General features: G+C 60.2%; 40 protein-coding genes and 1 pseudogene (2 of these 41 running past the window's edge). 14 read left to right on the top strand and 27 right to left on the bottom strand.

Features of this window, described 5'->3' with window-relative positions:
- Window positions 1-1,598, bottom strand: partial view of an endopeptidase La gene (lon, locus tag MSL71_RS21795; protein ID WP_180144868.1) — the 5' portion only. 883 nt of this gene lie to the left of the window's left edge; only the first 1,598 of its 2,481 coding nucleotides appear in the window; the start codon lies at window positions 1,596-1,598; its stop codon lies off the left edge, out of view.
- Between the two features lie 392 nt (window positions 1,599-1,990).
- Here lon and MSL71_RS21790 point away from each other — a divergent pair, with 392 nt between their 5' ends.
- The 4 genes from MSL71_RS21790 to MSL71_RS21775 all read left to right on the top strand — a co-directional run bounded on the left by MSL71_RS21790 (window position 1,991) and on the right by MSL71_RS21775 (window position 6,972).
- The gene (locus tag MSL71_RS21790) at window positions 1,991-2,764 is read left to right on the top strand and encodes a prepilin peptidase (RefSeq protein WP_180144865.1); all 774 of its coding nucleotides are present in this window, start codon (window positions 1,991-1,993) and stop codon (window positions 2,762-2,764) included.
- A gap of 152 nt (window positions 2,765-2,916) precedes the next feature.
- A complete protein-coding gene (locus MSL71_RS21785; RefSeq protein WP_180144862.1) occupies window positions 2,917-4,911 on the top strand; it encodes an acyl CoA:acetate/3-ketoacid CoA transferase in 1,995 nt (664 codons plus the stop codon).
- Between the two features lie 710 nt (window positions 4,912-5,621).
- Window positions 5,622-5,891, top strand: coding sequence for an HU family DNA-binding protein (locus MSL71_RS21780; RefSeq protein ID WP_092211056.1), 270 nt, complete (start codon window positions 5,622-5,624; stop codon window positions 5,889-5,891).
- Window positions 5,892-6,207: 316 nt separating this feature from the next.
- Window positions 6,208-6,972 carry a PilZ domain-containing protein gene (locus MSL71_RS21775; protein WP_180144859.1) on the top strand — a complete coding sequence of 255 codons (765 nt, stop codon included), beginning with the start codon at window positions 6,208-6,210 and terminating at the stop codon, window positions 6,970-6,972.
- Window positions 6,973-6,981: 9 nt separating this feature from the next.
- On the opposite strand, the gene uvrC is transcribed toward MSL71_RS21775, so the two are convergent.
- The 6 genes from uvrC to MSL71_RS21745 all read right to left on the bottom strand — a co-directional run bounded on the left by uvrC (window position 6,982) and on the right by MSL71_RS21745 (window position 17,564).
- A complete protein-coding gene (gene uvrC, locus MSL71_RS21770; protein WP_246317865.1) occupies window positions 6,982-8,808 on the bottom strand; it encodes an excinuclease ABC subunit UvrC in 1,827 nt (608 codons plus the stop codon).
- Window positions 8,805-10,805, bottom strand: coding sequence for an excinuclease ABC subunit UvrB (uvrB, locus tag MSL71_RS21765; protein WP_180144856.1), 2,001 nt, complete (start codon window positions 10,803-10,805; stop codon window positions 8,805-8,807). Before uvrB ends, uvrC begins: the two co-directional genes overlap by 4 nt.
- 119 nt (window positions 10,806-10,924) lie before the next feature.
- Window positions 10,925-12,367, bottom strand: coding sequence for a cysteine--tRNA ligase (gene cysS / locus MSL71_RS21760; protein ID WP_180144853.1), 1,443 nt, complete (start codon window positions 12,365-12,367; stop codon window positions 10,925-10,927).
- 240 nt (window positions 12,368-12,607) lie between these two features.
- Window positions 12,608-13,087, bottom strand: a complete 480-nt coding sequence (ispF, locus tag MSL71_RS21755) for a 2-C-methyl-D-erythritol 2,4-cyclodiphosphate synthase (protein ID WP_281374542.1) — start codon at window positions 13,085-13,087, stop codon at window positions 12,608-12,610.
- Between the two features lie 171 nt (window positions 13,088-13,258).
- Entirely contained in the window at window positions 13,259-14,935 is a 1,677-nt protein-coding gene (locus MSL71_RS21750; protein ID WP_180144848.1) for a glutamine--tRNA ligase/YqeY domain fusion protein, read from the bottom strand.
- Window positions 14,936-15,392: 457 nt separating this feature from the next.
- Complete coding sequence (locus tag MSL71_RS21745; RefSeq protein WP_180144845.1) at window positions 15,393-17,564, bottom strand: alpha/beta fold hydrolase; 2,172 nt, start codon at window positions 17,562-17,564, stop codon at window positions 15,393-15,395.
- 351 nt (window positions 17,565-17,915) lie between these two features.
- Between MSL71_RS21745 and MSL71_RS21740 the strand changes: the two genes are divergently transcribed.
- The 4 genes from MSL71_RS21740 to panF all read left to right on the top strand — a co-directional run bounded on the left by MSL71_RS21740 (window position 17,916) and on the right by panF (window position 23,127).
- Window positions 17,916-18,818 carry a DMT family transporter gene (locus tag MSL71_RS21740; protein WP_180144843.1) on the top strand — a complete coding sequence of 301 codons (903 nt, stop codon included), beginning with the start codon at window positions 17,916-17,918 and terminating at the stop codon, window positions 18,816-18,818.
- 426 nt (window positions 18,819-19,244) lie between these two features.
- Window positions 19,245-20,792 carry a hypothetical protein gene (locus tag MSL71_RS21735; RefSeq protein ID WP_180144841.1) on the top strand — a complete coding sequence of 516 codons (1,548 nt, stop codon included), beginning with the start codon at window positions 19,245-19,247 and terminating at the stop codon, window positions 20,790-20,792.
- Between the two features lie 560 nt (window positions 20,793-21,352).
- Entirely contained in the window at window positions 21,353-21,640 is a 288-nt protein-coding gene (locus MSL71_RS21730; protein WP_218951106.1) for a YhdT family protein, read from the top strand.
- Complete coding sequence (gene panF, locus MSL71_RS21725; RefSeq protein ID WP_218951105.1) at window positions 21,637-23,127, top strand: sodium/pantothenate symporter; 1,491 nt, start codon at window positions 21,637-21,639, stop codon at window positions 23,125-23,127. Before MSL71_RS21730 ends, panF begins: the two co-directional genes overlap by 4 nt.
- A 77-nt stretch (window positions 23,128-23,204) precedes the next feature.
- Here panF and MSL71_RS21720 read toward each other — a convergent pair whose 3' ends face one another.
- From MSL71_RS21720 to mfd, 15 genes are all read right to left on the bottom strand, one after another.
- A complete protein-coding gene (locus MSL71_RS21720; RefSeq protein ID WP_180144837.1) occupies window positions 23,205-23,699 on the bottom strand; it encodes a GNAT family N-acetyltransferase in 495 nt (164 codons plus the stop codon).
- Between the two features lie 499 nt (window positions 23,700-24,198).
- Window positions 24,199-26,433: a dynamin family protein gene (locus tag MSL71_RS21715; RefSeq protein ID WP_180144833.1), complete on the bottom strand. Its 2,235-nt coding sequence runs from the start codon at window positions 26,431-26,433 to the stop codon at window positions 24,199-24,201.
- Between the two features lie 406 nt (window positions 26,434-26,839).
- On the bottom strand, window positions 26,840-28,678 hold the full coding sequence (locus MSL71_RS21710) for a BRCT domain-containing protein (RefSeq protein ID WP_180144831.1): 1,839 nt from the start codon (window positions 28,676-28,678) through the stop codon (window positions 26,840-26,842).
- A 102-nt stretch (window positions 28,679-28,780) separates the two neighbouring features.
- The gene (locus tag MSL71_RS21705; RefSeq protein WP_180144829.1) at window positions 28,781-29,512 is read right to left on the bottom strand and encodes a nucleoside phosphorylase; all 732 of its coding nucleotides are present in this window, start codon (window positions 29,510-29,512) and stop codon (window positions 28,781-28,783) included.
- 296 nt (window positions 29,513-29,808) lie between these two features.
- Window positions 29,809-30,069 carry a hypothetical protein gene (locus MSL71_RS21700; RefSeq protein WP_180144828.1) on the bottom strand — a complete coding sequence of 87 codons (261 nt, stop codon included), beginning with the start codon at window positions 30,067-30,069 and terminating at the stop codon, window positions 29,809-29,811.
- 143 nt (window positions 30,070-30,212) lie between these two features.
- Complete coding sequence (glyS, locus tag MSL71_RS21695; protein WP_180144826.1) at window positions 30,213-32,294, bottom strand: glycine--tRNA ligase subunit beta; 2,082 nt, start codon at window positions 32,292-32,294, stop codon at window positions 30,213-30,215.
- Between the two features lie 80 nt (window positions 32,295-32,374).
- Entirely contained in the window at window positions 32,375-33,253 is an 879-nt protein-coding gene (gene glyQ, locus MSL71_RS21690) for a glycine--tRNA ligase subunit alpha (protein ID WP_180144824.1), read from the bottom strand.
- 418 nt (window positions 33,254-33,671) lie between these two features.
- The gene (locus tag MSL71_RS21685) at window positions 33,672-34,742 is read right to left on the bottom strand and encodes a GHMP family kinase ATP-binding protein (RefSeq protein ID WP_180144821.1); all 1,071 of its coding nucleotides are present in this window, start codon (window positions 34,740-34,742) and stop codon (window positions 33,672-33,674) included.
- A 13-nt stretch (window positions 34,743-34,755) separates the two neighbouring features.
- Window positions 34,756-35,535: a DNA repair protein RecO gene (gene recO / locus MSL71_RS21680; protein WP_180144817.1), complete on the bottom strand. Its 780-nt coding sequence runs from the start codon at window positions 35,533-35,535 to the stop codon at window positions 34,756-34,758.
- A gap of 6 nt (window positions 35,536-35,541) precedes the next feature.
- Window positions 35,542-36,906 carry a magnesium transporter gene (gene mgtE / locus MSL71_RS21675; RefSeq protein ID WP_180144814.1) on the bottom strand — a complete coding sequence of 455 codons (1,365 nt, stop codon included), beginning with the start codon at window positions 36,904-36,906 and terminating at the stop codon, window positions 35,542-35,544.
- A gap of 269 nt (window positions 36,907-37,175) precedes the next feature.
- The gene (locus MSL71_RS21670) at window positions 37,176-37,442 is read right to left on the bottom strand and encodes a RodZ domain-containing protein (RefSeq protein ID WP_180144811.1); all 267 of its coding nucleotides are present in this window, start codon (window positions 37,440-37,442) and stop codon (window positions 37,176-37,178) included.
- A gap of 61 nt (window positions 37,443-37,503) precedes the next feature.
- Complete coding sequence (locus MSL71_RS21665; RefSeq protein ID WP_180144808.1) at window positions 37,504-37,893, bottom strand: helix-turn-helix domain-containing protein; 390 nt, start codon at window positions 37,891-37,893, stop codon at window positions 37,504-37,506.
- A 35-nt stretch (window positions 37,894-37,928) separates the two neighbouring features.
- Entirely contained in the window at window positions 37,929-38,612 is a 684-nt protein-coding gene (locus MSL71_RS21660) for a SurA N-terminal domain-containing protein (RefSeq protein WP_180144804.1), read from the bottom strand.
- A 120-nt stretch (window positions 38,613-38,732) separates the two neighbouring features.
- On the bottom strand, window positions 38,733-39,404 hold the full coding sequence (locus MSL71_RS21655; RefSeq protein ID WP_180144802.1) for a hypothetical protein: 672 nt from the start codon (window positions 39,402-39,404) through the stop codon (window positions 38,733-38,735).
- Window positions 39,382-42,897 (bottom strand): transcription-repair coupling factor, encoded by a 3,516-nt coding sequence (gene mfd / locus MSL71_RS21650; RefSeq protein WP_180144798.1) that lies wholly within the window; start codon window positions 42,895-42,897, stop codon window positions 39,382-39,384. Before mfd ends, MSL71_RS21655 begins: the two co-directional genes overlap by 23 nt.
- A gap of 364 nt (window positions 42,898-43,261) precedes the next feature.
- On the opposite strand from mfd, the gene MSL71_RS21645 reads away from it, so the two are divergent.
- Window positions 43,262-44,590: a UDP-glucose dehydrogenase family protein gene (locus tag MSL71_RS21645; protein ID WP_180144795.1), complete on the top strand. Its 1,329-nt coding sequence runs from the start codon at window positions 43,262-43,264 to the stop codon at window positions 44,588-44,590.
- Window positions 44,591-44,665: 75 nt separating this feature from the next.
- Here MSL71_RS21645 and MSL71_RS21640 read toward each other — a convergent pair whose 3' ends face one another.
- The gene (locus tag MSL71_RS21640) at window positions 44,666-45,076 is read right to left on the bottom strand and encodes a hypothetical protein (RefSeq protein WP_180144790.1); all 411 of its coding nucleotides are present in this window, start codon (window positions 45,074-45,076) and stop codon (window positions 44,666-44,668) included.
- Between the two features lie 339 nt (window positions 45,077-45,415).
- Here MSL71_RS21640 and MSL71_RS21635 point away from each other — a divergent pair, with 339 nt between their 5' ends.
- The 3 genes from MSL71_RS21635 to MSL71_RS21625 are packed head-to-tail and all read left to right on the top strand — an operon-like array spanning window position 45,416 to window position 49,231.
- Window positions 45,416-46,237, top strand: coding sequence for an enoyl-CoA hydratase/isomerase family protein (locus MSL71_RS21635; RefSeq protein WP_180144787.1), 822 nt, complete (start codon window positions 45,416-45,418; stop codon window positions 46,235-46,237).
- Between the two features lie 2 nt (window positions 46,238-46,239).
- A complete protein-coding gene (locus MSL71_RS21630; RefSeq protein ID WP_180144784.1) occupies window positions 46,240-48,399 on the top strand; it encodes an acetate--CoA ligase family protein in 2,160 nt (719 codons plus the stop codon).
- A gap of 43 nt (window positions 48,400-48,442) precedes the next feature.
- On the top strand, window positions 48,443-49,231 hold the full coding sequence (locus tag MSL71_RS21625) for an alpha/beta hydrolase (protein ID WP_180144781.1): 789 nt from the start codon (window positions 48,443-48,445) through the stop codon (window positions 49,229-49,231).
- 237 nt (window positions 49,232-49,468) lie between these two features.
- Here MSL71_RS21625 and MSL71_RS21620 read toward each other — a convergent pair whose 3' ends face one another.
- The 4 genes from MSL71_RS21620 to recD form a co-directional block, all read right to left on the bottom strand.
- Entirely contained in the window at window positions 49,469-50,212 is a 744-nt protein-coding gene (locus MSL71_RS21620; RefSeq protein ID WP_218951104.1) for a dienelactone hydrolase family protein, read from the bottom strand.
- 41 nt (window positions 50,213-50,253) lie between these two features.
- Window positions 50,254-51,798, bottom strand: coding sequence for an acetolactate synthase large subunit (locus MSL71_RS21615; protein WP_180144778.1), 1,545 nt, complete (start codon window positions 51,796-51,798; stop codon window positions 50,254-50,256).
- Between the two features lie 126 nt (window positions 51,799-51,924).
- Window positions 51,925-55,692, bottom strand: a complete 3,768-nt coding sequence (locus MSL71_RS21610; protein WP_246317864.1) for a hydantoinase B/oxoprolinase family protein — start codon at window positions 55,690-55,692, stop codon at window positions 51,925-51,927.
- The gene (gene recD / locus MSL71_RS21605; RefSeq protein ID WP_425484454.1) at window positions 55,689-57,434 is read right to left on the bottom strand and encodes an exodeoxyribonuclease V subunit alpha; all 1,746 of its coding nucleotides are present in this window, start codon (window positions 57,432-57,434) and stop codon (window positions 55,689-55,691) included. The genes MSL71_RS21610 and recD overlap by 4 nt, the downstream gene beginning before the upstream one ends.
- On the opposite strand from recD, the pseudogene MSL71_RS26980 reads away from it, so the two are divergent.
- Window positions 57,376-57,603 (top strand): annotated as a pseudogene (locus tag MSL71_RS26980) (hypothetical protein); the annotation flags it as partial. The gene recD and the pseudogene MSL71_RS26980 overlap by 59 nt on opposite strands.
- A 34-nt stretch (window positions 57,604-57,637) precedes the next feature.
- On the top strand, window positions 57,638-57,671 hold the 5' end (the start) of the coding sequence (locus tag MSL71_RS21600) for a DUF3334 family protein (protein ID WP_180144772.1). Its footprint extends 524 nt past the window's final position; only the first 34 of its 558 coding nucleotides appear in the window; its start codon is at window positions 57,638-57,640; its stop codon lies off the right edge, out of view.

Genomic DNA, 57,671 nt, shown 5'->3' with positions numbered 1-57,671 from the left:
CCGTTCTCCTTGACCTGTCGGGGCAGCAGGTAGTTGTCGGCAATGACCCGCTTCTCTTCATGGCTGTACCCGGAGAGATAGATCACCTCCATGCGGTCCAGCAGGGCCGATGGAATGGTGTCCAGCTGGTTGGCCGTAAGAATAAACATCACCTTGGACAGGTCAAAGGCGATGTTCAGATAATGGTCGCTGAACTCGTTATTCTGTTCGGGGTCCAGGGCCTCCAGGAGCGCCGACGAGGGGTCCCCCTTGTAATCGGATCCCAGCTTGTCCACCTCGTCCATCATAAAGACGGGGTTGTTGGAGCCGCACTGCTTCAGCCCCTGGATGATCCGACCGGGCAAGGCCCCGATGTAGGTCCGCCTGTGTCCGCGGATCTCGGCTTCGTCTCGGATACCGCCCAGGGAGATGCGCACGAACTCCCGCTTCATGGCGGCGGCAATGGCTTTGCCCAGAGAGGTCTTGCCCACCCCGGGAGGGCCCACAAAGCAGAGGATGGACCCTTTGACATTGGGATTGAGCTTTCGAACGCTCAAAAACTCAAGGATACGTTCCTTGACTTTTTCCAGTCCGTAGTGCTCTTCGTCCAGCACCTTGGCCGCACGCTTGATGTTGAGGTGGTCCTTGGTGCTGACGCTCCAGGGAAGCTCCACCATCCAGTCCAGGTAGGTCCGGATCACCGAGGCTTCCGATGAATCGGAGTGCATCTGCTCCAGACGCTTAAGCTGCTTCAGGGCCTCTTTTTCCGCAGCCGGAGACATGCCGGCCTTGGCAATGTTCTCCTTGTACTCGGTGAGTTCTGCGATCCTGTCGTCCTGCTCGCCGAGCTCACGGTTGATGGCCCTCACCTGCTCCCGCAGGTAAAAATCACGCTGGGTCTTGGAAATCTCGTCCCGCACATCGGTCTGGATCTTGACCTGCACCGCGGACAGCTCCACCTCCCGGCTGAGGTACCCGTAGACCTTCTTCAATCGTTCCATGGGATCCTGGCACTCAAGGACCTGCTGAGCTTCATCCACCCGCAGCCGCAGGTTGGAGGCCACAAGGTCGGCCAGTTTGCCCGGAGACTCAATGCTCTCCAGCACCGCAGACACCTCCGTGCTGAACTCCCCTTTGAGGGTCAGGATCTTTTCGCTCTGTTCGCGGACATTGCGCATAAGGGCCTCGGCGTTGAGGTCCATCTCCGGGGAGGCTTCCTCCTCAATCTGCTCGAGGCGCACCTTGAAAAACGGCGATTCGTCCACGTATTCCACGACCCGCCCCTTGGCCATACCCTGGACCAGGGCCTTGATCTTGCCGTCGGGCAGCTTCACCATACGAAGCACCTTGCCCACGGTACCCACGGTGAAGATCTCGTCGGTCTTCGGCTCTTCGTCCGCCGGGTCCTTCTGGGCCGCAAGAAAAATGAAGCGATCCCCTTCCAGGGCATGTTCCACGGCGCGCACCGACCGGTCCCTGCCGATGAACAGGGGCAGGAGCATGTCGTTGAAGATCACCACATCCCGAACAGGCATCAGGGGAAGAATTTCAGGGATTTCATTATCGGGAACCTCTTCTTCGATGAGGTTGATCAGATCGTCTTTGTCGGTAACAGCCATTCCAACTCCTGCATATGATGCGATGGCCCCGCAGCCCGGGAAAGAGTCCCGGCTCCCCGGCGGAGAAAAACCGACCGGGAAGACGTCAAAGGCGCAGGCGAGATGTCTAAAAATCGACGATTTTTTGACGCCATCAGGATTTTTTGAACGCAAACATCATCCCCCGGGCAGCGCGCCGTGTTGCCACAACGCCCGAAACGGCCTCCAGACAAGGTTTTTCCGGGGAATAGGGAGAGCTACGGAGTAATTATAAGACACATTTCCCCATTTACAATATCATTCTTGATTTTTTTGGCCACGGCTTCTATTTTACCCGGGTATGAGGCCGACGACCCAAGGCGGCCGACGGGCCAGCCGCCCACCACATCCACCCGATGAAGCAGGAAAAATTCATGATCCCCTTATTCGTTAGCCTGGCCGCCCTCTGTTACGGCCTCTGCGTGGGCAGCTTTCTCAATGTCTGTATCTACAGGGTGCCCCTCTCCCGCTCCATTGTCAGGCCGGGCTCCGCCTGCCCCTCCTGCGGTACGGCCATCCGCTGGTACGACAACATCCCCGTGGTGAGCTACCTTATATTAATGGGGCGATGCCGAGCCTGCAAACACCGCGTCTCCATCCGCTACCCGGCCATCGAGGCCCTCACCGGGGCCATGGCCCTCATCGCCCTGTATGCCTTCGGGCCCACCCTGAGCGCCCTGGCCCATTTTCTGTTTTACTGCGTGCTCATCACCCTCACCTTCATCGACATCGATCATCGCATCATCCCCGATGTGATCTCCCTGCCGGGAATTCCCATCTTCTTTCTCCTCTCCTTTGCCGTCCCCACCCTCTCCTGGCAGGATGCCGCACTGGGAATCCTTGCCGGAGGCGGGAGCCTCTGGCTCATCGCCTGGGGATATGAACGGGCCACGGGCAAAGCGGGCATGGGCGGCGGCGACATCAAGCTGCTGGGGATGATGGGGGCATTCATCGGCTGGGAAGGCGTGTTGTTCACTGTCTTCTTCTCGTCCCTCACCGGCAGTGTCATCGGGCTCTCCATCATGCTCGTCCAGAGGGGCAACATGAAAATGGCCATCCCTTACGGCCCCTTCCTGGCCGCCGGGGGCGTGGCCTACACCCTCTTCGGCGCGCGCCTCATCAGCTGGTACTTCGGCCTTATGGGCTGACCTGGATATTTCGTCCAACAGCACCTCCCGACGGGGCAGCCGCCCCGTCGTTTCCCCCACACCCAAGACGCCCCTGGCACCCTCTCCCCCTTCTCTGGTAAACTGTCGGAAACACACCATCATGTCTCCGACACCCCCATATGGAGGTTGCCATGCCCGCCAAAAAAACCCAGGGATCGTCCCATCCCATTCTTTCAAGCCTTTCCCCCCTTGTCTCCCCAAAGGGCAAGGTGGTTAACGCCCGCGAAGCCGCCGAGGTGATCCAAAACGGAGACACCATCGGATTCGGAGGATTTGTGGGCATCGGGTTTCCCGAAGAGTTCGCCGTGACCCTGGAAGAGCGCTTCACACGGACGGGCGCCCCGTCAGAGCTTACCCTCGTCTACGCCGCAGGCATGGGGGACGGCGCCTCCAAAGGCCTCAACCACCTGGGCCACAAGGGGATGCTCAAACGGGTCATCGGCGGGCACTGGGGCCTGGTCCCCGCCCTCCAGGCCCTGGCCGTGGCTGATGAGATCGAGGCTTACAACCTTCCCCAGGGCGTGCTCTGCCACCTCTACCGGGACATCGCCGCTGGCCGTCCCGTCACCCTGAGCCGGGTGGGTTTAAACACCTTTGTGGATCCCCTCATGGACGGCGGAAAGATCAACCGCTGCACCCGGGAGGACCTGGTCACCTCCATGGAGATCCACGGGGAGCGCTACCTCGCCTACAAAACCTTTCCCATCGATGTGGCCGTCATCCGGGGTACCACCGCCGACACCCTGGGCAACATCACCATGGAAAAAGAGGCCCTGGTCCTGGAGAGCCTCGCCCTGGCCATGGCCGCCAAGAACTCCGGCGGCGTGGTCATCGCCCAGGTGGAGCGCATCGCCGAAAAGCGAACCCTCCCCCCAAAGGCCGTCAAAGTGCCCGGCATCATGGTGGACAGCGTCTTTGTCTCCAGGCCGGAGTACCACCACCAGACCTTTGCCGAGACGTACAACCCCGCGTACAGCGGCGAAGTCCGCATCCCCCTGCAGCACATGCCGCCCATGGACCTGACCCCGCGTAAGATCATCGCCCGCCGGGCCGCCATGGAGCTGCGCGTCAACTGCGTCACCAACCTGGGCATCGGCATGCCCGAGGGCATCGCCTCGGTGGCCCATGAAGAGGGCATCCTCGATTACATCACCCTCACGGCCGAGCCCGGCCTCATCGGCGGGGTCCCGGCCGGGGGCCTGAGCTTTGGCGCGGGCACCAACCCCGACGCCGTCATCGACCAGCCCGCCCAGTTCGACTTCTACGACGGGGGCGGCCTGGACATCGCCTTCCTCGGCCTGGCCCAGGCGGACAGCCACGGCAACCTCAACGTCAGCCGGTTCGGCCCCCGCATCGCCGGAGCCGGAGGGTTCATCAACATCAGCCAGAACGCACGCCGGGTGGTCTTCACCGGCACCTTCACGGCCAAGGGCCTCTCCGTTGCCATCGCAGACGGCACCTTGGAGATCCTCAAAGAGGGGGCCGTCCAGAAATTCATGGCCCAGGTGGAGCAGGTCACCTTCAGCGGCGACTACGCGCGGCAGCGCAACCAGCCGGTCCTCTTTGTGACGGAGCGGTGCGTCTTTGCCCTTACGAACCAGGGCCTGACCCTCACGGAGGTAGCCCCCGGCATCGACCTTGAGAAAGACATCCTCGCCCACATGGCCTTCGAACCTGCCATGCCCACCACACCTATTCCCATGGACAGCCGGATATTCCGCCCTGAACCCATGGGCCTCAAGGAGGACCTCCTTGCCGTCAAACTCAGCGACCGGCTCACCTACCACGAAGAGTCCAATCTCTTTTTTGTCAATTTCGAAGGGCTGGTGGTGGATTCACCGGAGATGATCGAGGAGATACAGGACGCGGTGGTATCCAAACTCAAGGCCATAGGCAGACAGGTCTTTGCCGTGGTCAACTACGACCATTTCCAGATCCACCCGGAACTCATGGAGCCCTATACAGCCATGGTCAAACACATTGTCGCCACCTATTATTCAGGGGTCACCCGATACACAACCAGCACCTTCCTGAAAGTGAAGCTCAAGGACGCCCTGTCCAGGCGGGGAGTGGCCCCCCACATCTATGAAACCGGGGCCGAAGCCGTCAAGGTCCTGCTGAAATAGACCGTCTGTGGAATTCAGCGAGCCCAGATATTTCATGAAAAACAAACAGACAAGATGAAAACAATATGATTCCAGAGTGCTACAACGAAAACACCAGCCATTTTAAAAATACAAAATGTAAATCAGGGTTTGCTGTTTGAGTTTCTCTCCCTTCGGGCGAGGGTAACCAAACCGCTTTGAAGGCCTGAACACCCTTTCAAAACGGCCTCTCTTCGCGTATTATCCCGAGAAATACAGGCCCGGTCAACGGCCCCGCAGCAACACGTTCCCCTTGAAAACCGGACGAGGGGACGGTTTCTCAAATCCGTGCCGTCGCGGATGAGAGAGGAAATTTTACTTATATTCAACATATTGTATTTAAAGGATTTTCAAACAGAATCTCTTCGCCGTTTCCATACCTTGCGACCTGTTTACTCATCTGCCGACAGTGTGCCCCCAACACGGGTTATTCATCATTGTCAAACCTTAAAGAGCCCATATATCAAGTCTTTTGGGCTTTTTTTTTTGACATGCAACTCAATTATTGCTTGACACTTAGAAACCAAATAAGTACGGTGATCTTCAAAAAAGGCCGCCAATATTGGACTTCGCCTTACCAGATAGGATACTCACTGCATGTCGTATCCTGATTTCCCGATATACACTGCATTACTGAATAACATCATAAGCAAGCCGTTGTTTAAAACCCCTTACAAAAAGGAGATTCAAGGATGAACAAAGGTGATCTCGTCAACGAAGTTGCAAAAGTTGTCAGCTCCAAAAAAGAAGCTCAGGCAGCCGTAGACTGTGTCCTTTCCACCATTACCGATGCCCTCACCGGTAACGATGCCGTGACCCTCGTTGGCTTCGGCACCTTCAAAGCTGTTGAAAGAAAAGCTCGCAAAGGCCGCAATCCCCAGACCGGTCAGGAGATCAGCATCGACGCACGCAAGGTTCCCAAGTTTGTACCTGGCAAGGCTCTGAAAGACGCTTTGAAGTAGGCGGACGACTGTTTTTTCCGTGTCCGTCTGTCTACACTACCAGGCGGACACACTTTTTTTCGCCGTTTTACCTCCCCCTTTGATTTCGCCGTTTCGCAATCAGTCATTACCCCGCTAAACCCAAACACCCAACCCTTCGTTATCTCGAACCATACCCGTCGCATTACTGAATTCGCGGATCTGTCTGTTCCCCGACAACCACAACCGGTTTTGTCTATGGCTTTGATTTTTACCCGGCCTTGTGGTAGATGAATTCAATGTTCCTGCGGCTTGAGCCGCCTCTCGAAAGAAACAGGATAACAGAAGGAAATTCCCGTTGGCCACAGCACCCGTTGACGACTCTGTCCTCAAACCCGGAACCGGTATCGATCTTGTCATAGACCTGCACAGCCTGAGCCCTGTCTCCTGCGCCTCGGTCATCTTTGAAGCGGACCCGGCCTCCAGGCGACTCACCGTGGCGGCCACGGGAGCATCCTGGGCCCACGAAGACGCAACAAGCAGGCAGCTCCACGTGAGCACCATGGTCCGAATGGACTCCGGAGAAAAGAAACGCATCGGGTTCCCCTGCACGATCCTCAAAACGCTCCCCGGCTACCGCCTGGCCAACGGAAACACCACCCAGGCCCTCGCCTTGAGCTACGACCCCACCCCGGAAGATGTCAACGTTCGCTCCGCCTTTCGCTACATCCCCACCGCCACCCACGAGGTGCTGGGTAAACTCGTGGTCGGCGGCCATGATTTTTTCTCGGGAAAACAGTTCCGCATCTGCAACATCTCCACCACCGGGGTCGGCCTGATCATCCCCCGCCTCCTGGGCAAGGGGAAAAACCCCCTTGCAGGCCTTGAGGCAGGCCATGTGGGGCGGTTGGGCATCGTGCTCCGGGACCACAGCCAAAAAAAAGAGCAGCTCCATACCATGGACACTGCCCTTTCGGTGGTCCGTGTGAACCGCCGATTCAATGAACTTTCCCTGTTTGCCGGCTGCCGTTTCACCCGCCTGAAGAGCGCGGATGAAGAGGTGCTGAGCCACTTTATCCACAACGCCCAGCTCCACGAAATCCGCAGCCTCACCCACACCTGACCCAGGGGATCACGCCAGGGCGCGCCGGATGGCTCCTGCAATCTCCGGGGTAATGCCGGGCAGGGCCGTCAGTTCGTCCGCAGACGCCGCCTTCATGGCCGTAATCCCCCCGAAATGCTTGAGGAGCATGGCCTTCCTCTTCTTCCCCACCCCGGGGACATGATCCAGTTTTGAAGAGACCGACCGCTTGCCGCGCACACGGCGCTGAAAGGTGATGGCAAACCGATGCACCTCGTCCCGCATGCGCTGAAGAAACAGGAGCAGGTCGGGCTGCATTCCCATGTTCACGGGATTCGATCGCCCGGGAAGGTAGATTTTGTCCTGGGTCTCCCCGGCCTCCTCGCGCATCTTGGCGATGCCGATGACCGTAAAGGCCCCCAGGAGTCCCAGCTCCTCCAGAACCCGGGTCGCCACGTTGAGCTGCCCTTTTCCGCCGTCCACCATCAACAGATCCGGCAGGGGCTCCCGCTTCACCGGGTCCCCGAACCGCCGGGTGAGCACCTCGGCCATGGAGGCGTAGTCGTCGTAGCGCGTATCGGCCTTGATACGAAAGGTACGGTAGTCGCTTTTCTTGGGCCGCCCGTTTTCAAACACCACCATCCCCGAGACCGGGTCGTTGCCCGCCGTGTTGGAGTTATCGTAGGATTCGATGCGCTCGGGGAGCCGGTCCATGCCCAGACGTTTCATGAGGTTTTCCAAAACCTTGCGATCCGCATCCGCCCCGGACATGATCTCCTCCAGGCGTTTTTCTCCGTTTTTGCGGGCCATGGCCATGAGCTTTGCCTTTTCCCCCCGGGAGGGAAACAGAAGCTGCACCCGGCGTCCTGCGGTCTCCCGCAGATGATCGGACACGGTCTCGATCCCGTCAAAGCGATGGGAAACAAGCACTTCGGAAGGGGCCGCGTGCTTTTCGTAGTACTGGCAGATAAAATTCTCCGCCACCTCTTCGGGGCCGGCCATGGTCTCCAGAAGGTGGACGCTCCGGCTCCCCAGAAGCACCCCGCTGCGCACCTGCATCAACGTGATGCAGACCGCAGGACCGTGCATGCAGACATCCACCACATCCCGATCCCCCATGTCCGTTGCCACCACCACCTGCTTTTCCAGGGTCTTTTCAACGGCAAAGAGACGATCCCGCAACTCGGCCGCCTCTTCGAAGCGCTCCTCGGTGGCGCATCGAACCATCTCGGCCCTCAGGCTCTCCACAAGCTCCGGAGTGCGTCCTTTCAGGAAGAGGATCACCTGGGAGACCATCTCCATGTAAGCCTCGCGGGAAACATCCAAACAGCACGGGGCCAGGCAGAGCCCCATCTGATGGTTGAGGCAGGGCCGGGTCCTGCTCTTGAGGGTGCTGGTGGTACACTTCCTCAGCTTGAAATGGCGGTTGATAAACTTGACGGTGGCGTGGACAGCCGAAGAGGAGGTGTAAGGACCAAAATAGAGGGCCCCGTCCTTTTCAATACGACGCACAATGGCCAGGCCCGGCCACGCCTCGTTGGGGTCGATGCGCAGGGAGGGATAGCGCTTGTCGTCCTTTAGGATGATGTTGTAGCGGGGCTTGTGGCGGGTGATGAGGCTGCTTTCCAGAATAAGCGCCTCTTTTTCCGTGGCCGTCACCACGGTATCCAAAGAGACCACCTTGCGGACCAGGGCCGCGGTCTTGGGGTCTGTGTGGGTGCGGTTGAAGTAGCTGGAGACCCTTTTCTTCAGGTTCTTGGCCTTCCCCACATAGATGACGGTCCCCTTTTCGTCTTTGAACCGATACACCCCCGGGTCCGTCACAAGACAGTTCAGCTGTTCGGCCAGGGCCTCCGGAATCATGATGCCCTGATTCACGACGCCTCCCCCATGCGCTTCCTGATTTCCTGAATCTGGTCCCGCAGGCGGGCGGCTTTTTCAAACTCCAGGTTGCGGGCCGCCTCCTGCATGGAGGCCTCCAGGGTCTCCAGGAGGGCGCCGTCGTCCATGGCCTCGGCCCCATACTCGGCCACCTCTTCCATCACCGCGTCATCCGCCGTTTCGTCGTCAAAATGGTAAAGCTCCCCGAAGCTGTTCTGAATCTCCCGGGAGATGGTGGCCGGAACAATGCCGTGCTTTTCGTTGTACGCCATCTGGATGGCCCGTCGACGCTTGGTCTCGTCCATGGCGTACTGCATGGAGCCGGTGATGTTATCCCCGTAGAGAATCACCTTGCCGTTGGCGTTTCGCGCGGCCCTGCCGCAGGTCTGCACCAGGGACCGCTCCGACCGGAGGAAGCCCTCTTTGTCGGCATCCAGAACCGCCACCAGGGAGACCTCCGGGATATCAAGGCCCTCCCGCAGGAGGTTGATGCCCACCAGCACGTCGAACTTGCCCAGGCGCAGGTCCCGGACAATCTCGATGCGCTCCATGGTCTTGACGTCCGAGTGCATGTAGCGCACCCGCACCCCGAGGTCGGTGAGGTAGTCGGTGAGGTCCTCGGCCATACGCTTGGTCAGGGTGGTGACCAGCACGCGCTCCCGGGCCGCCAGGCGTTTCCGGATCTCTTCGTAGAGGTCGTCCACCTGATTTTCAGCGGGCTTCACCACGATTTCGGGGTCCACAAGGCCCGTGGGGCGGACGATCTGCTCCACCACCATGCCGTCGGCGGCCTCCATCTCGTACTCCGCCGGGGTGGCGGAGACAAAAATGGCCTGCCCGCGCTTGTTTTCGAACTCCTCGAACTTCAGGGGCCGGTTGTCCAGGGCCGAGGGCAGACGAAAGCCGTAGCCCACAAGGGTCTCCTTACGGGAGCGGTCCCCCTTGTACATGGCCCGCACCTGCGGCAGGGCGATGTGGCTCTCGTCCACCAGCAGGAGAAAATCGTCGGGGAAATAGTCCAGGAGGGTGGGCGGCGCCTCCCCTGCATTGCGCCCGGAGAGATACCGGGAGTAGTTCTCGATGCCGTTGCAGTAACCGATCTCCCGCAGCATCTCAAGATCCAGACGGGTCCGTTCGTCGATGCGCTGGGCCTCAATGAGCTTATTAAGCCGATGGAAGTGCTCCACACGGTCCTTGAGCTCCACCTCCACATTGCTGAGCATCTTCTTGAGGGTGCTCTTGCGGGTGACGTAGTGACTGGCCGGATAGATAACGGTGCGCTTGAGCTTTCGCAGGGTCTTGCCCGTGAGGGGGTCGAACTCGGCCAGGGTGTCGATCTCGTCCCCGAAAAATTCCACCCGCACAGCCACCTTCTCCTCGTAGGCCGGAAAAATCTCCACCCGGTCCCCCCGCACACGGAAGGAGCCCCGGTGAAAATCGATATCGCTGCGCTCGTACTGGATGGAGACAAGGTCTGTGAGCAGAGACTCCCGGCTCCGCTCATCCCCGGTGGAGAGCTCCACCCTCAGGGCCAGGTAGTCCTCCGGCGCCCCGAGGCCGTAGATACAGGAGACACTGGCAACCACGATGACATCCCGCCGCGACAGGACGTTACGGGTGGCCGAATGGCGCATCTTGTCGATGAGCTCGTTGATGGCCGAGTCTTTCTGGATGTAGGTGTCGCTGCTGGGAATGTACGCTTCCGGCTGGTAGTAGTCGTAATAGCTGACAAAGTACTCCACGGCGTTGTCCGGAAAAAGTTCCCGGAACTCGCTGTAGAGCTGGGCCGCCAGGATCTTGTTGGGAGCCAGCACCAGGGTGGGCCGCTGGGTCTGCTCCACCACGTGGGCCATGGTGAAGGTCTTGCCCGACCCCGTCACCCCCAGGAGGACCTGATTGGCGGTTCCCTTGTTCAGCTCCTTCACCAGGCGGCGGATCGCCTTGGGCTGATCGCCCTGGGGGGTGAATGACGATACAATTTTAAATGGTTCCATGGCGATATAACCTGCCTGTCTGCGGGGAGTCCCGATAAACACAAAAAAAAGCGGTCCGTATGCCGGGCCGCTTTTTTTTATCGATTGATGGTCCCGGAAGGGGTGAACAGCGCCTTGGCCTAGTCCATCATCTTCCAGGTGGTGCCGCCGGGGCCGTCTTCAATGGCGACCCCCATGGCGGTCAATTCTTCGCGGATCTCATCGGCCCGCTGAAAGTTTTTGGCCTTGCGCACCTCGGCCCGTTCCTGAATCAGGGCCTCCACACGGCTCGCGTCCACTCCGGATTTGTCCTTCTTGGCCTCAAAGTACTCATACGGGTTCTCGTTGAGAACCCCGAGGATGTTGGCCATCTTGAACAGGTCCACCATGTGCCCGTCGATCTCGATCTTGGACTCAAAGGCGTTCTCATCGGTCATCTCGTCGATGGTGCGGTTCGTGGCGCGAAGGGCTTCGAACAGGGCCGCCATGCCGCGGGCCGTGTTGAAGTCGTCTTCCATGCCTTCGCAGAACTCACGGAAGAGGTCCCCGAACTTGTTGTTGAACGACTGGAGCCGCAGGATGCTCAGGTTGCCGAACTCATCGGAGATGCGGCGCAGCAGGGTGTAGAGCTTGTCGAGGTTGCCTGCGGCCTCTTTCATGGCCTGCTCGTTGTAATCGATGGGGCTGCGGTAGTGGTTGGAGAGCAGGAAGAGACGCACCGCCTCAGGATGATAGTTCTTGAGGACATCCTTGATCATGGTGGTGTTGCCCAGGGACTTGGACATCTTCTCGGCGTTGATGTTCACAAAACCGTTGTGCATCCAGTACTTCACAAAGGGGGAGTCAAAGGCCGCCTCGGACTGGGCGATCTCGTTTTCGTGGTGGGGAAAGATCAGGTCCTTACCGCCGCCGTGGATATCGATGGTCTCCCCGAGAAGACGGGAGCTCATGGCCGAGCACTCAATGTGCCAGCCGGGCCGTCCCATGCCCCAGGGGCTTTCCCAGGCGGGCTCACCCGGTTTCTGGGCCTTCCACAGGGCAAAGTCAAAGGGGTTCTCCTTGCGGTCGTCCACTTCGATGCGGGCCCCTGCCTCCATGTCCTCCAGTTTTCGGCCGGAGAGCTTTCCGTAGCCGTCAAAGGAGGTGACGCGAAAGTAGACGTCGCCGTCCACGGGGTATGCCTTGCCCTTGTCGATGAGTCGCGTAATCAGGGCGACGATGTCGTCGATGTGTTCCGTGGCCAGGGGGGCAAGGTCCGGACGCTTGACGTGCAGGGCGTCCATGTCCCGATGGAACTCGTCCATGTATTTCTCTGCAACCGCCTTGGCTGTCACCCCAAGCTGCTCGGCACGGTTGATGATCTTGTCGTCGATGTCGGTGAAGTTTCGAGCATAGGTCACATCCAGGCCCAGGCCTTTGAGGTAGCGGTACACCACGTCGAAGAAGATGACGGATCGGGCATGGCCGATATGGCTGGAGTCGTAGACCGTAGGCCCACAGACGTACATCTTGACCTCGCCCTCTTCGATGGGTTGAAACTCTTCTTTCTGTCCGGACAATGTGTTGTAAATGCGAAGCGCCATGCTCAGTTCACCGTCTCTTCTCTGTCGTTATCATTCGGGCACGCTGTGTGCCGCCTTATGTATCCGCTGCAGGGCCGTTGTGCCGCCCTCAACGCTCAAGCCCCGTCACCGGGGCCCTCTTCTGTAAAAGTCAGTTTAGATAATCATCACGATTGCCGCCCCTGTCAAGGCATCAGAGGGTCGACCAAAGGATAAATCTGCAATGAATCGCTGTGGGCCACACCCAGGGCAGGCACGGATTCAGCTCTCCACTTTTTGTATGAGGGCCGCGCAAAGAGCCGCCATGCCCTCCCCGCGCCCCACGGGCCCCAGTCCCTCGGTGGTGGTGGCCTTGATGTTCACCGCATCGGGGTCCAGGCAGAGAACCTCTGCGATATTCTCCCGCATGGCCGCCTTGTAGGGGGAAATTTTGGGTTTTTCCGCCATGAGGGTGGCGTCGATGTTCACCACCTCATACCCCTTCTCCCCCAACAGGGCCGTGCAGTGGGCCAGCAGCACCAGGCTGCTGATCCCCTTGAAACGGGGGTCACTGTCCGGGAAATGTTCCCCGATATCCCCCAGGCCCGCCGCGCCCAGCAGGGCGTCACACACCGCATGGAGCAGCACGTCGGCATCGGAATGCCCCAGGAGCCCTTTTTCATACGGCACGCTCACCCCGCCCAGGATCAGCTCACGCCCTTCCACCAGTCGGTGGACATCATACCCTTTTCCTATTCGCATCACGTTTTGCCTCCAACGCCAGGGGATGAGCCAGGTTGCAAATGCTCCCGGCCTTCGCCGACGGACTCCCCCCGAACTACATTCTGTCTCGTCATTCGCAAGGCCTGTTTGTCAAACTTTTTTAAAAGTTTGGCCCCCGGCAGGGCCGCCGGAGGCTTTCTTCCTTAGCTCTTATTTATTCATCTTGGCCCAGGCGTCCCGGAGGGTGGCGGTGCGGTTAAACACCGGCTTTTCCGGGGTGCTGTCCACGGGATCAAGGTTAAAGTACCCGGTGCGTTCAAACTGAAAGAAGGCCCCGTTTTCATTCTTCTCCACCCCCGGTTCGACTTTGCAGTCTGCAAGAACGGTAAGGGAATCGGGGTTGAGGTTATCCAGAAAGGAGTCCCCTTCTTTTTCCGGGTTTTCCACCTTGAAGAGGCGATCGTAGAGCCGGACCTCGGCGTTGACGGCGTGACGGGCGGAGACCCAGTGAATGGTGCCCTTGACCTTGCGGTTGTCAGGGGTGGAGCCCCCTTTGGACTCGGGGTCGTAGGTGCAGAGGAGTTCCACCACCTCGCCTGCCTCGTTCTTCACCACGTCGGTGCAGGTGAGGTAGTAGGCGCTTCGGAGGCGCACCTCACGGCCGGGCCCCAGGCGGAAGAACTTCTTGGGGGGCTCTTCCATGAAATCGTTCTGCTCGATGTAAAGTTCCCTGCAGAAGGGCACCTTGCGCGTGCCCATCTCCGGTTTCTGGGGATGGTTCATGACGTCCATCTCCTCCACCAGGTCCTCGGGGTAGTTGGTAACGGTGACCTTGAGGGGCGCCAGCACTCCCATGACCCGGGGTGCCTTTTCGTTCAGGTCCTCGCGAACGCAATCTTCCAGGATGGTGTAGTCAATGCGGCTCTCCTTTTTTGAGATGCCGATGCGGCGACAGAAGTTGCGCAGGGCCTCGGGGGTGTAGCCGCGCCTGCGGATCCCGCTGATGGTGGGCATGCGCGGATCGTCCCACCCGCTGACGTGGCCCTGGTCCACAAGCTGGAGGAGCTTGCGCTTACTGAGGACCGTGTAGCTGATGTTGAGCCGGGAGAACTCGATCTGCTGGGGATGACTCGGGGTCTTGAGGGTCTCCAGCACCCAGTCGTATAAGGGACGGTGATCGGCAAATTCCAGGGTACACAGGGAGTGGGTGATACCCTCCATGGCGTCGGAGAGGCAGTGGGTAAAATCGTACATGGGGTAGATACACCAGGCATCGCCGGTGCGGTGGTGATCGGCCTTGCGGATTCGGTAGATGGCCGGGTCCCGCATGTTCATGTTGGGGGAGGCCATATCGATCTTGGCCCGGAGGATATGGGTGCCCTCCTCGAAATCACCCCGTCTCATGCCCTCCAAAAGGGCCAGGTTCTCTTCCACGCTGCGGTCCCGGTAGGGGCTGTTCTTGCCCGGCTCGGTGAGGGTGCCGCGGTACTCCCGGATCTCCTCAGCGGAGAGGCTGTCCACATAGGCCTTGCCCATCTTGACCAGCTCCACGGCGTAGGCGTAGAGGGCCTCGAAGTAATCGGAGGCGTACCGGGGCTCACCGTTCCAGGAGAAGCCCAGCCAGGAGACGTCCGCCTTGATGGCGTCGATGTACTCCACGTCCTCTTTTTCCGGGTTGGTGTCGTCGAAGCGCAGGTTACAGACAGCCCCCTCGTACTCCTCGGCAATGCCGAAGTTGAGGCAGAGGGACTTGGCGTGCCCTATATGAAGGTAGCCGTTGGGCTCGGGTGGGAAACGGGTCACAACGCCTTCGTGTTTCCCGGAAGCCAGGTCTTCGTTGATAATGTTTCGAATAAAATCAACCGGTTTGTTTTCGGTCTCGCTCATGTACGGCAGCTCCCTGTTGGCTCACACCCGTTGTTGTGTGATGGTGTCGTCTGAAATGTATGAAAAAGCGGCAGCGAGCGGACCCTTCCTGCGTGAAGGAAGTCCCGTCTCCCCTGCGGCGGTCTTCTGCTCAAAATCGATATTTTTATCACAACCCCCGTGCCAACACAAAAGGAATAACCGGTGGCCGCAGGGGCAACGCATTTAAAAAATCAGTTGCCTCCGGCGGGTCGCTTTTTGAAAAAAGCTCCGCAAAAACTTTCCGGTAATCAAGGCGCTTATCTCAAGCCCCGCAGGGGCTGGAGATAAGCGCCTTTATAAATTAAATAAAGAAGAGGGGCTATGCTCTGTAGTAACGCATCTTCAAAAAACAAAACCTGTTTGTCAAACCCAAGGCATCTAAATTGGCAAACGTTTGGCCCCCGGCAGGGCCGCCGGAGGCAAAAATCTAAATGCGTTAACCCTGCCGGTGGTCGGCCAGGAACTCGACCACGGCCCGGTAGACCTTTTCGCTCCCCTCATGAAGAAGAATCCCATGTCGGGAAAAATTGAAAAGTCGGTACTCCTTGTCTTCGGAGGCGATGCGGTCAAAAATCTTCCGGCTTCCCTTGGGGCTCACCACAGGATCCCGGGCCGACTGCACGATGAGGGCGGGCATGGAGATCTCCCCCAGCTTGGGCGCCAGCTGGTCCATGAGGCGATCAATCTCCCGGATCCCGGAGACAGGGTTGCGCGCGTAGTTGATGTGGGGGTTCTCAGGCCGGTTCTCGATGAACTCCTTGCGCACCCGATCGATGCGCAAGCGCTTCATGAGAGCATTCCAGGTGTCCACCGCCGGCACGAACCGGCTGGAATAGTCCTGAAGCTTCATGGGCGGAGCCACGGCAAAGACCCCTTTCACCTCGTCGGCACCGGCAATGCGGGTCACAAGGTCCAGGGCCAGCCCCGCGCCCATGGAAAAGCCCCCCACAAACAGGGTGTCGCACATGTTCTTCAACAGGGCGTACCCCTCTTCCACCGAGACAACCCAGTTCAGGTAGCGCTGCTCGGCGAGGTCCTCGGGGGCGGTGCCGTGCCCCTGGAGCCGCGGCATGTAAACCCAGTAGCCATGGCGCTGAAGTTCGTCGGCAAGGCCCCTGACTTCTGCCGGGGCCGCCATGTACCCGTGGACGAGAAGGACACCCCGCCTCTCCTCGTCCCCCTTGAGGAGACAGGGACTCCCGATCTCCGCGGGCTTGGTCTCTCCGTCAATGAAAAAGGCCTCGCGGTCTTTGGTGAAGTCGTTGATTCCCTTCTCCATCAACAGCCCGAAAATCCGCCGCCGCACCTGGGCAGCAGGCTCCCGGGCCACCTGGTCCACAAAGGCGGTGAAATCCGTCAGGGGCTCCACCTCGTTGGCCATCACCATCAAAGGATTCTGGATGCGCAGGGTATGAAACTGCCCTTCATCCCCCAACAGCTCGGTGTTGCGGATGATGTCCCCCTCTTCGCTCCTTCTCACCACCCCCTTGGCCTCGGCCACCTCCATGATGTTGGAAAATTTTTCGTACCGATCGTCGGTGAGGAGGTGGCTCTGGGAATCCTCCAGGCTGGAGTGGATGTAGATCCCGATCTGCTTGCGAAGCCAGTCGCTCACCACAAAGGCCCGGGTCTTCAGATCCATGGGGTCAATGTAATCGCTTCTGTGGCGCATCATCAGCAGGGCGAAGATGTGGTCGTGGTTCACCGTGGTCATGCTGTAGATGGCCCTCATGTAGGCCTTCATCAAGGTACGCGAGGCTTCCCGGAGAACATCCCTGGAGTTGATGGGGTCGTCGAAGTTGATGGGGTCGGTGGTGGCAATGTCCCAGGCCACCACCGGGTTCTTGAGATAGGGCCGCACCTTGATGGGCTTGCCGAACCGGACATCCACGTCCACCCCGTCCAGGAGCATGCTCCCCTCGGTCATGAGCTCTTCCAGGGTACGGGTGGAGGGGTTATCCAGCAGGGAACCGGTGATGCGGCTGATGATGGATTCCCGGGCCCGCAAGGGGTAATAGGTGATGTTCACCGGCACGATGGAGGTGGCCTGGTCCAACCTGGCCTCGGATGCCTCCATGCCGAACATCGCCAGCAGGCGCAGGTACTCTTCGGGCTTCTTCTCCTGCATCACCTTCAGGCGCTCCCTGTAAAACTCCGTGCGCAGGCCCAGGGTGGCTGCGCCGGTGCGGGGGGGGTGAGGGCCTTCCTCTGCGCGGATCACGAACTCCCCGTTTTCGTAGATCTTCTTGGTCTTGACCATGCGCCCTTCCGGAAAAATCACCCAGTTGGCCTCACCGGTGAGCAGGCTCTTCACCATGAGCCGGTCCCGGTCCGGATCCCGCGTGGAAACCGCCCCGGCCTCGCTGATGAAGTCCCCCACGAACCCTTTGAACAGGGCGGCATCCGCCAGGGACCACACGGGCACCCCCGTGAGTTTCTGAAGGTGCAGGGGGAGGAAAATGGTTTCAATACGGGTGAAGTGGTTGACGGCAAAGATGACGGACCCGTCGGGGATGTTTTCCTCACCGTAGAGGTTCACCCGGGCGCGGGCCATGTCATAGATGGCTTTGATGGCCAGTCCGGTGGAATGAAAGGCAAATCGGTTCATGATCGGTCTCTCCGAAAAACAGGATGTGTCAGCGTGAAGGGTGAGAAACAGATCCCGTGAGGGGATGCGGACACGAACATTAAACAGGGTTTGGTTTCAAAAGTCCATACCCATTGACAATTCCCGCAATAGGGCATATCTAAGGACCTCATTCGGCATGGTTGCCTAGGGGCAGCAGGCCGAATGACCGGCACGGGACAAAAGCACGGCACAGAGCCGCCCGAGTCCCCTCCCTGCCGCGTTGCCCTCGTCGCCCTCAGGAATGATCCCCTTGTGACCCGTTGGCCCTGATGACATCCCGGCACCACCTTATAAAAAAAATACGGGCATGCCCGCCCGAGCCATTGCCTTATGAGCCAGCCGTCCAACAAATTACTCGGATTTTCATCGGTCTTTGCATCGGCCGTCTGCTTCTACCTCGCCACCGCCGCCCTCAGATGGGCCAGGCTCAGCGGGGTGACCATCGATTCGGCCAACTTCGTCTTCGGACGCTTTTTCCTGGGGTTCGTCATGGTCGGCGTCCTCCTTCTCATGAAAAAACGCCCGCCCAAGCCCGTGAACTGGCACTACCTCATCGGCAGGACCGTGGCCAACACCATGGCCGTCTACTGTTTTTTCAAAGCCGTGGACCTCACCAGCGTGGCCGAGGGGAACATCCTCAACATGACCTACCCGCTGTTCGTGGCCCTGGTGAGCTGGTTTACCCTGAAGGATGAGCGCAGCTTCGCCTCCATCGGCGTGGTTCTCATCGCCTTTGCCGGGGTGGTGATGATCCTCGTGCCGGACATGGTCCACAGCGGCCTCTTCTCCCATTTCAACGTTAACTCCCTCTGGGGGCTGGGCTCGGGCATCAGCGCGTCGGTGGCCATTATCTATCTCAACCTCTCGCGACGGGTCCACTCCACGGAGACCACCCTCTTTTTCATGTTCGCCCTGGGGTGTGTCATCATCTTTCTTCTCTTCCGGGATCGCATTGTCTGGCCCGGCGGCAAGGCCCTCTTCTTTGTGGGCCTCTGTTCGGTGGTGAGCGTCATGGGGCAGGTCTTCATCACCTTCGGGTTCCGGTTCGTCACCGCCGTGGAGGGAAGCATCATCTCGTCTTCCCGCATCCTCCTGGCCGCACTCCTGGGCCCTGTCATCGCCGCTGAACCCGCCCTCACCCTCGTCGGGTGGCTCGGAGCCTTTCTCATCTTCGGGGGCAACGTCTACCTGGCCATGGCCCCGAAAAAAAACACGCCCACCGCCAGGGGATAATAAGGATCATTTTTCCGCCCCTCCATGCCATCACCGGGTGACTATCCGCCAAAGGACCGCCTCAATTCGGATACATCACCCGGCTGCTCGAAGGAGGTATATAAGAAAAAAGACCCGCCACCCCAAACGCCCTTCCCGCTCCCCCTGTTTTTGAGGAAAAGTTCCCTCAACACTCCACAGAAAGGCATCTTGATTTCGCTTAATAAGACACCCGTAAAAAGCTTGTCGTTACTTGCGATAGCACTTGACATTTAATTTCGGGTAAAATAACATCGTTTACGCATACTAACATCTCCCTCAGTTGAGTTATTTTGAGACATTGCCCATGGCGGATCCGGTTTTGAGTCGCGCCGACACAAAACGTTGTTTATGTGCCTTACTTCAGGTCACACACCGGTACCTATGTCACTCAAAGGAGACGAAAACATGAGACGATGCCTGCTTTTCCTTCCCCTCGTTCTTTCGATGCTGATTGCTTCCCCAGCCCTCGCCCTGGATCTGGATATAAGCGGCAGCCTCCAGTTCGAAGGCGTTAACAACGAGAACCCCACATTGCAGAAGAGCGACTCCACCGAAAGCTTCAGGGAAATGCGGCTTCGTGTCCTCACCGAGGCCCAGATCACCGACAACATCAAGATCATCACCCGCTTCGACGCCCTGGACAAGGTCCTCAGTTCCAGGGACTCCGCCTTTGACAACAACGAAGACGACGACAACTTTGACTTCGACCGTGCCTACGCGGAAATCATCACCCCCATCGGCCTCCTCTCCATCGGCCGCATGCAGGGTGTGGTCTGGGGCACCAGCTGGTCCGACGACGAGACCGACACCGACCGCATCAAGCTCGTCACCCCCATCCCCATCGGCGAGAACAAACTCTACATCGGAGCCGTGGCCGAAAAGGTCACGGAAAACGCCAAAAGCGACATCACCAATGACGATAACGACAAGTACTACATCGGCGCCACCTACAAGACCAAAAAGTACAGCACGGGCCTGCTCACCGCTTTTTATCATTTTAATTATTTCCAAGATCCAGGTCAGGCAATGAAATTCATGGATATCGAAAAGGCGGGGGGATTAGATCAAGCTTTATCCGACAAAGCATCAGCCGAGCGATATGCTGCTTTTGCAGCGAATTATAGCGCATTAGCCGCTGCGGCCGCTGCTGCAGGTAATGCGACTGAAGCTGCTGCGTACGGTGTTCAGGCTCTTTCTGCAAAAACAAGTGCTGAACAATATGGTAGTACAGATGCTATCACCGCATTAGCTGCTTGGGACGGCGCTGCTCGCGGTGGCACCACCGAAGCCGAAGTATTCCTCCTGGCGCCTTACTTCGATGGTAAATTCGGACCTTTAGGAATCACAACCGAACTCGATTATATATTCGGGGAAACCGAATATGACAAAAACAATTCCACACGAGACGTGGAAGGCTACGCCTGGTTCGGGGAGCTCCGCTACGACATCGCGGACTTCACCCTCCAGGCCGGGTACGCCATCACCACCGGCGACGCCGACTACGATGATGACGACATCGGCAACATGGGCTACGTGGCCCCGGGCTCGGACTGGGCCAAGGCCTTTATCCTCACCAGTGACGAGCACGGCATGAACACCACCCTGGGCGACGGCCTGGGCAACCTCATCGGCGACGGCTTCGGCACCGCTTACACTGCGGTACTGGACGGCTACCGCATGATGTACGCAGGGGTCAACTACACCTGCTTTGACAACACCGTGAACCTGGGCGCCCTCATCGCCAGCTCCCAGGCCGATGACACCCCGGCCAACGTCGACGACGACCACGGCATCGAATACGACCTGACCCTCACCTGGAACATCATGGACAACCTCGTCTACACCGGCGTGGCAGCCTTCCTACAGGCAGGTGATTACTGGGAAGATCGCAGCGGCGGCACCGCCACAGAAGACACCTACGCTCTGTACCACAAACTGGAGTTCTTCTTCTAGCTTCCCCCTCCCTGTAAGAGGCCGCCTCCTCGGCTACCCAATCCGGCCTTGACCAGTGGAATGGGGCCGGGATATCCCTCCCCGGGATCTCCCGGCCTTTTTTGTTTGGCGAAGGGAAAGCCCTGTACAACAAACCACCAACCGCATCGGATTTGATGGGCGGTGCGCAAGGGCACCCACCTCATACCCCCGACACCGATATTCACGCGTCACACCGTATGGTGTGCTTGCGCACCATGGTCCCGGGGAATCTACACCCTTCTCCTTAGTTTATACGATGCAAAAACCCACCAACCTCATCGGCTTTGGTGAGCGATGCGGCGCTTCGGCGGTGCGCAAGGGCACCCTTCCTCATATTCCCGAATGTTCCCCTCCCCCGGACAGGCAAAAGGAATGGATGTTCTATTTTTGAAATCCAGTGGTCATACCTCGACCCTCCATGGTATAGTGCCGCAACCTATGGTGCAGGGCGCGGTGGATGATCAATGGATGACTTGCCGTACGTTGATCTGCCACGCGGACAGATATCGATTCTGCTGATTTTTCAAGGGGGAAGGGTTTTGAAGAAACGCCAAACAGACAAACGCTTTATCCAGGCCAACAAAGAGGCGGCCATTGCCGTTGCCTTGAGCCTGGCCTATTTTATCTGGTGGTATGCCACCGCTTACGGATTCGGGGACAAGCCCGTCTCCGAGTATACCTATGTCCTGGGACTCCCGGCCTGGTTTTTCTACAGCTGCGTGGTGGGATTTCTCCTCTTTGCCATACTGGCAGCCCTGATGGTGCGGTTCCTGTTCAGGGAGGTCTCCCTGGAAAAAGCCGACAAGGCCAAAGGAGGTGAGGCATGATGCAACCCGCCCTCATCATCCCCCTTGCCATCTATCTGGTTCTGGTCTACCTCCTGGCCGCTTACGCCAACCGGATCCTCTCCAAGAGCGGCAACTTCCTGGAGGAGTACTTTATCGGCAGCCGTCAGATGGGCGGCTTTGTCCTGGCCATGACCCTGGTGGCCACCTACACCAGCGCCAGCAGCTTTGTGGGAGGCCCCGGTGTCGCCTATAAAATGGGCCTGGGATGGGTACTCCTGGCCATGATCCAGCTGCCTGCGGCCTGGCTCTCCCTGTCGGTGCTGGGCAAAAAATACGCCATCATCGCACGGCGCATCAACGCGGTCACCATCAACGACATCCTGCGCGCCCGCTACGACAACCAGTGGGTGGTGATTTTCGGTTCCCTGGCCCTGGTGATCTTCTTCATCGCCGCCATGGTGGCCCAGTTCGTGGGCGGTGCCCGGCTCTTTGAGGGCATGACCGGCCTCTCCTACAACACCGGCCTTGTCATCTTTGCTTCCACCGTGGTGCTCTACACCACCATCGGCGGGTTCCGGGCCGTGGCCCTCACCGACGCCGTCCAGGGCGTGGTGATGCTCGTGGGCACCACGGCCCTGCTGGCCGGAGTCATCAAGGCAGGCGGCGGGATCCCCAACCTGGTGGCCTCCCTCCAGGCCGTGGACCCGGCCCTTATCACCCCGGCAGGCCCCAACGGATTCCTGAACAAACCCTTTATCCTCTCCTTCTGGGTGCTGGTCTGCTTCGGGGTCATCGGCATCCCCCACACGGCGGTGCGCTGTTTCGGCTACAAGGACAGCCGCGCCATGCACCGGGCCATCATCGTGGGTACCTTTGTCCTGGGCTTTCTCATGCTCGGCATGCACCTGTGCGGGGCCTTCGGCAGGGTCATCGTGCCCGGCCTCACCGCAGGAGACAAGATCATGCCCGCCCTCACCCTCAAGGTCCTGCCCCCCATGTTTGCCGGGATCTTCCTGGCAGGCCCCCTGGCCGCCATCATGAGCACCATTGACTCCCAGCTCATCCTCGCATCGGCCACCATCGTCAAGGACCTCTACATCACCTACGTCAAAAAAGAGGTCCCGGGAACAGACGACGCAGACGAGTCCGGACGCCCCATGGTGAAACGCCTCAGCGTCTACACCACGGCAATCCTGGGGCTCATTGTTTTCGGTGCATCCTTCAACCCGCCGGACCTCATCGTCTGGCTCAACCTCTTTGCCTTCGGAGGGCTCCAGGCCGCTTTTCTCTGGCCCCTGGTCCTCGGCCTCTACTGGAAACGGGCCAACGCCGAAGGCGCCCTGGCTTCCATGGTCGTGGGCGTGGCCTCCTACTTCCTCTTTGCCGTCTACGTCAAGCGGGTGGCCGGCATGCACGTCATTGTCCCGGTCCTGGCCATCACCCTGGGCGTCTTTGTCCTTGTGAGCCTCCTCAACCCCAAGCCAGGCAAAACCACCCTGGATCTCTTCTGGGGAACCGGTGACTGACAAGCTCAATAAACCAAAACACCCCGCAAGATCGCTCTTGCGGGGTGTTTTTATTTGGTCGAATTGATGGGAACCTATTAAGCGGAAACCTCAGCGGCCATCTCGTGCCACTCGGCACCACCGTGGGTGGAGTTTGACTTGCAGATCCACCGGAATCCGAATTTTTCATAAAAAGAGATGAGGTGGGTCTTGCAGAGAAGAAAAATGCTTTTGCGTCCCTGTTCCCAGGCCCTGGCCACATAGGCCCTCATGAGCTGCCCGGCAACGCCGGTTCCGGCCACGGACTCATCCACCACAACCGACATGATCACCAAGTTCTCCCCCTTGGGATCATGGCCGATCATCGCCTTGATCTCCTCATCGGCAAGATCCACCTTGGAGGTGGCCCCGCCGTTCACAAAGCCGATAACCTCCCCCTGCCGCTCAGCCACAAGGAACCCCTCGGCAAAAGCAGCAATCCGCCTTTCGATGTTCTCCCTGCTCGCCGCTTCATCTTCCGGGTACCGCGAGGACTCAATACGATGACACACATCCACATCACTCAACTGCGCATTTCGAAAAACCAACGACACGTTGTTCTAAGCTCCTTAAAATAAGATATAAAAACATGCCTCCGGCGGCAAGGTGTGCCACCTTGAAAGCAGGTTGCGGATGCGTTTTGCCCCTCGTTCCTCGGGTCAAATCACATCCGCCTTTAAACGCAAAATTCATTTAAAAGGAATTTTTCAAACCTTTTTGTTAAGTTTTTTTTATAATCTTAGGCCCCGGAAAGACCGCCGGAGGCATAAGCTGAATAGTTACAAATGAGTTTACAAGTTTCCCCCACCTTGACACTGGAGCTTACAGGATGAGGCGATCTCAATTCTGGAGGCAGAGCCTCCGTGTCGCATTCCCAGGCAGAGCCTGGGAACGAAAGAGACCCTGATGCAGAAGATTGCCCCTTTCCATATTCAGCACGGGCGAAGCCCGTCAGGGAATGTGATGAGCCTGAGGAACGAAGGCGAAAGAGCATTCCCAAACCTAGGGTCCAGGGGATTTATCCCCTGGCCGCCGGAGGCCAGCTTTTAGCTCTTATGCCACCATCATTTTCACTTGATCCACTTGCCTGAAGAGACGGATCGCGTCCTTTTCCATGGCGTCCATGGCGTCCAGAACCGTCTCCTTGTCTTTGCCCGTCTCTTCGATGCGGCGGGTCAGCTCGTCGAGGCGTCCGATATAGGCATGGAACCCTTCGGCGTGCCGTTCAAAGAGCTGATCGGCCAGGGCGTCGGCCAGTTTGTAGAGGTACCCCTCCTTGAGGGCTTCCTTGTAATCCCGGAGGTGCTGGCCCATGGACTCCAGCGCCTCTTTTCTCGTGCGGTTCATGCCGTCGGCAAGGGCTTTTTCACAGATGGCCGAGCGGTCCTGGGGCGCTTTGTTGAGGAGATTCCGAACAAAATTGATCACCGTGTAGGCCCCGAACCGCACCATGGCCTCGGCACGGACGCGCAGAGAGTAGTCCAGAACAGCGGACACCGACGGAAAACGGATGCCTGTCACCTTCCTGGCCGTCTCCATGTCCATGGAGGGCAGGCTGTAAGGAGCGGTCTCCCCCAGGGTGAGGCCCAGCTCTTCCACGGCCTGGCGGTAGTCCCCCAGGGTGTCGTTGATCATCAGCCCGTAGGGGGCGGTGATCTTGTCGAGATCGGCCATGAGAGTCTCTTCCAGCTCCCTGGCAAGACCGATAATTTTGGGAGAGATCTCCTCGGTCAGGAACCGGTCCATGTCCTGCCGAAAATCGCGATGCACGGCCCCCATGGCGCGGATAAAGGCGTCCTCATCCTCGTCTGTGGTGGCGTAAACCCCGTAGTCCGGCGCATACTGCCTGATGTGGGTCATGACATCGGTCACCACCTGCCCCCGTGAGGCATCGAAAAACCGATCCACCCGGCCGGAGAGGTCGCCCTTCACTTTTTTCAGGGCTCCGTCCAGGGTGCTTCGAATCATGGTCCTGACATGGGTCATCTTCTCCTGCTGATGGGTCAGGCCCGACACAAGGCGGGAGGCGCTGTCCCGGTCCCGGGTGAGCATCTCCCGGTTGAGGCGAATCCACTGCTGCACCCCGCTTGCGATGACCATCTGGCGCTCGGCATGGTTGTTCAGGGCAATAAAGTATTTCTGCAGGGTGAGCTTCTCCTCCAGGGCCTTGATGAACCCCTCCATGCCGGAGACCGACGCGCTGCTGAAGGCCTCGTCCAGGCGCCACTGCTCCAGGCGCATGCGGTCCCGCTGGGAGAGGGTCTCTTCCAGGGAGGTCAGAAGCTGGTAGAGAGCCGATACCGTGTGAACCTCGGGCTCCGGGATCAGCAGGGAGAGCTCTTCGGTGATCTTGGCCACGATGGCCTCCATGTTCTCCACGGAGTCGTGCTCGGAAAAATCACAGTTCACCACAAAGGTGGTGTTCTCGGCGATGCCCATCTCCCGGATCATGGTCAGAAAGCGGATGTCGGCCCGGCGAAGGCCGGTGCGGGAGCTGATGACGTACACCAGCAGGTCGGCATAAACCAGGTAATCCTGGATCATGGAGAGGTGGAGGGGGTTGGGGGAATCACTCCCCTGGCAATCGGCGATCTCCACCGAGGGGTCCCAGGAGACGGTGTCGATGGTGAGGCAGACATCCTTTAAGTAGACGGCCAGCACCTCGTCCCCGGAGTAGTCCCGGTGGGAGGCAAAATCATCCCCTTCAAAGCGACGAGTCACCGCGTCGGGGCGGATCATCCCCTCCATGCGCTCATACCCTTTGAGGTAGGAGGAGAGAAGCACCGTGTGGACGTTGCGGGCGTCTTCGGTGATAAGCATGTCCCGGGAGAGTCCTTCGAGTCCCTCGGCCAGGGCGGCCCGGTGCCCCTCCTTGCGCAGGTCAAAGGACGTCTCCTCCACGGTGAGATCCATGCCCGGCAGGAGCTCGGCGGCATGGGCAATCTCCCGGTTGATCTCGTCCCAGCTTTTGAAGGTAAGCTCCGAGGCCAGGGTCTCACCGTAATGAATGCGGGTGACGATGGATGTCACCACCCCCGCTCCCCGCTTGAGGTAATCCCCCTTGAACAACGAGTTCACAAAGGTGCTCTTGCCGGACTTGATGGGCCCCACCACGGCCACGCGAAAACTCTCGTCCCCGATCTGACGGTCGATGCCGTCCAGGGTTTTCTCCCACCGATCAAAGGTCCCGTCAGCCACCGGCATGGCCCCGGCCGCTTTTGAAAAAAGGGCCCTGAAGTCACGGCCCGCTTTAAGAATCTCCTCTTTCAGCTCCTTGTATCGCTTCATAAACACCTTAACCCGCATGATTGATAATTGTTACTGCCCACCAGCTATGGTCAAAACGGCCTTCGATGGTTAAAGGCGAGGGAAACCCAGCCTCAGGCGGCAAGGTGAGCCACCTTGAAAGCTGGTTGCCTTTTAAACAACCTCGGCCTTGATCAACGATTGGGCCATCGACCTAATTTACACCACCCCCCGCCCCCCCCCTTGTCCCCTTGGAGCGCCGCACTCCGGTGCGGCACGGGTAACAACGGACGAAAATGCCGCACCGGAGTGCGGCGCTCCGTTTGGGTCGATTTTTCTCGGTTTTATTTTGAACGCTGGAAAAATCGATTTTGTAGGGCTTTTGCAATCCAGGGTTCAGGGGTGACGAAACCCTTGGCCCACAAATCCTTAGACGCCGGAGGCGCTTTTAGGACACCAGCTCATAGAACCGGTCCTCGTCAATGACCTCCACCCCTTTTTCCCGTGCTTTTTCCACCTTCTTTGCGCCCACATTGGCGCCGCACACCAGGAAATCGGTCTTGCCCGAAACCGAGGACTGCACCACGGCCCCGAGCTTCCGGGCCATCTCCTGCATCTCCTCCCTGCTTCCGCGCACCATCTTACCGGTGAAGACCACCCCTTTTCCGGAAAGGGGTGAATCCGAGGCCGATTCGGCAACCTCGGAAGCCAGGGGGGTGACTTCCAGCTGAAACCCGAGGTCCAGCATGTGGCGGATGGTCTCTCGGACCACGGCAAGACCCGTGCCGATGTTTTCGCACTTGGCGCCCTTGAACCCCCTGATGTCGGCGGCAAGGATCTCGTCCCCCGTTTTCTCGATGAGCTCAGTGAGAGGAAACACGGAAAGGAGGTTCCGGGCTTCGCTCTTGCCCAGGCTGCGGACCCCGAAGGCCGCCAGGAACCGCCAGTCCTCCACGGGCTCGGTGCGGCTGATGCCCAGGGCGTTGTAAAGGTTTTCCGACTGCACCGGACCAAAGCCCAGGGCCTGGAACTCCACAGCCTTCAGCTTATAGATCTTCTCCAGGGTGTCGTAGCCCTTCTCCACCAGCTTCTGCACCGTCTTTTTACCGAACCAGTCCGCGCTGCCCAGGGTCTTGAACCAGTGGACAATGCGCTGCTCGGCCTTGGCGCTGCACATGGGGTTGACGCAGAGCAAGAACTTGTCGTCTTCTTCAAGGGGGGCGTCGCAGACAGGACAGGTCTCGGGAATGGAGACCTCCTCGGACGGGGTGAGGACCTTTTCAAGCTTGGGGATCACCTCCCCGCTTCGGATAATCTCGATCTCGGCACCGGGTCCTACGCTCTCGGAGCGAAGGCGCTCCAGGTTGTGGGCCGTGACGCGGCGGATGGTGGCACCGGAGACCTTCACCGGGCTCACCTCCATCACCGGGGTGACCTTGCCGGTGCGGCCCACCTGCCAGGTGACGCTTTCCACGGTGGTGACGGCGCTCTCTCCCCGGGTCTTGATGGCGATCTGCCAGCGGTGGTGGTGGCTGGTGGCACCCATGTGGGTGCGCAGGGCTTCGTCCGTGACCTCGGCCACCAGGCCGTCCACCGGGTAATCGATCCCGCCCAAGACCTCCTCGCGGATGGCGTCCATGGACGCGATCATCTCCGGGCCGCTGCCCGTCCATTTATTCAGCTCCGAATAGGGGACAAAACGCACCGCCTTGTCTTCCAGGGCTTTCTGGGCGTGTTCGTTGAGGACATCTGAGGTGATGATTCCCACCACCATGTTGCGGGGGTGTTCGAAGTGGTCTTTGAGGTTCTCTTCAAAATAAGAGAGGCTCATGACGATCTCGCCGAGCCCCTTGCCGCGCCCGCCCACGGGAATCACCCCCTTGGCCAGGGCGCTGCTGATCTCATAGCCTTCAAAGCCGTTGCCGCGGGTGGCAAACTCCGTGCCATCGTCCCTGCCGGCCAGGCCGTCGAGTTTGGCCATGACCTGATAGTTCACGGAGGAGAGCCCGATCTCCAGGGCCGCTTTATCCACTCGATTAACAAAACGCTCGAGATCTTCGATTTTATACGCTTTTTCCGTGGAGAGCATGGGGACGGGATGCCGCACCTTTCCCTTGCCGTTAAAGGTCTCCGGTTCCACTGCTCCGAGGTAGGGGTGGGCCGGATTCATGGCTCGAAGGGCTTCCACCTTCTCATCGTATTCCGCATCGGAAACCAGGGGCTCTCCGTTTCGATACGCCGCATTCAACCGCTTCAGCTCATCAACGAGCCGTTCAATGTCATTCATAGAGTCCGTTCTATCGTGCAGGCCAGGTCAGCCAGTCGTTTTTGTCATCACATTTCGGCCCCCCACGCAAGGCAACGAAGCCGTGCGTGGGGGAACGTTTACTCAGCCGTCCTGGGGTTGCCCCCAGCTTGATTGGCCGGCCAGAAGGCTCACGGCCTCAAGGGTCCGCTTGCGCCCCTCCTTGAAGGCCGGTGTCCCGAAACCTTTGTTCCAGCTCAACCCGGAGACATCGTCCGAGACCGTCATCAACGCGGACATTTTGGCCTTGCGGTACCGGGCCGCGGTGAAAAAGGCCGAGGCCTCCATCTCCACGGCGATGGCTCCAAGGTCCTTGAACCGGTTGATCCGCTCCGGAGTCTCGCGGTACATGGCGTCCGTGGTCCAGGCCTTGCCCTCGGACACGGAAGTGCCAGCCCTCTCCAGGGTCTCCCGGACAAAGGCGGTCTGGGAAGCGGAAGGGGCCACGCAGTGCCCCACAGCCTCCACCCCGTAATGGAGGGAGGTTCCTTCATCCACAAAGGCCCCGGTGAGGAGCAGTGTCTCTCCGATGCCGGGCTTGCCCGTGAGGGACCCGCACCAGCCGGTAAAGAGAAAATACTTACCGCCCCAGGCCACGAGGTTCTCTAAAAGCATCACGCCCTGGGGAGCCCCCATAAAGGGCCCTGCCACGGCAACATTGCCGGTGCGGAACAACCGCATGGGCATGGGAACGCCTTTGATTTCCTTGGCGTCCAGGGTCCTGATCAATTCGGAAAAATCGGGCTGGGTAGCCACAAGGACCACCTTTTCGGGAATCTCCGGCCCTTCCGGGGGGGTCACAATACCTGTTGTCATGGTTGCATCCTCCTTGTTTTCCGATCACGCCGTCACACGTGGCGTCCATCCGACACGTGCCTTACCTCTCACTATATAATAGATCGCTACACGGCACCTTAGATTATTTAACGGATTCGCAATATTACAGGAAACCAGCGGCACGTGCCCCGTCCCAGGGAAAGCGACGGCAGGAAGCGCGGATGGAGGGGCAACGCAAAAAGGGCGGCACTGGGTCATGGGACCCATTTTTCGGCGCCCCGGCACGGGGCGCCTGAATCAGTGGCCCGCCGAAAAACAGGCAGGCCGACAACCCGTTACTCTATGGGATCAAGGTTGTTTTCCAGCTCGTCTTTGATGTCATCAATGATATCGTACAGAAAGCTGATGTCGCTGATGGAGAGGCGACCCGCCTTGGCGGGGGCTCGGTCGGTACCGTCCTTTTTCTTGAGGATTCGGGGGCCGATCTGCACCTTGGGCTCGCCTTTGTCGTACTGGTTGATGGAGACAAGAAGACCGGTGTCCTCGCATCGCCACTCTTTGAGTTTCTTATCCTTTTCCGGATCAAATCCAGCCATGGACTCCTCCATTTTGTTCTGTGAGCCGGTTTTTGCCTAAGCACAAAAACCGGATGGGTGGTGGTTTACATAAAGGCCCCGTCAGCAGCCCGACCGTACGTCCGGCCGGGCCCTTTCGGGTGATGCCACGGGGCCTGTTCAGATCAAGCTGAGAGCTTGGAAAAATCAGCAATATCCCCGAAGAGCCCTGCGATGCCCGCCAAGATGGCCAGGCGGTTGGCCCGGACATCGGCGTCTTCGGCCATGACCATGACGTCTTCGAAGAACCGGTCCACCGAAGGTCGAAGCCCGGCCACGGCGGTGAGGGCCTTGTCGTAGCCACCGTCCTTAAGGGCGTCTTCCACCTCGGTGCGGGTGGCGGCAAAGGCGTTGACGAGCTCTTTTTCGCTCTCGTGTTCAAAGAGCGAGGTGTCCACGGCAGGAACGCCCCCGGAGAGGTCCGCTTTTTTGATGATGTTGACCACACGCTTGAAGGCTGCGGCCACGGCTTCGAAGTCCGCCTTCTCCTTGAGCTCGGAGAGGGCCTTCACACGCATCCAGATATCCGGTACCACGTTGATGCCCACGGAGGTGACAGACGCCACAACGTCTTTGGCGTACCCTTCTTCAAAGAGGAGGTGATCGATGCGGCCTCGGAAAAAATCGATGATGGCAGCAACGGTCTCGTCCGTGTTGACCTCGATGCGGTCGGCATAGGCGGCAACGCCCTCTTCCAGCACGGGGCGCAAGGGGAAGGCGTACCCCATCTTCACCATGATCTGGGCGATGCCGATGGCCTGACGGCGCAGGGCATAGGGATCGGCGCCCCCGGTGGGGATGAGGCCCGCTGCAAAGCAGCCGCAGAGGGTGTCGAGCTTATCGGCCAGGGCCAGCAGGGCCCCTTCTTCGGTCTGGGGAAGCTCCCCTCCGGAGTAGAGGGGCTTGTAGTGCTCCTGGATGGCAGCGGCCACGGCCGCGTCCTCCCCTGCCCTCTCGGCGTAGACACGACCCATGACACCCTGAAGCTTGGTAAACTCCACAACCATGTGGCTGACGAGGTCTGCCTTGCAAAGCTCAGCCGCACGGGTGGTGTGGGCCGCGGTATCGGCAGAGGCTTCGGCAACCCGGGCCAGGACGCCGGCCAGGTGGCGGATGCGCCCGACCTTCTCGTGAACGGTGCCGAGCTTGGCCTGGAACAGCACGCCTTTGAGGCGCTCCACCCAGGCATCGGGGGTCTCTTTCAGGTCCTGGTCAAAGAAGAATTTCGCATCGGCAAGACGGGCGCGCAGAACCTTTTCGTGGCCGCGGCGCACCAGGGAGAGATCCTTGACGCGGGTGTTGTTCACCACAAGGAAGGCATTCTTGAGTTTACCTGCCTCATCCACCACGGCAAAGTACTTCTGGTGCTCGCGCATGGAGGTGATGAGCACCTCGTCGGGCACGGCAAGGAAATCTTCGTCAAAGGTCCCGATGACCACCACCGGGTACTCGATGAGGTTGGTGACGGTGTCAAAGAGCTCCTCATCGGGGAGAAGCACACCGCCCGCCTCTTTGGCGGCCTCGGTTACCCGCTCCTTCACCATGACGCGTCGGGCATCGAAATCTGCGATGACGTTGACCTTCTCCAGAATCTCCAGGTAGGCATCGGGGTTGTCGATGACCACGGGCCCGGGGTTCATGAAGCGGTGACCAAAAGAGGCGTTGCCGCTGGTGACGTTGCCGAAGGAGAAGGGAATCACCGTCTCACCCAGGAGCGCCACGATGTTCTGGACGGGGCGCGCAAAGGTGACGGAGAGGTCGGCCCAGCGCATGGTCTTGGGAAAGGGAACCTTGTGGATCAGCTCGGGAAGGATCTCCGAGAGAACCTCCACCGAAGGCTTGACCTCTTCGGCCACGCTGGCACAAAGGTACCGCCCTTTCTTGGTCTCCTTGATCTGGATCTCGGACACGTCGATGCCCACTTTCTCCGCAAACTTCACGGCGGGCATCTTGGGGGTGCCGTCGGCTTCATAGCCCACGGACTCAGGAGGACCTGTCACTTCGGTGGTCTCGGCTTTCTGGCCCTCGGCCACGCCTTTGACCATGACGGTGAGGCGACGGGGGGTGCCGTAGGTGGAGACCTCCCCGGCGTCGATGCGGTTCTCTTTCAGCCTGTCGGCCACGGCCGCGGCTAAAAAGTCAAGGGCGGGCCGAATATACCCGGCAGGAATCTCTTCCGTTCCAATTTCAAAAAGTAAGGTCTTCATATCTCACCTGTATGTCGGCTGCGATGATGGTGCAGCAAAATCTGTCGTAAGGACGGGCCGGAGCCCGCAAGGGGAACTCATCAGCCCTGCTGTTTCTTCAGCATGGGGAAACCGAGGCGCTCCCGCTGCTCGATGTATCCGTGGGCGCAGATGCGAGCCAGGTTTCGGATCCTGCCGATGTAACCGGTTCGCTCGGTGACGCTGATGGCCCCGCGGGCGTCGAGGAGGTTGAAAAGATGCGAACACTTGATGCAGCACTCGTAGGCGGGCAGGACGATGCCCTGCTCAATGATGCGTTCGGCTTCTTTTTCGTACTTCTTGAAGAGGTCGAGGAGCATGTCCACGTCGGCCACCTCAAAGTTGTAGGTGGACTGCTCCACCTCCTGCTGATGGAAGATGTCCCCGTAGGTGAGGGTGTCGTTCCACTTAAGGTCGTAGACGCTGTCCACGCCCTGGAGGTACATGCAGATGCGCTCCAGGCCGTAGGTGAGTTCCACGGACACGGGCTTGACCTCGATGCTGCCCGCCATCTGGAAATAGGTGAACTGGGTCACCTCCATGCCGTCGAGCCACACCTCCCACCCAAGGCCGGAGGCACCCAGGGTGGGCGACTCCCAGTCATCCTCCACAAAACGGATGTCGTGGTCCATGGGGTCGATCCCCAGCACCTTGAGGCTGTTCAGGTAAAGTTCCTGGACGTTGTCGGGTGAGGGCTTCATCAGCACCTGGAACTGGTAGTAGTGCTGCAGGCGCATGGGGTTGTCGCCGTAGCGACCGTCCGTGGGACGACGGGAAGCCTGGGCGTAGGCAACCTTCCAGGGCTCGGGCCCGAGGCACCTCAAAAGGGTCGCAGGATGAAAGGTCCCGGCCCCCACTTCAAGGTCTAAGGGCTGGCTCAGCACACAGCCGGTGCCCGCCCAGTATTTCTGCAACGCTAAAATCACATCCTGAAAATTCATCTTTTGATTCCTCAAATAACTCGGTGCCTGGAAAGACGCTTCCTTAAAAACGGGTGTGGACCCACACCCCGCCCCTTTCACGGTCGTAAAGGTTTATATCCTGTGATGGCCTGCAAGGGCGCAGGGTATCGCGATGCGACACGCTATATAATGGGGTACCTCGCCACCGCAACACAACATGCGTGGAAAACGTCCGGATTACATCCCTTTGCTGCACGGTCATCTTATTTTAACCAAAGAAAACTACATGATAAGATAGCGATAGTCAATCAAAAGGCGCAGGGCATCCGCCCCGTGCCAAGGCCTTCGCAAGGGCCCGGAAACACGAAAAAATAGCCCGTTGCACCCAGGCAACAGCCAAGGCTTTGAAAAGCTTGACAAAGGAGACGGACAGCACAGCCCTCTCCGGGCCGGGCTGTCAGGAAACAGACGCCCGCCAGGCCTCGGCCCCCTCGGTGGTTACCCCGTGCCATGCCACGGCTGGCGGCAGGAGCTTTGCCCCGGGAATCTCCGCGCAGATGGACACCCAGGCATCCCTCACGGCTGCCATGTCCCCGGCCTCCCCCACGGCCCAGAGGCACCCGCCGCCGCCGGCACCGGTGAAGCGGGCTCCGCACCCCAGAGCCACGGCGCTTTCCACCAGTCGCATTCCTGTTTCGTCCAGCACATCCGGTGTCATGGATTGGCGGATGCGGGTCTCGCGGTTCATGAGCTCTCCGGCCTCTCGCCACTGGCCTGCGGCCATGGCCTCGGCAAAGGCGTGGGTCAGCTCGATGATACGAACCCACTCCGCCCTGTGGCGCCCGGCAAGGAACCCTTTGACCCATCGCCCGTTGACGTCCAGGGAATCATGGGGAATGCCGCAATAGGCCACCGCCATATGGGCCGACGGGTCCGTGCCCCCGGTGTCGCACACCGGTGTCCGCCGGTACCGCCCCTCCCCGTCCCAGTGCCAGAGGGAAACCCCGCCAAAGGCGGCGGCCATCTGGTCCTGAATCCCGCAGACAACACCTGCCACGGCGCTCTCCACGGATTGTGCAATGCGGGCGGCGCGTTCTTTCAGGGCATCGCCGTCCTCCATGCCCTCAAGGGCAGAGAGAAAGGCGGCGCACAGGGCCACCGCAGCAACAGAAGATCCCCCCAGGGCGCTGCGGGGCGGTGAGGCCGAATCGATATCAATGGCCACGCCCGAAGCATCAAAATAAGCGGCGATGCCGAACATCAACCCCATGGGATGATCAAAGGGAAGCTCCCGGGCAGGAAACTCGGCGGGTTCGAAGCCCCGGGAAGAGACGCGCACCCGCCCGGCGGTGTACGGCGCAATGCGTACCCGTGTCCGCAGATCCAGGGCCAGGTTGAAGGTGACGGGATCCAGATGCCGCAACGGGAGATGAAAGGTGGCCAGATCAAGGGTCCCCCCCATATCCACCCGGCAGGGTGCGGAGGTCACGACGGTTGAACGGATGGGACGGCCTGTGTCATGGGACATGGCGGGATATCCTTTACGTGGATCGGATTTTGGATAGGAAAGAGAGGCTCTTGGGTTCACGCCCCAGGTGACGGGGCAGGAACCGCTCCATGAGGGCCAGGGCCTCTCGCTCTGTGTTGGGGCTGAACCGCACGCGAAAGGCACCCTCCAGCCCTTCGTCCAGCACCCACCTCAGCTGCTTCAGGGTCCCCACGGAGATGGCCATGCGATGACGGGCCTCCCCACGGCACTGCGGGCAGACCAGACCCCCGCGATCCAGGTCGAAGAGCACCCGGTCCCCGGACGGGGTCTCCATGGAGGCGCCGCACCCGGCGCACTGGGCCAGGGACGGTGCAAAACCGGCGATGTCGAGAAAGAGCATCTGAAACAGGATACTGACACTCCCCGGAGATCTCCGGGAGTCGTTGAGGGCGCCCAGGGCGGACTCGAAAAGGGTAAAGAGGCGCTCCTGGGGCACATCCTCTTCCAGCCACTGTATGGTCACCTCGGACCAGTAACCGGCATAGGCGGAGCGCAGGTAATCGGTGCGGATGGATTCGTAAGGGTCCAGGATGGAGGCCTCTTCCAGATAGGGAAGGCCCCTGCCCTGGCGCACCACGATCTCAAGAAGGGTCGAGAGCTCCAGAACACCGGAAAACCGCTTCACGCTCTTCTTGGCGTTCTTGGCAAAGGCGCTCACCTTGCCCTTGTCCGGGGTCAGGAAGGTGAGGACCACATCGTGGTCCCCGTACTCCACCTTGCGGAGCAAAATAGCCCGGGCCTTCCGGATGATCACCTGGGGAACAAGAGCCATACCGGCCTAAAGCCCCAGGAGCTGGGTGGCAATCTTAAAATAGCAATAGACACTGATAATGTCGATGCTGGTGGTGACAAAGGGCCCCGTGGCAACGGCCGGGTCGATGTTGATGCGCCCGAACACCATGGGAACCAGGGAACCCACAAGGGCGGCGATGGACATGGACGAGAGAACGGCCAGCCCCACGGAAACGGCGAGCATCATGGTGTTGATCTCCGAGCCGAAGCGCACCTGGGCGGCAAGGGCGATAAGCCCCCCGTAGATGATGCCCAGGATCATGCCGATGCTGAGTTCCTTGCACACCACGTTCCTCAGATCGTCGGCCACGAGACGCCCCGTGGCAAGACCCCGCACCACAATGGTGGAGGACTGGGTGCCGATGTTCCCGCCCATCCCCATGATCACCGGGAGAAAGGCGGCCAGGTAGGTCACCTGCTTCAGGGTGTCTTCAAAATGCCCGATGATGAAAAAGGCGAGGATCCCACCGATGCAGCTGGCAAAGAGCCAGGGCAGGCGGATGCGGGTACTGCTCACAATGGACTGGGTCTCCACGAACTCCTCGCCCACACCGGCCATCTTCAACATGTCTTCGGTGGCCTCCTGACGGAAAATATCGATGACGTCGTCCACGGTAACGATCCCCATGAGGCGGTTGTTGTCATCCACAACAGGCACCGCCAGGATATCGTAGCGCGCCACGATCTTGGCCACCTCTTCCTGGTCCATGTCGGTGGTCACGGAGAAGATGTCCGTGGTCATGAACTCCTTCAGGGGCGTGCCGGGCTTGACCACCACGAGCTGACGCAGGGAAACCACCCCCACGAGCCGTTCATGGTCGTCCACCACATAGAGGTAGAAGGGCATCTCCACATCGGGGAAGTCCTTCTGGAGGGACTCGATGGCCTCCCGTGCGGTGATCTCTTCGGCAAGGGCCACGAAGTCCGGGACCATGATCCCGCCCGCGGTGTCGTCGTCATAGCTGAGGAGATCCTCCACCTCTTCGGACTCCTCGGTCTTCATCTTTTCGAGGACGGCGTCGGCCTTCTCCTTGGGAAGGTCTGCGATGAGGTCTGCCACGTCGTCGGCGGGCATGTGATCGAACACATCCAGGAGTTCTTCCACCTCGATGGTCTCGATAAAGTCCGTGAAGGTGTACTCGCTGAGTTCACTCAGGAGCACCGCCCTCTGTTCGTAGTCCTCTATCATGTCGAAGAGCTTGCGCTGACTGTTGACCGAAAGGTTCCTGAAGACAACGGAGAGGTCCGCCGCGTGTGTCTTGTTAACGATCTTTTGAAGGTTGGTGATGGCCCCGCGCCTCAAAAGCCGCTTGATGGTCTCTTCAAGAATTTTGTTCCTGTCTTCGCTCATGATAATCCTCCCCGCATGACAGGGCCCCAGCGGCCCCGACGGCAGACAGGGCACGGTACTCCCCAAGGGCCCCACAATAAAAATCGGGGAACGCCCTTCGGGGCTGCCGTGTCCTGCTTCCAAGGCCCGACGAAATCAGAGGCGCGGTTGTCCTGATCGCGTCGGGGTCAAAAGGTTTCCCGCCACCTCAAGCTGGCGGAGTAAAAACAAAAAAGCCGGCCTGTGCCTGCCGGCTTTTGCGGCGGTGGCCCGGGCCTTCTAAGGATCCGTTATGGAATCCAGAGGTTCACCGGCCGCCCGCAGGGCCCGGGAATCTCCACGGGCCGCCCGTTGTAAAACAAGGCGACGGCGCACTTGTCTTCCAGAAGAATATTGAAACTCTCCACCGCACGGATGGAGATGCGCTCTCCCTGTCTCATGGCATAGGGCTTGGGCTGACTTCCGTCTGCACTCACCTTGACATGGGCCTTTCCGGCCGACAGGATCTCCAGCAGGAGCCCCTCACGGGTCTTTTCGGAGCGCCTTTTCTCTTTCACTTTTTTCTCGGGTATGGTGCGAGCCTCTGAGGGAGGCTCCGCCTGCTCTGATACGCCGGTGTCAGGGGGCGTCAAAAAAAAAAGAGACCCCTAGGACCACAAAGGTCACCAGACAAAGCAGGGCAAAAAGAATCCCCAGGTTCCGTTTCCGGTCCCCGGAGCTGCAGAAGCGGACACCCTCCGGAGCCGGAGGGTACGCTTCCAAGTAGAGAGAAACCGCTGTTTCCCCGTCGGCGCCGCAAGCTTCTGCCATGGAGCGCAGAAAGCTCTTGAGCAGCACATCCTCGGGAAGGGCTCTGCGGTCTCCCGCCTCAATGCTCTCCACCACATGACGGGAGAGCTTGGTTTCGCGACACACCGTTTCAATGGTGATGCCGTTTTGCAACCGGGTATCCCGAAGGTATTCGTTAAATTGGGGCCGTTCCCGAACCTCATCTTTGTTTTCAGCCATGCGCCCCCTTCCTTCACTGCCGCCGGCCTGCGGTATTACTGAATCACCTTGATATGTGCTTCTTTTTTCAAATCACTGAGCCACTGGGCGAATTTCTTGCCCACGGCGTCCTGGTACAACTGATCGGTAATGGATGCGCGAAGCGCCTCTTCAAGGGGCTTGTTCCCAAGCTCCTTTTTATTGGCGACGTAGTATTCCTGAACATCTTCGTCGGTGATGACGATTTTTGACTTCACCTCGTAGCTCACCAGACGGTTCCTCAGCAACTGGTTCCTGATCTCGCTGCGGTAGGTCTCGTAATCCAGGCCCTGGGCTTTGAGCTGGGCTCGTAACGCCTCATCGGTGAACTGGTTGAGGCTCTTGACCCGTTCAATGGCCCGGTCCACTTCCTTTTCGCCGATATGGATATCTTTTTTCGCAACAAGCTGATCGGTGAGTTTTTTCTCCACAAGCTGATTGATCAGATCCTCACGCAGTTTGAACCGCATCTGCATCTCTTTTTCAAGAGGGTAATTCATCTGGCGGATCTTTTCTTCATAGGGGGCCAGCTCTTCGTTCAGGTCCGTAAGGGTCACCACATCATCGTTGACCACGGCCACGATGCGATCGATCACCTCGGCTTTTTTCGCCGCCGCCGTCCCTGCCACAAGACAGGCAGAAACAGCCACGAGCACACACCACACCCATTTTTTACATTGTCCGGTCGTTGACTTAATCATAAATTCGTCCGACTCCGATTAAACACTGCCTCGCCGAATCGCCTGAAATAAAAAGCGTTTCAACACTTGCAGCCAAAATGCCCCCCATTTCCGCGGGACGTTTTTTCCCACCAAGGAACGCTACGGTCTGCCTTCTTCAAGGATCTTTTCCCACAATTCGCCGTTAACTTCAATTGAATATTTTCCTTGAGCGCTCCGCCGCCAAGCACGATAGGCTGCTTCCATACGTGAACGCCTGACCTGCCTGACCAGCCCCTCTTCACTCAATGTCGAGGACGTTCCGCCCTGGACCGCCTGGAAATCAGCATAGGAAAGGAGGCGTTCATTCCTGAATTCCGACGCAAGGACCTGCTCTGCCAGGAGCCGGTTGGCCAGCCGCCGCTTCCAGAGGGAAAAGGAGATCCCACGATCCGTCAGCTCCTTTTCAAAGGCTCCCTCGGGGTACCCTGCCCCGGCATCTGCCACGGCCGCGTCCAGGGCCCCTTCCCGAAGGGTGATGCCCTTTTCGTCGGCAAGGCACAGCAAGAGAAGCTCCTCCTGGAGCTGGTGCAGCACCCCTTTGCGAATGGCCACCACCTCTTCACCCTTGGAAAGGCTCTCATAGGGATAGCCCTGGAGCGCCAGCTTTAAGGCATCCTGGTAATCCCCCGCAGTCACGGCCCGCCCCCGGCATGAAAGCAGGGGTGTTTCCGGGTCCTGACCGGCCCCGCCGGTGCACCCTGTAAAAAGCCCTGAAACAACAAGGACCGAAAGGGCCAGCACCCCCTGCTTAATTGTCTGACGGGTTAACATAGGCCGCCACCTCCTTGAGAATATTCTTGCACTGCGTCAGCAGGCTGCTGTTGGTTCCCTTGGTCAGGGTCGCCCGAAAGAGAAGATCCGGCGTCAGCTCGTAGCGCCCCTCTCCCCTGGCCGTCACCTCCACAATGGCGTGGGGCACCTTCTGGTGAAGATCGGAAAACGACAGGGAGAGCTGGGTGCCGGACAGTTCGAGTTTTTTGACCCCCGCCCTCACCGCCTCGATCCTCAGCATGATCTTCAACAGGACGTTCATGGCCTCTTCCGGCAATTTGCCGTAACGGTCCACGATCTCGCCCTTGATATCGGCGATCTCCCGGAGCTCCCGCATCTTGGCAAGCCGCCTGTACAGCACCAGCCGCTGCTCGATGTCCGGGACGTAGTCCTCCGGGAAGAAGGTGGAAAAATTAACGTTGATCTCGGGCTCCAGGGCATGGACCTTGGGCTGTCCCTTGAGTTCGGAGATGGCCTCGTCCATGAGGGTGAGAAACATGTCGTAACCCACGGCGGCGATGTGCCCGGACTGGGAGGCACCCAGGGCAGCGCCCCCGCCCCGTATCTGGAGATCGCTCATGGCGATCTGGAATCCGGCCCCCAGGTCGGTGTGCTCCATGAGCACCTTCATGCGCTTGGCCGCATCCCGGCTCAAACGGGCCTCCTCGGGAACAAACAGATAGGCAAAGGCCTGCTCGTCTCCGCGCCCGATGCGCCCCCTGAGCTGATAAAGCTGGGAGAGCCCGAACCGGTCGGCCCGGTTCACGATCATGGTGTTGGCTGAAGGGATATCCAGGCCGGATTCGATGATGGTGGTGGTCACCAGCACGTCGATCTGCTTTTCCACAAAGGCGAACATCACCTTCTCCAGCTCCCGCTCGGTCTGCTGGCCGTGGGCCACCCCCACCCGGGCCGCAGGCACCAGGTCCCGGATGCGATCGGCCATGCGCTCGATGGAGGCCACGTTGTTGTGGACAAAGAAAACCTGCCCCTGGCGACCCAGCTCACGGGTGATGGCCTCCCCCACAATGGCGTCGTCGTATTCGGCGATATAGCTGATGATGGCCTGCCGCTCTTCAGGGGGCGTGGAGATGACGCTGATGTCCCGCATGCCCGCAAGGGACATGTGGAGGGTCCTGGGGATGGGGGTGGCGGAGAGGGCCAGCACGTCCACGGTGCTCTTGAGCCCCTTGAGCTTTTCTTTATGGCGGACCCCGAACCGCTGCTCCTCATCGATGATCAAAAGGCCCAGGTCCTTGAAGTCGACATCTCCGGAAAAGAGGCGATGGGTCCCGATGACGATGTCCACCTTGCCCTCTGACAGGGACTCGACAATGCGGCGCTGTTCCGCAGCCTTGCGGAAGCGGCTGAGGCTCTCCACAATGACCGGGTAGCGATCAAACCGCTCCCGAAATGTCTTGAGGTGCTGCTCGGCCAGGACCGTGGTGGGCACCAGCACCGCCACCTGCTTGCCGTCGGCCACGGCTTTAAAGGCGGCACGCATGGCCACTTCGGTCTTGCCGTAGCCCACGTCCCCGCAGACCAGGCGGTCCATGGAGTTCTCTTTCTCCATGTCGTCCAGGACATCGTCGATGGCCCGGAGCTGATCCCGGGTCTCTTCGTAGGGAAAGGAGGCCTGGAACTCGTTGAAGTAGGCATCGGAGGCGGAAAATTTGAATCCTTTTTTCACCTTGCGCTCGGCGTAGAGCTTGAGAAGCTCGCCGGCCATCTTCTCCACCTCTTTCTTGGCCTTGGCCTTGACCTTGTCCCAGGACTTGCCCCCCATGCGGTCCAAAAGGGGCTTGTGCCCTTCCACCCCCACGTACTTCTGGATCATCCCCATGCGGTCCACGGGCAGGTAGAAGCGGTCATCGTCCTTGTATTCGATGGCCAGGTAGTCGCTGGTGATTCGCCCCACCACGATCTTGGTCAGCCCGACATAACGGCCGATGCCGTGTTCGTCGTGGACCACGAGGTCGCCTTCCTTCAGCTCGCCCAGGGAGAGGAGCTCGTCCCGGGCCCGCCGCTTGGCACTGCGCACCACCCGCCGCTTGGCTCCGAAAATCTCGTCCTCGGTGATGACGGCCAGGCCTGCGTCGGCCCAGAAAAAGCCGGTGGACAGATGCCCCACGGCAATGCGAAGGGCGCCTCCACGGGGGGACGCCTCCCGGTTATACGTTCCCACGGGTGGCTCGATGCCGTAGGGTTTCAACAGCTCCAGGAGTCGTTCCACCTGGGGCTCACGGCTGCAGAGGATCCAGGTGAGATGCCCTTCCCGGCGAAGGGACTCCAGGCGGTCCACCAGGGGCTGCAAGGGAGACTCGTCCCGTGTGTGGCGGGTCTTGAGCTCAGCAGTGAGGGCGCTGTGATCGAAAATGGACAGAGGAAGGCTCCCACCGGTATCCATGGACTCGGTGGCCACCATGGCGTACTCCAATACCCGACACGCCTTAAGGTGGGCTTCCAGCTCCTCCTTGCCCAGAAACAGTTGCTCCGGCTCAACGGTGAGACGATTCCCCTTCTGCGCCAGCTCATAGTTTCCGGCCACCCTCTGGAGAAAAACATCCCGACTCCTGCGCAACCCGTCCGGATCCGGGATCACCATCAGGGCATTGGAGGGCAGGTAATCCATAAAGGTGTCCAGGGACGGGTAGACCAGGGAGAGGAGGCTCTCCACCGTGGCGCCCCCTTCTTCCTCTTTGACGCGGCCCACCAGGTCCTTCACTTCGTCGAGGGGAACACCCGCTGCTGCGGCGGCCCTTCGTATCCTGCCCACCACCTCTTCCAGCTTTTCACGGCGCAGGATGGTCTCCCTGGCGGGAAGGAGGACCGCCTCCATGAGAGAGCCCTTTCGCCTCTGGTTGGTGGCGGAAAATAAACGAATGGAGTCCACCACATCACCAAAAAACTCCACGCGCACCGGGTCGTCATGGTAAGGTGAGAAGAAATCGACGATGCCCCCCCGAACAGAGAAGTCCCCGGGTTCCTCCACAATGGAGGTGCGGACATAGCCCCCTGCCACCAGGTTCGAGATGAGTTCCCCGCGGTCCACCTCCTCGTTGACCATGAGGAGATCGGCGTAGGCGTTCATCTCGTCCTTGGGGATCAACCGCTGCATCAGGGTGTCCACGGTGGTCACCACGATCTTGGGCATCCGGCCTTCCAGCATGGCATAAAGGGTCCGGATCCTCTTGGCGGAGGTCTCCGCGTGATAGGACACCGATTTATAGGGCAGGATATTATAAGGGGGGAACAGGGCAGCCACGTCGTCTGTGGGCACCCCGGCAAACAGGGAGAGGTCCCCCAGAAAAAGGTCCACGTCCTTTGTGGTGGGAAGGACCACCACAAGGGGGCCCGGGACCAGCCTGGAGATGGTGTCCGTGACCAGGGCTTTTTCAGACCCGGCCAGCCCGGCGATGACGGAGGAGGTCCCTTTACCCTGAAGTTGCGCCAGGAAAGGACGCAGGATGTTTTCCACTTGATTTTGAGCCATATTCACTGTACGGAAACATTACGGATTGAAAACAAAAAGCGCTTGCCGGCACGACACTACCCAAAAACGCCACAGCCGATGGGACGCACCGATGCCGGTTCTCTTCCCCCTCCCCTTATTTCAGCCTCAAAAGAGAAGTGAAGATAAAACAATAAAGAAGCATCCGGCAGGATGCGTGCACAGAGCCTACAGGAAATACCCCGAGACAACAACACCCTTTTATGCGAGCTCCCCCAGGTTGAGCCATACCGGAGCATGAGGCAACACGCCCGGACTTCAGGGCGGCGACATGGCAACCCAACGTTTGACCAACCTTGTCTGAAATCTGAAAGCGGATGAGGACCATCCAAACCGGGAGATCACCATGCATATCACTGTCATCGGTACAGGCTACGTAGGCCTGGTCACCGGCGCCTGCTTTTCCGAGATGGGGAACAACGTCACCTGCGTGGACGTTGACAAAACCAAGATCGACAACCTCAACCAAGGGGTGCTTCCCATCTATGAGCCGGGCCTCGAAGGCCTGGTGACCAGCAACCGTAAACTCGGGCTGCTCAACTTCACCACGGACCTGGCCGAGGCCATGTCCCACTCCGACCTCTTTTTCATCGCCGTGGGAACCCCGCCGGGGGACGACGGGTCCGCCGACCTCCGCTACGTCCTGGCTGCGGCCCGGGAGATCGGGCAGCACCTCAACCGGTACGGCGTCATCGTGGACAAGTCCACGGTTCCGGTGGGCACGGCGGACAAGGTCCGGAAAGTCGTTCAGGAGGAACTGGACAAACGCGGGGTCTCGGTGGAATTTGACGTGGTGAGCAACCCTGAGTTCCTCAAGGAAGGGGCGGCCGTTGGGGACTTCATGCGCCCCGACCGGGTGGTGATCGGCACGGACTCCCCCCGCTCCGAAGCCATCATGAAGACCCTCTACGCCCCCTTCTCCCGGATCCATGACAAAATCGTCTCCATGGGAATCCGGGATGCGGAGATGACCAAATACGCGGCCAACTCCCTTCTGGCCACCAAGATCTCCTTTATGAACGAGATCGCCTTCATGTGCGAAAAACTGGGCGTGGACGTGGAGAGCGTCCGCAAGGGCATCGGCTCGGACAGCCGCATCGGCTACAGCTTTATCTACGCCGGATGCGGCTACGGCGGGTCCTGTTTCCCCAAGGATGTCCAGGCCCTGATCCGCTCCGCCGGAGAGGTGGGCTTTACGCCCCTGATCCTCAAGGCGGTGGAGACACGAAACGCCTTTCAGAAAAAACGCCTCTTTGAAAAGGTGGTGGAACACTTTGGGGAGGACCTGAGCGGGCGCCGCTTCGGCATCTGGGGGCTTGCCTTCAAACCCGGCACCGACGACATGCGGGAGGCCCCGTCTGTGGTGGTCATCGAGCAGCTGATCGCGGCAGGGGCCACGGTGACGGCCTACGATCCCGTGGCCATGGAAGAGGCCGAACAGTGCCTGGCCGGGCACCTGCAAAACGGCAGCCTCATCCTAGCCGACCACCAGTACGACGCGGTCAAGGATGTGGACGCCATGCTCCTGGTCACCGAGTGGAAGCCCTTTCGCCAGCCGGACTTTGAGGCCATGAAGCGCCTTATGGCTCAGCCCGTTATCTTTGACGGCCGAAACCAGTATAGCCCTGAACAGCTCAAAACAGAAGGTTTTCACTACGAAGGCATCGGTCGCTAAAGGGACAAACAAAAAGAGCGGGTTCGCTGTTTACCAGCGCACCCGCCCTTAGAAACCATACCCCTGCAAGGCTTGTTACTGCCCGGTGAGGCCTTTTCGGTTGATGCTCGTGGGACCTTCCTCCACGTATTTTGCCCCGCCCACGTATCGCCGGAGCCTCATCTGGGTCACATCAAACCGTTCCACCCGGTTGGCCATCTGGGATTCGCAGATTTTTCGCATGACGCTCTTGATGCGCTTGGGGGTGTCGATCTGATCCGGGCGCCTCTGGGTCAGGACGATGCGCATGCCGTACTCCACCTGCGCCAGCTTTTTTTTCAACTCTTCCAAGCCTTTCTCGCTTTTCATGACCACCGTCACCTCAAAGGTGAGAATGGAATGATCGTTCAACAGGGTCTCGAAGTGCACGGGGTGACTGTACTCCTGTGAAGAGCAGGCAGTACAGGCAAATAGCAGCAGGATCAACCCCAATTTTTTACATGTCATAACACCATCCGTATCAGAAAAAAGACCACTCCGCAAAGACGCCCCACCACCCGTATACGCAATAAAAACCGGGCCCACCAAACCAAACGACACCCGTGACGCTACCGCAGAAACAAGAGCCCGGATCGTCGTCTATTAGTCAAACGACATCCCGGGTGAAGTACTGAACTTTGGAGGAAAGGGTTGCATGTTTGGTTGAAAATTGCAAACGTTCTGTTTGACGGAGAGACAACGCCTTTGGTAAAATTTTGATTTATCGGTCAATTACACCACCCACACGGTTTTCACCCCTCTTCCCGGCCTGTATCCGTCGGTTGAAAACCGGTCTGGAGGCTTCTGATGACCCCTGCCACCGTGCTCTTCGAGGCCCGGGACAACACCGGCATCCTGCGTCTCAACCGTCCCCACCGCATGAACGCCGTCATTGAGCGCATGTACGAAGAGCTGGAAACTGTGCTGGACTCTGTCTCTTCAAACCTCGCCATCCGGGCCCTGATCATTACCGGCGCCCCCCCCGCAACAGACACGCCGACCCCTCGCCCCGCCAAGGAGGCCTTCTGCGCAGGGGCGGATCTCAAGCACCACGCCGACGGGCAACGAACCCCCGAAGAAAAAAGCGCCTACATTGAACTGGCCCATGCCACCTGCCTCAAACTCCGTACCGTTCCCCTGCCCGTTATCGCGGCGGTTAACGGACCGGCCAGGGGGGCAGGCACCGAGTTGGCCCTCAACTGCGATTTCGTCATCATGGCCGACACAGCCACCCTGGGATTTCCCGAAACCGGCCTTGGCACCATGGTGGGGGGTGGTGTCACCCGCCACCTGGAGCGCATCGTGGGTCTGGCGCGGGCCCGGGAACTCATCTACACAGGAAGGATCCTCTCGGGCCCCGAGGCCGTGGAGACCGGCCTGGCCCTCTCCAGCGTTCCCCGGGCCCACCTGATGGATGAGGCCCTGGCCCTGGCCGCACGCATGACCGACAAAGCCCCCCTTTCCATGGCCCTTGCCAAATCCCTCATGGAACGGGCCCCCGCCCTCTCCCTGGAAGAGACCTACGACGAAGAGACCAGTGCCATCATTGCCTGCATGAAAAGCCGAGACTGGCAGGAGGGCATTGACGCCTTTAAAGAGAAGCGCCGACCCATATTCAAGGGAGTGTAGCCATGGAAGATCTTCATCGCATTCTCAACGCAGACTCCGTGGCCGTCATCGGCGCGTCGCGGGATGAAACCAAACGGGGCTACCAGGCCGTGGCCACCTTGAAGAAGAGCGGGTTTGAAGGGGGCATCTACCCGGTCAACCCACGGGAACGCCGCGTCCTCGGCCTGAGATGCTACGCCGACGTGGAGGAGATCAAGGAGCCTGTGGACCTGGCCCTCATCACCACACCCGCCTCCACGGTCCCGGGTCTCCTGGCCCAGTGCGGCCGCAAGGGCATTGCAGGGGCCGTCATCATCGCAGGGGGGTTCGGCGAGATGGGCCCCCAGGGCAAGCGCCTGGAGGACGAGATCCTGGAGACGGCCCGTGCCCACAAGGTGCGGCTGGTGGGCCCTAACACCTCGGGCATCATCAACATGTGGACAGGGCTCAACCTGGTGGGACTCTCCAACGTCCCCAAAGGGGACATCGCCCTGCTCACCCAGAGCGGCAACATCGCCCTTCACCTCATCACCGAAGCCACCCTGCGCAGCCACAAAGGATTTTCCTATTATGTGGGGGTGGGCAACGAGTCGGACATCCATTTCGACGAATATCTGGAGTTTTTCCGGCGCGACGACAAAACCAAGGCCATCCTCATCTACGTGGAAGGGCTGCGGGACGGCCGTACCTTTCTCCAGCAGGTCTACAAAACCTCCCGCCAGAAACCCATCATCCTGCTGAAGAGCGGCCGGACCTCCACGGGACAAAAATCGGCAGGATCCCATACCGGGGCGCTGGCGGGCATCTCCGAGGTGGCCCGCACCTCCTTTGAGCGGGCGGGAATCATCAACATCGAACACCCGGACCAGCTCTTTCCCGTGGCCGAGACCCTCTCCAGCCTGCCGCACATCCGCAACAGAAAGGTGGCCATCCTGGCCGACGGGGGCGGGCACGCCACCATCGCCTCGGATCTCCTCACCGACCTGGGCCTTGAAATCCCCACCCTGTCGGAGCGGTCCCAAGCCAAGCTGCGGGAGATCCTGCCCCACAACGCCTCGGTATCCAACCCGGTGGACGTGGCCGGGGGCAGCGATGCAAACCCCGAAATCTTTGCCCGCTGCGCCCGGATCATCTTAAACGACGCCAACGTGGGCGGTCTTCTCATTGCCGGCCTCTTCGGCGGCTACGCCATCCGGTTTGCCGAAAAGCTCCGGTTCCTGGAAGAAGACGCAGCCCACCAGATGGGCAAACTGGTCCAGCGGTCGGGCAAACCCATCGTGCTGCAGAGCCTCTACAACTCGGTAAAACCCCACTCCCTGGAGCTCCTGCGCTACTACGGAATCCCGGTGTACGAGTCCCTGGACATCGCCACACGGTGCGTGGGGGCCCTTTCCCGCTACGGCCAGTACATCTCCGCCTACAAATACAAGACCACCTTCGAATTCAACTGGGGGGCCAAGGCGAAAAAAAAGGCCGTCAAACTCATCCACAATGCCCGGGCCGAGGGCCGCCGCTACCTCTTCGAGCACGAAGCCAAGGAGATCCTGCGCAGCCACGGCGCACCGGCCATGCGGGAGCACCTGGCCAAAACCGCCGACGACGCCGTGCGCCTGGCCGAGGAGATCGGCGGGGCCGTGGTGCTGAAAATCGTCTCCCCGGATATCCTCCACAAAAGCGACGCCGGCGGGGTGCGCCTCAACCTGGAAAACGAGGACCAGATCCGCAACGCCTTCCACCGCATCATCGACAACGCACGGGAGTACAAGCCCGACGCCGTCATCAAAGGGTGCCTGGTGGCCAGCATGAAGAAAAAGGGGGTGGAGGTGATCATCGGCACCAAAATCGACCGGCAGTTCGGCCCGGTGGTGATGTTCGGCATCGGCGGTATCCTGGTGGAGGTGGTGCGGGATGTCTCCTTCCGGGTGCTGCCCCTTTCACGCACCGCTGCCTCACGCATGATCGACGAAATCAAGTCCGCCCCGATCCTCAACGGCTTCCGGGGCTCCCCCGCCCTGGACAAGCAGGCCCTCAGCCAGCTCCTGCTCACCGTCTCGGAGGTGGTGGAGTCCTACCCGGACATCCAGGAGATGGACCTGAACCCCGTCATCGTCCATGACCAGGGCATCGACATCGCCGACGCCCGTATGATACTGAAAAAAGAGCCCGTGGTCCCCAAGGGATAGGGCTGACTGCGCCCCCTATGGGACCCAAACCAGGAGAACCGCCATGACGGAACCGTCCCCCTTTGATCGCCTGGAATTCCTGAGTCTTCTGTTTCATCCCCGCCCCGGCCTGCCCGTCCTTGAAGAGTCGGACCGCTGCTTCGATCTTTTCATCCCCTCCCATGACGGAGAACGCCTCGCCGTCCGCTGCCACCTGACGGACAAGGCGCTGCCCACCCTCCTCTTCTTCCACGGCAATGGAGAGGTGGCCTCGGATTACGATGAGGCAGCCTCCCATCTCACCGGGTGCGGATTCAACCTGATCATTGCAGAGTATCGGGGCTACGGCCTCTCCCGGGGAGAGCCGTCTGTTACCCATATGCTGGCCGACGCCAGAAAGACCTTTGCCTTTGTAAGCCCGTGGCTCAGCAAAAAAGGGTACACAGGCCCCATGGTGGCCATGGGGCGATCCCTGGGCAGCGCCCCGGCCATCGATCTGGCCGCAGCCTTTCCCGACAAGGTCCGTGCCCTGGTCATCGAAAGCGGCTTTGCCCGCCTCGGTCCCCTGCTGCGCACCATCGGCCTGCCCCACTGGGTAGAGCTGCCCGACGAATCCGAAGGCCCCGCCAACCTGGCCAAGATCAGCACCTACCCAGGCCCGCTGCTCATCATCCATGCCCACGAAGACAGCATCATCCCCTTCCACGAAGGGGAAGACCTCTTTGCGGCCTCACCCTCCACGGAAAAACAGTTCCTGGGGATCCGGCACGCCGGGCACAACGACATCTTCTACGTGGGGTTCCGGGACTACCTGGAGAGCCTGGCCCGCCTCTCCCGTCGCCTCATGTCCTGACCCAGCCCCCCAGGTTTGCCTCCGGCGGCCCTGCCGGAGGGCAAGCCTTTGAAAAGTCTGATAAACAGGTTTTTTTGAAGGTTCGTCCCTACAGGGCATAGCCCTTCTTCTTTTTTTACCGGGACGTTTTTGCGGAGCTTTTTTCAAAAGCGACCCGCCGGAGGCAACTGGAGTTTTAAATGCGTTGGCCTGCCCCCCTTCGTTTCCCTTGGGATGAAGGGGTCATGAGGCTGTGGGTCAACGGGTTTTCAAACGGAGGAACATCAGGAACCGCTCCCATGATCTCCGGTCCGCTTCAGGCCGGTACCGCTTGCTGCCAAACACGCTAAAAGCATGGGGCGCGCCGCCGTAGGTGACCATCTCATGGGCAACACCGGCCCCTTCAAGGGCTTCCGCCAACTCGGCAAATGACGCCATGGGAATGGCGTCATCGGCGCTGCCGTGCATCACGAGGATCTCCCCTTTAACCCGGCTGTAATCCTGGCCCTCAGGGGTGGAGAGTCCCCCATGGAACAGGACAAACCCCTTGAGGTCTGCACCGGAGCGCGCCAGCTCCAAAACCGCTGCACCGCCAAAGCAATAGCCTGCCGCCACCACGTTTTCGGTGTCCGCCCCCAGGGAGGCGGCTTTATCCAAAGCCCCGTTCATGAGGACCCGCATTTTATCCCGGTCTTTGTAAAGCTCACCGGTGTGCTCCCTTCGGTCCTGCACCTTGGCGGGGCGAATTCCCGCCCCAAAAAGGTCCGCCGCAAAAACCGCGTACCCCTCCCCTGCCAGCATGCGGGCGCGGGTCACCTCATACGCGGTCAACCCGTCCCAGTCATGGAGCAGCAGAACAAGGGGGGCGCCCTTTTCCGGTGAAACGTAATACCCTTCGTAATCCACCCCGTTCACCTGATAGCGGATCGGCTTCCCGCTGTCGGCATATGCCGATGCAGCGAGCACAAAGGCCGCAAACACACTCGTAAGGTAACGCATCATTCGCGCCTCCCATTTACCCCCGACAAAATACCGGAGACTTTTTAGCCAAGAACCGCCTCCACAAGAAAAGGGCCCGGCTCTTTCAAGGCTGTTTGCAGGGCTGCCACGAACGCCTCGGCGGTTCGAACCGACAAGGCGGGCACCCCGAATCCACGGGCAATCTCCGTCCAGCCTATATCGGGCCGCGACAGGTCCGTCAGGCTCCGGGTCATGGGGCCGGGATCGGTGTTGCCCGCCCGGGCCACCTCCAGCTTAAGGATGTCGTAACTTTTGTTGGAGCAGATGACGGTTTTGATGTTGAGGTTCTCCCGGGCCTGGGTCCAAAGCCCCTGGACGGTGAACAGGGCGCTCCCGTCTGCCTGGAGGGTGAGAACGGGACGATCCGGGCAGGCCAGAGCCGCACCGATGGACATGGGGATGCCGCAGCCGATGGCGCCTCCGGTGATGGTAAGGGTGGTGTGGGGGGAGACGTTTGCCGCCAGGGGATGGTAGAAGAAACCCGAGGTGATTCCCTCATCCACGACAACGGCCTCCTCGGGCTGAAGGGCGGCAAAGGCCTGTCCCAGGGTTTCCAGGGTCAACGGCCCCTTGGGAAGATCCGGCAGGCGGTACTCCGGCACCGGACACAGGGGAGAAGCAGGAGTAATGCCCAGGGCGTCGGCCAGATCCTGGAGGGAGCGGCCCACATCCGCCTCCGGTCGGCACAGCGTATTCTCCCGGGCCTCCTCCACCAGGCGCCCGCTCACCCCCGGGTACCCGAAAAAGCCCACGGGCGAGGGAGCTCCCACAAGAACCACCACATCATAGGGTTTCAGCGCATCCCGTGCCGATTCCGGGAAATACGGAAGCCGTATGGGGCTGGGCATGCCCGCCCCCCGTTCAATGCGGGCGGCAAAGGTTTCATGGAAAAGATCGGCTCCGCAGGCTTGGCCCACCTGACCTGCCAGGCGCAGCCCCTCACCACCCAGGGCCTGGCCCCCCAGAAGGAGGGCTGGTTTTGCTGCGCGGTTCAGGGTACGGGCAACAGCCGCAACGGTCTCCAGCGGTACGGTCTCCCGCCTTGCCGCGGACAGCACGGACAGGTCCCCTTCCACCTCCGCGGACTGAAGGTCATGGGCAAAGACAAGGTGGGAGATGAGCCCGCGGGTGGCTGCACCGTAGCACTCGGCAAAGGCCGTGCCCGCATCCGCTCCTTCGAGCACGGTGCGCACATGGCCCGGAAGGGCGGCGGCCAGGGCCTCGATGGGCATGGCCAGGGGCGGATCAAAGGGTCTGTGGGCCGTGGTGTGTTCACCGATGATATTGATGACGGGGCTTCGGGCCCGCCGGGCGTTGTGCAGGTTGGCCATGCCGTTGGCGTATCCCGGGCCCAGGTGCAGCACGGTGAGGCCCGGCACCCCGGCCATGCGCGCATACCCGTCGGCAGCACCGGTGGCAACCCCCTCAAAGGGGCAGAGGACCGGCCTCACCCCCTTTATCCGATCAAAGGCCTCTACCAGGGGCATCTCGGTGGTCCCCGGGTTCACAAAGCTGTAGCGTATCCCTGCGGCTCCCGCCGCGCTGAAGACAAGGTCTGCGGCTCGCATGGTCCCTCCCGTGGGTATGGGTTCTTCCGTCAACAGGTTTCCCCTTCAACAGGCTTTCCCTTCAACAGGTCCTTCAGGGAAGATAAGCATACATCCTGAAATAACAATGCAATCCAGTGGTGCATTTTAATCTGCATCGCCATATCCACCACCGCCCGGTGTGAGAATGCGAAGGCGCTGGCCCGGTGTAAGGCGCACCTGGTTTTTGGACCCGAGGTTCAGGGGGGAACCATCGGTGCGGATCAAAAGATTTTGACCGGGCTTACCGGGCTCTCCTCCCTTGAGACCGTAGGGAGAAAACACCCGGCGTTCGGAGAGGATGGCGGCGTCCAGAGGAGCAAGGAACTCCAGGTCCCGGATGAGGCCGTCCCCCCCCGTGTGGACGCCACGCCCGCCGGAGCCTTTTCGGATGGAGAACTCACGCAGAAGCACTGGATAGCGGCGCTCAAGAATTTCGGGATCGGTGATGCGGGTGTTGGTCATGTGGGTGTGGACGCCGGACTGACCGTCCCAGGTGGGCCCGGCCCCGGCGCCGCCCCCGATGGTTTCATAATAGCCAAAGGTCTCGTTGCCGAAGGTGAGGTTGTTCATGCAGCCCTGGGAAGCGGCGGCCGTGCCAAAGGCCTTGAGGACCACGTCAGTGATGCGCTGGGAGGTAAGGACGTTGCCCCCCACCACCGCAGCATCCGGTGAGGGGGCAAGGAGAGACCCTTCGGGGATATGGATTTCAATGGGCACCAGGCACCCGTGGTTCAGGGGCAGGTCCTTTTGTATGAGGCAGCGCAGGCAGTAGAGAATGGCCGAGGTGGTGACGGCCTTTGGGGCGTTGACGTTGCCCCACACCTCCGGGCCGGTGCCGGTAAAATCAAAGCGGGCGCTGCCCTGGCGCCTGTCGATGGTGAGGGCAAGGGAGATGGGGGAGCCGTCGTCGAGGTGGTCCATGGCACGGACCGTATCCACCTCGGCCATGCCATTTTTCAAGGAGAGTTCCTTCAACCGCTGCCGCACCGCTTCCTCGGCGGCGTTCTGCACGTGGGCCATGTACGCCTGGATCACATACAGACCGTCATGGTCCACCATCTCCAGAACCAGGGCGATGCCCTTCTGGTTGGCCGCCACCTGGGCCCTTAGGTCCGACAGGTTGTCCTCAAGGAGCCGGGTCCCGGATACCGGCGGAGAACCGGGCTCCCTATGGGCCTTTGCCGGGGCCATGAGCAGCTCACGGATTCCCTCTTCCTGAAACACCCCGTTTTCCACCAGTTTGAAAGAGATGATGCGGGCCCCCTCCTCCCCAAGGGTCTTGGAGTGGGGAGGCATGGACCCCGGTGAGATGCCGCCGATGTCGGCGTGGTGGCCCCGGGAAGCCACCCAGAAGATGATCTTTCCGTCCCGGAACACCGGGGTGATCACCGTGATGTCCGGCAGGTGGCTGCCCCCGGCCCCAGGGTCGTTGCTCACCAATACGTCCCCTTCCTTCAGATCTTTTCCCCGCATAAGGATCTGGGCCTTCACCGCCTCGCTCATGGCGCCCAGATGCACCGGGAGATGGGGGGCATTGGCCACCAGCTCCCCGTGGGGACCGAAGAGGGCACAGGAGAAGTCGAGGCGCTCCTTGATGTTGGTGGAGACCGCCGTCTTCTGAAGCATGCGCCCCATCTGCTCGGCAATGGACATGAACAAGTTGCTGAAGATGGACAGGCGCACGGGGTCCACGGAGGTATTGGTGGGCGGGAGGCCATCGACTCCGACGTCAATCTCTACGTCGCCATAAGGGGAAACCCTTGCCGTGCACCCCGGCTCCACCACGATGGTGGTGGTTTCGTGGATAATGAGGCCGGGCCCCCTAAGAGACGCCCCGGGGCCGAGGTCGTCCAGTCGGTACAGTGGGGTGTCCCGGACCCCGGACTCAAAACGACAGGTCACGTGGTCCAAGGGAGAGGCCGGGCCCTTGGCCGGTGCCATGGGTTGTCTGCGGGCGCCGCGGACCTTGCCCCTGGCCCGCACCCTCAGATCGTCCACCACGATCTTTCGGCCCTTCAGGGTAAACCCGAACTCTCGGCTGTAACGCTCCAGAAAAGAAGCGACATAGTCACCGCGCTCGGGGCGGGTTACCATCAAGGCCGTGTCCGTGCCCCGGTAGCGCAGGTTAAGGTACCGGGTGCACTGAATGTGACTTGATGAAAACCCCTTTGCCACGAGTTCCTTTACGGCCTCCCCTTCCAGATGGTCCAGGGACCTGTCCAGGCGCACCTGATTTTCGGACGTGGCCTCGGCGGATACGGGAGTCTGTTTTTCCGTCACCACGTCGGCCATGCCCATGCCGTAGGCGGAGAGCACACTGGAAAAGCGATGCACGAACACCCGGGACATCCCCAGGGCCCGTGCCACAGCGCAGGCGTGCTGGGGCCCTGCCCCGCCAAAGGCAGCCAACACATGATCTTTGATGTAAAAGCCCCGCATGACGGAGATCTCACGGATGGGGCGCACCATCACCTCATTGGCCACCCGGATAAACCCCAATGCCACCTCTTCCACGGAGAGTCCTGGCTGCCCCTTGGCCGCATAAAAGGCGTTGACCCGGTCCGTAAGCTCGGAAAGAGCACCAAACGAGGCTTCCCGATCCAGGGGCAGGTCTTCGGTCTCTCCAAAGATGCGGGGAAAATGTTCCGGCTGGATGCGGCCCAGCACCAGGTTGGCGTCGGTCACCGTGACGTACCCGTTTTTGCGGTAACAGACCGGGCCGGGATGGGCCCCTGCGGACTCCGGCCCCACCAGGAACATCCCGTCCTCGAAAAAGAGACGACTTCCGCCCCCTGCGGCCACGGTGCGGATATTGAGCTGGGGTGCCTGGATGCGCACCCCTGCGGTTTCGGTCTCAAAGGTCAGGTCGTACTCACCGCCGTACCGGGAAACATCCGTGGAGGTGCCCCCCATATCAAACCCAATAACCGGCTGGTTCCCCTCTTCCCTGCCGGTGGTCATGGCGTAACCCACCACCCCGCCCGCCGGCCCCGAGAGGATGGCCCTGCTGCCGGTGAAGCTGTCGGCGGAGGTGAGCCCCCCGTCGGACTGCATGAAGAGGCAGGTTTCGCCTTTAAGCGCCCCTTTAAACCCTTTTTTGAACCCATGGAGATAGTTGCGGATATGCGGTGTCAGATAGGCATCCACCAGGGTGGTGTCGCCCCGGGGCACCAGCTTGATGCGGGGCATCACAGACGAAGAGAGGGAGACCTGGGAAAAGCCCAGCTCCCGGGCAATGGCCCCGATCCTCTCTTCGTGGTCGGGCCAGGCGTAGGCGTGCAGCAGGACCACGGCCAGGGACTCAATACCCCGGCCGCGCACTGCCGCCAGCTTTGCCCGGATATCGGCTTCGTCCAAAGGAGTTCGGACCACCAGACGGTCCCCGGTACGGGCCGTCACCACCGGCCCCTCAGGGCCCTTTGGGGGGGCCTTGTCATGGTCTGAAAAGAAGCGGAGGCGCTCGTCGGCCTCCACCACCTCGGTGTAAAGCAGGTCGGGTTTGCGGATTTCAAGGTCAAAAATGCGGGGGCGGTCCTGATTTCCGATCTGCAGGACATCCCGAAAGCCCCGGGTCACCACAAGGGCCGTGGGGGCTCCTTTGCGCTCCAGCAGGGCGTTGGTGGCCACGGTGGTTCCCATGCGGATCCACTCGATGGCCTCCGTGGGAACAGCCTCAGGCAAAACCGGGACTCCGGTCACCTCCTCCAGGATGCGCCGGATACCCTCCCTGGGGGCGTCCGGATAATTGGCAGGGTCCTCCGAAAGGAGCTTGATCACGCAAAACCCCGGCTCCCCCGGAACCTCAGCGTACACATCGGTAAAGGTCCCACCGCGATCGACGGAAAATCGGAACAACCCTGTCCCTTTCATCATCCCCCCTTTTTCCAGAGCAGCTCCCGGAGCCCCGAGGCCCGCTGGGTTCGCCTGCCCAGTGCTTTTTCAAGAATCTCGGGCGCGCTCCACACGGCCACTTCCTCCCGGGCCCGGGTGATGCCCGTGTAGACCAGCTCCCGGGTCAGCACCGGGGCGTCACTCTCCGGAAGCACCAGCACAACATGGGTAAACTCCGAGCCCTGGCTCTTGTGAACCGTCATGGCAAACACCGTCTCCACCCTGGGCAGCCGGGCGCTGTGGATATACCGCATGCCCCCGCTTTCGTCCGGAAAGGCCACGGCCAGCTCCCCGTCCCTGCGCACCGTGATCCCGGTGTCCCCGTTAAAGAGTCCCAGGGTGTAATCGTTTTCCGTCACCATCACCGGGCGGCCCGGGTACCAGAGCTCTCCGCCCCCCAACCCCAGGCAGCGTTCCACCAGGCGGTTGATGCGCCCCACACCAGAAAAGCCCTTGCGCACGGCGCAGAGAATGCGAAAGCGGTCCAGGGCTGTCAGCATCTCCCGTGGGTCGCTGAGCCGTCCGTACCCGGCCAGGTGGCGTCGCACCTCGGCCTCCAGCCACTCTTCGGCGGACTGCCCCGTCGAGGGACCGGCCAGGCAAAACCCCCGGGCGGTGATGCCCGCCAGTGCCTTTGCATCCCCCCGGTTGGCTGCGCCTGCGGCCTCGCCGATGCCGGGACAGTCCCCGAACCTGTAGCTCTTGGTGAGGGTGGTCACCGCATCGGCAAGGGGGGGAAGGTTATGGCCCGTGGGCAAAGGGATGCCCGTGAGTTCGGTGAGGACCCTGCCCTGGGCTTCGGAGACCGTGTCTCCCCTTTTCCCGTAGCAAAGATCCCCCATGACCGAGCCTGCCTCCACAGATGCCAGCTGGTCCCGGTCCCCCATGAGGATCAACCGGGTGGAAGGGGCCAGTGAGCGCACAAGCCGCCCCATAAGGGGCAGATCCACCATGGAGGCCTCGTCCACCACCAGGATATCGCAGGGCAGGGTCTCCCCGCTGCGAAAAAGCTCCCGGCTGCCGCGCCCCAGACTGCCCAGGAGCCTGTGGATGGTGGCCGCTTCCCTGGGAAGGGCAGCGTTGACCGCGTCACTCAACCCAAGCCGGTCCACGGCCCCTGCCACGGATTCCATGAGACGGGCGGCGGCTTTGCCCGTGGGCGCTGCCAGGGCAATAACCGGGGCGCCGCTAAATCGCCTCCGGTGCTGCTCCACGAGCAGGGCCAGGATCTTGGTAACGGTGGTGGTCTTGCCTGTTCCCGGTCCGCCGGAGATCACGCAGAACCGTGTCACCAGGGCCACGGCCGCCGCAAGCTTCTGCCGGTCGGGCTCACCGTCGGAAGGCCCCGGGAAATAGCGATCCAGTCCCTCTGTAAGGGCGGCCATCTCTTCACGCGCAGGCTCATCCAGCCGGGTTTCCATGCCCATATACCGTGCCACGGCCTGCTGGAATCGGTGATACCGCCGCAGGTAGAGCCGGTCCCGCCCGTCCAGGACGAGAAGGGTCTCATCATCCTCCCCACCGGCTGCGCCCAGGGCACGGAGATGGGCTCCCCAGGCCGCGCCGTCCTTCTCCCAGGTACACCCGGCAACGCCAACCCCTGCAAACCGGTTCAAATTCACACAGACATGCCCGTGCCGGCACTCCCGGCTCACCAGGGCAGCAGCCAGAAAAACGGCTTGGTCCTGCCCGTGTTTTTTCGCCAGAAACGACGCAAAACTCACATCCGTCAGGGAAAAGCCCTGCTCCGTCCATGCATCCCAGCCCGGGACTCCGCCCGGCTCTTCTTTCACCTGTCCCATGGACTCCTGCTTTAAATTCATTGGATCATCTCTTCCCCGTTGTGGTAAACTGCGCCACGGCATGCGGCCGCCTGGCCGAACAGGCCGGTAAACATTCTTAACCCATCAGTACGACAGGCATAATCATGAAGCTTGAAGAATCATCGACCATCGACATCA

Source organism: Desulfoluna butyratoxydans (assembly GCF_900699765.1).
Classification (GTDB): Bacteria; Desulfobacterota; Desulfobacteria; order Desulfobacterales; family Desulfolunaceae; genus Desulfoluna; species Desulfoluna butyratoxydans.
Note: the sequence above shows the minus strand (reverse complement) of the source record. Positions and strands in the feature narration are given on the sequence as shown.

Coding starts and splice junctions, on each gene's coding strand:
- MSL71_RS21790 (WP_180144865.1), top strand. CDS start 1,991: ATGATCCCCTTATTCGTTAGCCTGGCCGCCCTCTGTTACGGCCTCTGC.
- MSL71_RS21785 (WP_180144862.1), top strand. CDS start 2,917: ATGCCCGCCAAAAAAACCCAGGGATCGTCCCATCCCATTCTTTCAAGC.
- MSL71_RS21780 (WP_092211056.1), top strand. CDS start 5,622: ATGAACAAAGGTGATCTCGTCAACGAAGTTGCAAAAGTTGTCAGCTCC.
- uvrB (WP_180144856.1), bottom strand. CDS start 10,805: ATGGAACCATTTAAAATTGTATCGTCATTCACCCCCCAGGGCGATCAG.
- cysS (WP_180144853.1), bottom strand. CDS start 12,367: ATGGCGCTTCGCATTTACAACACATTGTCCGGACAGAAAGAAGAGTTT.
- ispF (WP_281374542.1), bottom strand. CDS start 13,087: ATGCGAATAGGAAAAGGGTATGATGTCCACCGACTGGTGGAAGGGCGT.
- MSL71_RS21750 (WP_180144848.1), bottom strand. CDS start 14,935: ATGAGCGAGACCGAAAACAAACCGGTTGATTTTATTCGAAACATTATC.
- MSL71_RS21745 (WP_180144845.1), bottom strand. CDS start 17,564: ATGAACCGATTTGCCTTTCATTCCACCGGACTGGCCATCAAAGCCATC.
- MSL71_RS21740 (WP_180144843.1), top strand. CDS start 17,916: ATGAGCCAGCCGTCCAACAAATTACTCGGATTTTCATCGGTCTTTGCA.
- MSL71_RS21735 (WP_180144841.1), top strand. CDS start 19,245: ATGAGACGATGCCTGCTTTTCCTTCCCCTCGTTCTTTCGATGCTGATT.
- panF (WP_218951105.1), top strand. CDS start 21,637: ATGATGCAACCCGCCCTCATCATCCCCCTTGCCATCTATCTGGTTCTG.
- MSL71_RS21715 (WP_180144833.1), bottom strand. CDS start 26,433: ATGAAGCGATACAAGGAGCTGAAAGAGGAGATTCTTAAAGCGGGCCGT.
- MSL71_RS21710 (WP_180144831.1), bottom strand. CDS start 28,678: ATGAATGACATTGAACGGCTCGTTGATGAGCTGAAGCGGTTGAATGCG.
- MSL71_RS21705 (WP_180144829.1), bottom strand. CDS start 29,512: ATGACAACAGGTATTGTGACCCCCCCGGAAGGGCCGGAGATTCCCGAA.
- MSL71_RS21700 (WP_180144828.1), bottom strand. CDS start 30,069: ATGGCTGGATTTGATCCGGAAAAGGATAAGAAACTCAAAGAGTGGCGA.
- glyS (WP_180144826.1), bottom strand. CDS start 32,294: ATGAAGACCTTACTTTTTGAAATTGGAACGGAAGAGATTCCTGCCGGG.
- glyQ (WP_180144824.1), bottom strand. CDS start 33,253: ATGAATTTTCAGGATGTGATTTTAGCGTTGCAGAAATACTGGGCGGGC.
- MSL71_RS21685 (WP_180144821.1), bottom strand. CDS start 34,742: ATGTCCCATGACACAGGCCGTCCCATCCGTTCAACCGTCGTGACCTCC.
- recO (WP_180144817.1), bottom strand. CDS start 35,535: ATGGCTCTTGTTCCCCAGGTGATCATCCGGAAGGCCCGGGCTATTTTG.
- mgtE (WP_180144814.1), bottom strand. CDS start 36,906: ATGAGCGAAGACAGGAACAAAATTCTTGAAGAGACCATCAAGCGGCTT.
- MSL71_RS21665 (WP_180144808.1), bottom strand. CDS start 37,893: ATGGCTGAAAACAAAGATGAGGTTCGGGAACGGCCCCAATTTAACGAA.
- MSL71_RS21660 (WP_180144804.1), bottom strand. CDS start 38,612: ATGATTAAGTCAACGACCGGACAATGTAAAAAATGGGTGTGGTGTGTG.
- MSL71_RS21655 (WP_180144802.1), bottom strand. CDS start 39,404: ATGTTAACCCGTCAGACAATTAAGCAGGGGGTGCTGGCCCTTTCGGTC.
- mfd (WP_180144798.1), bottom strand. CDS start 42,897: ATGGCTCAAAATCAAGTGGAAAACATCCTGCGTCCTTTCCTGGCGCAA.
- MSL71_RS21645 (WP_180144795.1), top strand. CDS start 43,262: ATGCATATCACTGTCATCGGTACAGGCTACGTAGGCCTGGTCACCGGC.
- MSL71_RS21640 (WP_180144790.1), bottom strand. CDS start 45,076: ATGACATGTAAAAAATTGGGGTTGATCCTGCTGCTATTTGCCTGTACT.
- MSL71_RS21635 (WP_180144787.1), top strand. CDS start 45,416: ATGACCCCTGCCACCGTGCTCTTCGAGGCCCGGGACAACACCGGCATC.
- MSL71_RS21630 (WP_180144784.1), top strand. CDS start 46,240: ATGGAAGATCTTCATCGCATTCTCAACGCAGACTCCGTGGCCGTCATC.
- MSL71_RS21625 (WP_180144781.1), top strand. CDS start 48,443: ATGACGGAACCGTCCCCCTTTGATCGCCTGGAATTCCTGAGTCTTCTG.
- MSL71_RS21620 (WP_218951104.1), bottom strand. CDS start 50,212: ATGATGCGTTACCTTACGAGTGTGTTTGCGGCCTTTGTGCTCGCTGCA.
- MSL71_RS21615 (WP_180144778.1), bottom strand. CDS start 51,798: ATGCGAGCCGCAGACCTTGTCTTCAGCGCGGCGGGAGCCGCAGGGATA.
- MSL71_RS21610 (WP_246317864.1), bottom strand. CDS start 55,692: ATGATGAAAGGGACAGGGTTGTTCCGATTTTCCGTCGATCGCGGTGGG.